A 51,687-nucleotide genomic window follows, 5' to 3' on the forward strand; every position below is an offset into this window, starting at 1 on the left:
GCTGCTTCTAAGCCAACCTCCTGGTTGTTTTGGGATTTCCACATCCTTTCCCACTTAGCCACGAATTAGGGGCCTTAGCTGTAGGTCCGGGTTGTTTCCCTCTCCACGACGGACGTTAGCACCCGCCGTGTGACTCCCGGATAGTACTCTCAGGTATTCGGAGTTTGGTTGGGTTTGGTAAGACGGTAAGTCCCCCTAGCCCATCCAGTGCTCTACCCCCTGAGGTATTCATCCGAGGCGATACCTAAATATCTTTCGCGGAGAACCAGCTATTTCCCAGTTTGATTGGCCTTTCACCCCTAACCACAAGTCATCGGAGCCTTTTTCAACAGGCACCCGTTCGGTCCTCCAGTGAGTGTTACCTCACCTTCAACCTGCTCATGGCTAGATCACTAGGTTTCGGGTCTAATACAACGAACTTGACGCCCTATTCAGACTCGCTTTCGCTGCGCCTTCGCCTATCGGCTTAAGCTTGCTCGTTAAATTAAGTCGCTGGCCCATAATACAAAAGGTACGATGTCACCCAGAACGTATCTTGGGCTCCATCTGTTTGTAGGTGTCCGGTTTCAGGTCTATTTCACTCCCCTCGTCGGGGTGCTTTTCACCTTTCCCTCACGGTACTGGTTCACTATCGGTCGCTGAGGAGTACTTAGGCTTGGAGGGTGGTCCCCCCGTGTTCAGACAGGATTTCACGTGTCCCGCCTTACTCGTGGATACATCATCGCATTACTCGTACGGGGCTATCACCCTCTGAGGCCCAGCTTTCCTGACTGGTTCCGATTGTCTTTGATGTATCACTGGCCTGGTCCGCGTTCGCTCGCCACTACTAACGGAGTCTCGATTGATGTCCTTTCCTCCAGGTACTTAGATGTTTCAGTTCCCTGGGTTTGCTTAAAACCTCCTATTTTATTCGGAAGTCTCATACCTTCACTTGATAACTGGAAATCCAAAACCTCACGGCTTGGTCTCAAACATCTCTGTTCAAACCCCAAGATCGGAGATCTTGGAGTTCCAGCTATCGAAGGTGGGTTTCCCCATTCGGAAATCCGTGGATCAAAGCTTCTTCGCAGCTCCCCACGGCTTATCGCAGCGTAGCACGTCCTTCATCGCCTCTCAGCGCCAAGGCATCCACCGAACACCCTTAAGGCACTTGATTGCTCTCATTATCAATGTCCACACACTCGGCAGAATGTTGTCTGCACAACTGCCCGAAGACCGAAGTCTTGGGCGCGCATCCTCGATGAATGCGATTGCGCAGCCGGACATTGACTAGAAAGACCAGCTTGCTTCGTAAGATCGGCCCGATAGCGAGGCGGTCAAGCTTCGCTACAAAGATCGTTTTACAACTCGCTCATCTCACTCATCTTGCGATGAATTTCGATGCGCGAGCGCCGAAAACGATCTGGAGATTAGGAATGGTACCCGCGAATTGCTTCGCAGATCCAAACTCGGATCGATCTCCTCTTTACGATGTCAGAAAACACGCACGTCACCGTCCATCCGGACCAATGAGTGCGAAGTGATGTTTCGCGGACGATTTGAACAGAGCTTCCTGCACAAGGTGCATTGTCGAGCTTCAATTCCATCTGGTGGAGCCAGACGGGATCGAACCGACGACCTCATGCTTGCAAAGCACGCGCTCTCCCAGCTGAGCTATGGCCCCGTACCAGAAGACGAATGCTCCGCACTCGATCAAAATGGTGGGCCTGGGAAGACTTGAACTTCCGACCTCACGCTTATCAAGCGCGCGCTCTAACCAACTGAGCTACAAGCCCCTAACACGAGAGACATGCCGGCGCGCACCCGACTTGCATCGGTGCGACGCACAGCGCTCAGCCCCTGGCGCGTGTTCGTCCGCGAAGAAAGAGAAACGAAGACGGCGAAATCCCGCCAATGGAGCTCAACAATCCTGAAATTGCTGGCCCCTGAATGTTTCTAAAACGATCCGATAGTGAGCGTGAGCTCGCTGAAGGATCATCCTTAGAAAGGAGGTGATCCAGCCGCAGGTTCCCCTACGGCTACCTTGTTACGACTTCACCCCAGTCGCTGACCCTACCGTGGCCGGCTGCCTCCCTTGCGGGTTAGCGCACCGTCTTCAGGTAAAACCAACTCCCATGGTGTGACGGGCGGTGTGTACAAGGCCCGGGAACGTATTCACCGTGGCGTGCTGATCCACGATTACTAGCGATTCCAACTTCATGGGCTCGAGTTGCAGAGCCCAATCCGAACTGAGACGGCTTTTTGAGATTTGCGAAGGGTCGCCCCTTAGCATCCCATTGTCACCGCCATTGTAGCACGTGTGTAGCCCAGCCCGTAAGGGCCATGAGGACTTGACGTCATCCCCACCTTCCTCGCGGCTTATCACCGGCAGTCTCCTTAGAGTGCTCAACTAAATGGTAGCAACTAAGGACGGGGGTTGCGCTCGTTGCGGGACTTAACCCAACATCTCACGACACGAGCTGACGACAGCCATGCAGCACCTGTCTCCGGTCCAGCCGAACTGAAGAACTCCGTCTCTGGAGTCCGCGACCGGGATGTCAAGGGCTGGTAAGGTTCTGCGCGTTGCGTCGAATTAAACCACATGCTCCACCGCTTGTGCGGGCCCCCGTCAATTCCTTTGAGTTTTAATCTTGCGACCGTACTCCCCAGGCGGAATGCTTAAAGCGTTAGCTGCGCCACTAGTGAGTAAACCCACTAACGGCTGGCATTCATCGTTTACGGCGTGGACTACCAGGGTATCTAATCCTGTTTGCTCCCCACGCTTTCGTGCCTCAGCGTCAGTATCGGGCCAGTGAGCCGCCTTCGCCACTGGTGTTCTTGCGAATATCTACGAATTTCACCTCTACACTCGCAGTTCCACTCACCTCTCCCGAACTCAAGATCTTCAGTATCAAAGGCAGTTCTGGAGTTGAGCTCCAGGATTTCACCCCTGACTTAAAGACCCGCCTACGCACCCTTTACGCCCAGTGATTCCGAGCAACGCTAGCCCCCTTCGTATTACCGCGGCTGCTGGCACGAAGTTAGCCGGGGCTTATTCTTGCGGTACCGTCATTATCTTCCCGCACAAAAGAGCTTTACAACCCTAGGGCCTTCATCACTCACGCGGCATGGCTGGATCAGGCTTGCGCCCATTGTCCAATATTCCCCACTGCTGCCTCCCGTAGGAGTTTGGGCCGTGTCTCAGTCCCAATGTGGCTGATCATCCTCTCAGACCAGCTACTGATCGTCGCCTTGGTGAGCCGTTACCTCACCAACTAGCTAATCAGACGCGGGCCGATCTTTCGGCGATAAATCTTTCCCCGTAAGGGCTTATCCGGTATTAGCACAAGTTTCCCTGTGTTGTTCCGAACCAAAAGGTACGTTCCCACGCGTTACTCACCCGTCTGCCGCTGACATATTGCTATGCCCGCTCGACTTGCATGTGTTAAGCCTGCCGCCAGCGTTCGCTCTGAGCCAGGATCAAACTCTCAAGTTGGACTTGAAACCTTTGAACCGGCTGATCACAACGTTTGACGAGGTCCCACCATTCTTCACCGACCGAAGCCGATGAGCTGCCGACGATTCACATCGCTGGCAACGATGGTGTAACCTTTAAAACGTGTACCGCCGAAGTCTTTCGTCCACTCTCAGAAGTCAAAAGCCGAAGCTTTCAAGTTTTCCGAGAGACGCAAGGACTCCGCCGTCCACGTTTCTCTTTCTTCATCTTCACTTGTCAAACAGCCCGGGATCCGATGACCCCACACCCTTGGAGGGTGGTTCTACCCTTCACCGACCGACAGTGAACCTCAACCGATTTATGTCGGCTGTTGTGTCACTCATCAACGAGGTGAGGAGCATCAGTGGCGCGTTCGCTCGCCTTGGTCAGTGACCCGGCGGCGCCGCGCTCAGTGGTTGGTTTATAGTCCCCACCCCTCGGGATTGTCAACGGCCATTGTCAACAAATCGTCGCACGCCGAAATCGCTTGTGCAGTGCGAAGAAATTCCCGTTTTTTCCGTGGCTTAGGTCGGAGGTAAAAATTCGCCACCCGGCGCGCGTGGTAAAAAACTTGAAAAAAAGTTTGTCGCCGGAGGGCTCGCCAGCCCCTTCCGAACGGGTTCCACGCCGCTCCAGGCGGGGCGGCGGCATGGACCTGCTTCAGGAAACTTTTCCACCCTAAATGCCGCACTTGAGCCACAATCCTGCGACGTTCTGGCTATAAGACATGCACTGAACCGCTCGTAACCTGTGGGGGCACGGGTGGTTTTTCTGAGGGACCAGGCGATTTTCTCCAAGAACCCGTCGCCTCGTCCCTGCACGGCCGAGCAATATCGAGAGATCTGCACACCATTGACGTTCGGGATCGCGGCCAGCGAATGGCCCTCGTCTCTTCGACCTCGATGCGTGTGGCTCGCCACGCTGCCGAATTCCCTCTCGGAGGGAGCGAGGTGGAGATGAGGACGAGCAGAGGACGATCGCAGTTGCTGGAATTTGGGGGGATACAGGGTTGAGCCAACGGGCGTCACGCGGAAGCGGCATTGGGCGCGAGACCGGGATGATCGATCTCGGTCACGAACCGCCGCTTTCAGTCGACGGCACCGAGGCTGCGGTGATCGATCGCCGCCGTGTCTCCGTTCAATGGTTCAGCGGCACCATCCTGACTGGCTTATGTGGCGCGGCCCTGATCGGCGGCGCCGTTTTTGCGTCGCTCGACGGCGAGATGACCTTCGCCAAGGTGCCGGAGCGCGTCGAAGGCGCGCTGCGCGGCGCCTTTACCGGCAATGATCGCGTCGTCAGCCTGCACAAGGGTGACCGCCTGCCGCCGCCGAGCGAATCTTCCGCCTCTCGCAGCCTGGTCCGCGTGTCGACCGTGACCCGCGTCGGCAATCGCGACGTGATGCGGGTACGGCCCTTCATCCGGATTTCCGGCAATCTCTCGATGACCACGAGCGATCTGTCGTCCAAAATACCGGCATTCAACGCACAGCGTCTATTGACCGATGTCGGCTCCGACACGCCGGCGGCGACCGAGGATCCGAATGCGGCGGATGCCGCCGAGCCCGACGCCGAGGTCTCGTTCGTCACCAAGGATCTCGGCTCCGTGCTGCCGAAAGCCAAGCTCGCCGCCGTCGTCGCGCTCGACGACGTGCTGATGCGGGTTCGTGACGCCGCCAACTGGCGCGGCTCCGGCAATTCAGTGCGCTACGCTTCACTGGCCAATGCCACGGCCGACGCAAGCGGCGCCGCCCCCGACATGAGGATGGCCTACGCCACCGAGGGCAACACCTCCGATCCCTATGCGGGCTTCGAGACCCGCGTGGTGCCGGAGAACGTCACGCTGCTGCCGAAGACCAAGGAGCAGGTCACCGGCGGCAATCCGGTCGGTGAGCGGGTTCACCTCGTCAAGAAAGGCGACACCATCACCTCGATCCTGCGCGATCAGGGCGCGACATCGGACGAGGCGAAGGCGATTGCCGCAATGCTCGGCCCGCGCGGCCGCGACGGCGGCCTGAAGGAAGGCCAGAAGGTGCGAATCCTGATGGCGCCGGCAGCTCCTGGACCAAATGTCAGGCTGCAGCCCTATCGCGTCGTCGTCGCCAATGATTCCGCCGTCGAAGCCGTCGCCGCCCTGTCCGATCTCGGCAAATACGTCGCCGTCGACGTGCAGAGCATGAACACCGTCAACGAAACCGCGGATAATTCCAGCGACGATGACGAGGATGATGGCAGCGGCGTGCGGCTCTATCAGAGCATTTACGAGACCGCGCTGCGCAACAAGGTGCCGCCGACCGTGATCGACGACATGGTCAAGATCTACTCCTACGACGTCGATTTCCAGCGCAAGGTGCAGCCGGGCGACTCGTTCGACGTGTTCTATGCCGGCGAGGACGAGGGCGTTACCAGCACCGAAAAAACCGAAGTGCTCTACGCCGCGCTGACCGTGGGCGGCGAAACCAAGAAATACTACCGCTTCCAGAGCTCCGATGACGGCCTCGTCGACTACTATGACGAGACCGGCAAGAGCGCGAAGAAGTTCCTGGTGCGCAAGCCGGTCAACAACGCGATCATGCGTTCGGGCTTCGGCGGCCGCCGCCACCCGATCCTCGGCTATGTGAAGATGCACACCGGCGTCGATTGGGCCACCGCCTACGGCACGCCGATCTTCGCTTCCGGCAACGGCGTGCTCGAGAAGGTCGGATACGAAGGCGGTTACGGCAAATACATCCGCATGAAGCATGCCAATGGCTATGAGACGGCCTACGGCCACATGTCGGCCTTCGCCAAGGGCATGGAGATCGGCAAGAAGGTGCGGCAGGGCCAGGTGATCGGCTTCGTCGGCTCGACCGGCCAGTCGACCGGCCCGCACGTCCACTACGAAATCCTGGTCAACGGCCGATTCGTCGATCCGATGCGCGTGAAACTGCCGCGCGGCCGCTCGCTCGAAGGCCCGATGCTGGCGAGCTTCGAACAGGCACGCGACAAGATCGAAGCCCAGATGTCGAGCCGCGGCAGCTCGCGCATCGTCTCGGACGCCACGAGCTCGACGTCGCAGACGCGCTCTATCACCACCAATCGCTGACGGCGGAACCGCCCTCGGGCAGTTCCGCACGGAACGATCCGCCCTCGATTCGGCTTGTCCCTGGCTAAGCAACCCCATGCAGAGGAGGCACGCATGGCCAGCCTCACCCGTGATGACGTGTTGAAAGCCGTCGGCAACGCCGACGACGTCACAATCGCCAGGATCATCGCGTCAGGCGCAACGATCACCGAGCTTGCCGAAGCACAGGCCTGGCTCGCCAATGACGAGCCGCTGATCAATGAGGGCAGGCCGCTGGCCACCGGCCGCGCCCGCGAGCTGGTCGACATCCTCTCCGAGCTCGAGCCCGTCGAGGACGACGAGCCCTCGCCGCCGATCGCCCCGCAGGGATGATTCGCGCAACAAACCCTCCCCGCGGCGCGCGGGAAGGGTTTTCTGTTGTTGCGATCAGTTCAGCTTGCGCTTCGAGACCGGGGCGTCGAACTGCACGATCTCGGCGGTCTTGGACACCTGACCGTTGAAGGTCAGCACGTTGCCCTTCACCGAAATCACCACGCGATCGCCGTCCTTGACCTCGCCGGCGAGGATCATCTCGGCCAGCGGATCCTGCACGCTGCGCTGGATCACCCGCTTCAGCGGACGGGCGCCGTAAGCCGGATCCCATCCCTTCTCGGCGAGCCAATCCCGCGCTTTCGCATCGAGCGTGAGCTCGATCTTGCGATCCTCGAGCAACTTGGTCAGCCGCGCGAACTGGATCTCGACGATACGGCCCATCTCGTTCCGCTGCAGCCGGTGGAACAGGATGATCTCATCGATGCGGTTCAGGAATTCCGGCCTGAAATGCGCCCGCACCACACCCATCACCTGATCGCGGACATCAGCGGTGTCCTCGCCTTCCGGTTGATTCACCAGGAATTCCGAACCGAGGTTCGAGGTCATGATGATCAACGTGTTGCGGAAATCGACGGTGCGGCCCTGACCATCGGTCAGGCGGCCGTCATCGAGCACCTGCAACAGCACGTTGAAGACGTCGGGATGCGCCTTCTCGATCTCGTCGAACAGCACGACCTGGTAGGGCCGGCGCCGAACGGCTTCGGTCAGTGCACCACCCTCGTCATAGCCGACATAGCCGGGAGGCGCGCCGATCAGCCGCGAGACCGAGTGCTTCTCCATGAACTCGGACATGTCGAGGCGGACCATCGCGGTCTCGTCGTTGAACAAATCAGCGGCGAGCGCCTTGGTCAGCTCGGTCTTGCCGACGCCGGTGGGGCCCAAGAACATGAACGAGCCGGTCGGCCGGTTCGGATCCTGCAGGCCGGCCCGGGCACGGCGCACGGCGGTTGCCACCGCACGCACGGCTTCGGCCTGGCCGACGACGCGCTTGGCGAGCGCATCCTCCATTTTCAGGAGCTTGTCCTTTTCGCCCTCGAGCATCTTGTCGACCGGCACGCCGGTCCAGCGCGAGACGACCTGCGCGATGTGGTTGGCGGTGACCGCCTCCTCCATCATCTCGCCGCCGTTCGGGCTGCTGCTTTCGGCAGCCTCGATGTCGGCGAGCTTCTTCTCCAGGTCGGGGATCCGGCCATAGGCCAGCTCGCCCGCCTTCTGGAATTCGCCGCGACGCTGCGCATTGGCCAGCTCGACGCGCAACGCATCGAGTTCGCTCTTCAGCTTCTGGGCATTGGAGAGCTTGTTCTTCTCCGCACTCCAGCGCGCCGTCAGGGCCGTCGACCGCTCCTCGAGCCCGGCGAGCTCCTTCTCCAGGGTCTGGAGCCTGCTCTTCGAGCCGGCGTCGCTTTCCTTCTTCAGCGCCTCCTGCTCGATCTTGAGCCGGATAATGTCGCGATCCAGCGAATCGAGCTCCTCCGGCTTTGAATCGACCTGCATCTTCAGCCGCGCCGCCGCCTCGTCCATCAGGTCGATGGCCTTGTCCGGCAGGAAGCGGTCGGTGATGTAGCGGTTCGACAGCGTGGTCGCGGCCACCAACGCGGAGTCGGTGATGCGCACGCCGTGGTGCTGCTCGTATTTGTCCTTCAGGCCGCGCAGGATCGAGATGGTGTCCTCGACCGTCGGCTCGCTGACATAGATCGGCTGGAACCGGCGGGCCAGCGCCGCATCCTTCTCGACATGCTTGCGGTACTCGTCGAGCGTGGTCGCACCGATACAGTGCAGCTCACCGCGGGCGAGTGCGGGCTTCAGCAGGTTGGACGCGTCCATCGCGCCGTCGGTCTTGCCGGCGCCGATCAGCGTGTGCATCTCGTCGATGAACAGGATGATGCCGCCCTCGGCTGTCGAGACCTCCTGCAGGACGGATTTCAGCCGCTCCTCGAACTCGCCTCGATATTTAGCGCCGGCGATCAAGGCGCCCATGTCGAGCGACAGCAGCTTCTTGTCCTTCAGGCTCTCCGGCACGTCGCCGTTGAGGATGCGCAGCGCCAAGCCCTCGACGATCGCGGTCTTGCCGACGCCGGGTTCACCGATCAGGACGGGATTGTTCTTGGTTCGCCGCGACAGCACCTGGATGGTACGACGGATCTCCTCGTCGCGGCCGATCACCGGGTCGAGCTTGCCGTCGCGCGCAGCCTGGGTCAGATCGCGGGCATATTTCTTCAGCGCGTCATAGGCGTTCTCCGCAGTCGCGCTATCGGCGGTGCGGCCCTTGCGCAGCGCTTCGATTGCCGCGTTCAGGTTCTGCGCCGTGACGCCGCCCTTGCTCAGGATGGAGGCTGCCTCGCTGCCCTTCTCGAGCGTGAGCCCGAGCAGCAGCCGCTCCACGGTGACGAAGCTGTCGCCCGCCTTGTCGGCGGCTTTCTCCGCCGCGTCGAAGGCGCGCGCCAGTTCCGGCGACAGGTAGACCTGGCCGGCACCATTGCCCGAGACCTTCGGCAGCTTGTTCAGCGCCTCTTCGGTCGATTTCAGGATCGCTCTGGAATTGCCACCGGCACGGTCGATCAGACCGCCGGCGAGCCCCTCATTGTCGTCCAGCAGCACCTTCAACAGATGCAGCGGTGAGAACTGCTGGTGACCGTCACGCATTGCGAGCGATTGGGCAGACTGGATGAATCCGCGCGCGCGCTCAGTGTACTTCTCGATATTCATTCGTTTTCCCTCGGCCTGCCATCGTCACCCATTCAGGCATGACAACGGCATCTTCATTGGGTTTCCGCAGGCCGCGTTGACGTTCCTCAACCAGCCTCTGGTCGTCGCCATCATTTTTCAGGCTTGCCGCAGATGTGGGCACTTGGTTCCGAAACGGAAGAGCCACAGTCCGCGATTTTGCCCGATCGAGCTCAGCGCCGCACGATGGCGACAAGGTAGCGGCAGGGCTGAGCAGTTTCGTTACGGAAGACGATGTCCGATGGGGGACCAAGCTCGACGCGGTCACCCGCAGCGAGCTCATGACGCTCCGTCCCTTCCATCAAGGTGAGGCGGCCGCTGATCACCCAGACCACCTGACGGACCAGATGATAGGCACTGGCGGGGAAGCCGGCTTCCTGCCTGGCAGGCAGTTCGACCTCGACCAGTTCCAGCGGATTGGCCGGGTGCAGAAACACCTGCCGTCGCAGATAGGCCGCCTTCGGATCTCGCCATACAGGCTGATCCTGGGCCCGCTGCAGGCGGGAAGTGGCCGAGGCAACCTCGAACAGCGCGGCCATGGTCAGGCCATAGGCGGTGGCGATCCGCGACAGCGTGGCCGCCGTCGGGCTCGCCTCCGCCCGTTCGATTTTGCTCAGCATGGCCTTGGACACGCCTGCCCGCCCGGCGAGTTCCGCCAGCGACCAGCCGCGCCCCTCCCGTTCGGCGCGAACCCGCCGCCCGAGAGCCTCATCGGCCTTGTCTTCTATAATTGACATATCGTCTTATATAATAGACGATGGCGTCCGTTCAAGAGGCTCGCTAGGGGAACCACGATGATTATCCGTCCCGCCACCGAGCAGGACATTCCTGCGATCACCGCGATCTTCAATGAGGCGGTCGTCAACTCGAACGCGATCTGGACGGAGAAGCAGGATTCCGAGGCCGAGCGGCTGGCCTGGATGAAGGCCCGGCTGGCGCTGGGTTACCCGGTGCTGGTCGCGGTCGAAGGATCTGTGGTGCTTGGGTACGGCACGTTCGGCGACTTCCGGGCCTTTCCGGGCTATCGCTACAGTGTCGAGCACAGCGTGTATATCCATGTCGATCATCGCGGCCGAGGGCTCGGCCGCGTCATTGTCGACGAACTCGTGGCGGCTGCGCGGGCGTTGGGTAAGCACGTCATGATCGCCGGTATCGACGGCGGCAATCCCGCCTCGCTCCGGCTGCACGCGCAGGCCGGCTTTGTCGAGGTCGCCCGGATGCCGGAGGTCGGACGCAAGTTCGGCCGCTGGCTCGAACTCGTGTTCATGCAGCGTGTCCTCGACACCGAAGGTGCGGCGCGGCCCGACTAGCAGCCTCACCGCTGGCGGCGGTTCTCCTCGCCCGTCAAACAGGCTAGAGCGGCCGGATGGACATCACGCACGCTTCCTCCGCCCGGATCACCGGCATCTACCGCTACCCCGTCAAGGGTCTGACGCCCGAGCCCCTGCCCCGCGCAGAGCTCAAGGTCGGCGAGACGCTCCGCTCGGATCGCCGCTACGCGATCGAGAACGGCCCGAGCGGCTTCGATGCATCAGCTCCGACATGGCTGGCGAAGCCGCATTTCCTGATGCTGCAGCGGGACGAGTGGTTGGCGCCGCTGCGCGCCCACTACGACGACGACAGCCATGTGCTGACGCTGCGCCGGGACGGCGCAATGGTGGCCCAGGGCGATCTCGAAACGGCGGAGGGGCGCGCGGCGATCGAGCGCTACTTAGCCGATCACCACGCCGGCCAGATCAAGGGACCGCCCAAGGTGCTGGTGAGCCCCGGCCACAGTTTCTCCGACGTGCCGCGCAAGGTGGTCTCGATCATCAACCTGGCGAGCCTGCGGGCGATCGAGGAGATGGTGCAGGCGCCGGTCCATCCGCTGCGTTTTCGCGCCAACCTCTATGTCGAGGGCTGGCCGGCCTGGCATGAAGCCGACCTGCTCGACCAGACCATCGCGATCGGCAGCGCGCGCGCCAGGGTGGTGAAGCGCATCACCCGCTGTGCCGCGGTCAACGTCGATCCCGATACCGGCGCGCGCGACCTCTCGGTCCCGAACACGCTGATGCAGCGCTTCGGCAACAATGAATGCGGCATCTACGCCGAGATCATCAGTGAGGGCGGCGCGGCCGTCGGCGACATGATTGCCGCCGAGCAGCCTGTCGTTTCGTAGAGAGGGCAAGGCGCGCACGCCGAGCCCACCGTTTCGACCGATCAGTTCGTCGGCATCACATAGGCGTAGATGCGGCCGCGCGAGACTGGCGTCTCGCGGACGCGATGGCTGCTGTTACCCGAGATCATGATCGGATTGCCCTTGGCATCGACGCCGGTGATGATGCCGACATGGCCGCCGCCGCGGCGGCCCATCACGGCGATGGCACCGACCTGCGGACCGGAAATGCGCGTGCCGTATTTCGCGAACGAGCTCGCCATGTCGGAGCCGGTGCCGCGATGACCGGTCTGCTGCAGCACCATGTTCATGAAGCGCGCGCACCACAGGCTGGAGCGGCCGGTCGGGTTGCCGCCGAGATAGCGGCGCGCCGTGGCGACGATGCCGGACGAGCCGAAGCCGTCTGCCGCGCTCACGCCACCGGTGTTGGGCACGGTTTCGATGCCGCCCGGCAACGCGGCCGCATTGGCCTCGTTGAAATCACCCGACTGCATCTGTTCGCGGCGCTCGGCACGAGAGAGTCGTGCGACGTGCCGATAGTGACGATGAGCGGAGTGGCGCGCGTGATGGCCGGCATGAGCCGAATGCGCGTGACGCGAGTGGTGCGGACGGGCAGATGCCGGAGCGGCGGAGATGACGGCGAGAGTGAGTGAACACAGAGCCAGCGCCAAAACTCGAAGCGACCGGCGATACGCAAGCAACTGAACCATACTTCACGAGATCCTCTGTAACGCCCCCCAACTCCCCGTCGCGTTCCCGTGTCATTCCCCGGGGAAACGCGGCGGTGGTTTTGAAAATCACGATGTGGCGCGAGGAAGATTTCATGCGGCGCTGCGGAAACGATTTCTGGGTCATTCCGGGCAAATTCCATGACGAAAATAGTCAGGACTGCCGCATTGCAGCCGCGGAAATTAATTGCAAATCTGAAGCCGGCCAACGAGAGGAGAATTCAATGCCCCACGCCGTCACGAAAGATAATGTCCGCCTCCATTTCGAGGAGGCCGGCAGCGGCACCCCGATCATCTTCCTGCACGAGTTCGCGGCTGATCACACTAACTGGGAACCGCAGATGCGCTACTTCTCGCGCGGCCACCGCTGCATCGCCTACTCCGCGCGCGGCTACACGCCGTCGGACGTGCCTGCGAGTGCCGACGTCTACACCTACAAGCATTTCTATACCGACGCGCTCGCCGTGCTCGACCACCTCGGCATCGCAAGAGCGCATTTCATCGGCCTCTCGATGGGCTCCTATTCGTCATTGCAGGTCGCCCTCAACGCGCCGGAGCGCGCGCTCTCGATGACGCTCGCCGCCGTCGGCTCCGGCTCTTCGCTCGAGAATCTCGATGCCTTCCGCGCGCAGTGCCGCGCCAATGCCGAGCAATACGAGACCATCGGCTCGGTCGAGGTCGCCAAGGCGACGCGCGAGGCGCCGAGCCGGATTCCGTTCCTGGTGAAGGACCCACGCGGCCACGCCGATTTTTACGCCGCGCTCGCCCGCCACGATGCCAGGGGCTCGGCCAACACGATGCGCAGCTTCCAGGGCGGCAGGCCATCGATCTACTCCATGACCGACGCCATCAAGCGCGCAGCGACGCCGGCGCTGATCCTGTGCGGCGACGAGGACGACAATTGCATCGCGCCCAGCATGTTCCTGAAACAGCATCTGCCGGCGGCCGGCCTCTCCTTCTTCCCGAAGTCGGGCCACGTGCTCAACCTCGAGGAGCCGGCGCGGTTCAACGAGATGGTGGAGCGCTTCATCGCGCTGGTCGAGGCCGGCCGCTGGCCGGTGCGTGATCCGAGGTCGATGGTGGCGGCGCCGGTGTAGGCCGTCATTCCCCGGTGCGCAATTGCGCACCTGAGGGCGATGCGCAGCATCGAACCCGGACTCCATTCATCCACGGAGCCCGCGGCTCAATGGATTCCGGGTTCTCGCGGAGCCTGTCATCGGGCCTCGCTTTGCGCGGACCCGTTGGCGAGCCCCGGAATGACGACCGTGGCTGGGTTACGCAGCCCTACTTGCCCTGCCCGCCACGGCTGAGCAGGAACACGCCCTGCTCGCCGAACATGTTCCACACCCACCAGGGCAAATTGAGCGGCACCGGGCGGCCGTAGAGATCGAGCGCCACCGCGCGCTCCATCTTGACGTTGATCTGCTCGCAGAGCTCAACAAAATCCTTGATGGTACAGAAATGGATGTTGGCGGTGTCGTACCAGCTCGCCGGCAGATTCTCGGTCCGCGGCATGTGGCCGCCGATCAGGAGCTGCAGCCGCATCTTCCAGAACCCGAAATTCGGGAACGAGACGATGGCGCGCTGGCCGATCCGCAGCAGGTTCTCCAGCACCACCTTGGGCTGCCGCGTCGCCTGCAAGGTCTGCGACAGGATCACGTAGTCGAACGCATCATCGGGATAATTGACGAGGTCGGTGTCGGCGTCGCCCTGCACCACCGCGAGCCCCTTGGCGACGCAGCCGTTGACGCCCTCGCGCGACAGCTCAATGCCGCGGCCGTCGATGCCGCGGCTCTCCAAGAGCTGCAGCAATTCGCCATCGCCGCAGCCGACGTCGAGGACGCGCGAGCCCGGCCGCACCATCTCGGCGACCAGAAGATGATCCCTGCGATAGCCGCCGGTCCGCTCCGGCGCGACGCCCGGCAAGGGCAATGTCTGCTGCATGCTCATGACTGGCCGCCGTCCTTCAGTCCGCGTGCCTTGCCTGCGGCCAGCAGGAAGGCACGGGAGATTTCGAGGAATTCGGGCACGTCGAGCAGGAAGGCGTCGTGACCTCGATCGGTCTCGATCTCCGCGAACGACACCCGCGCACTCGACGCATTCAGCGCGTGCACCAGCGCGCGCGATTCCGAAGTCGGAAACAGCCAGTCGCTGGTGAACGACACCACGCAGAACCGTGTCTTGATGCCGGTGAACGCCTTCGCCAGCACACCGTTGTGGTCGGCGGCGATGTCGAAATAGTCCATCGCGCGGGTCAGGTAGAGATAGGAGTTGGCGTCGAAGCGCTCGACAAAGGACGAGCCTTGATAGCGCAGGTAGCTCTCGACCTGGAAATCCGCATCGAACGAGAACGTCGGCAACTCGCGGTCCTGCATGCGCCGCCCGAACTTGCGATGCAGCGCGGCGTCCGAGAGATAGGTGATGTGCGCGGCCATGCGGGCGACCGCCAAGCCGCGATGCGGATGGGTGTCCTCGTCGACATAACGGCCGCCGCGCCAGTCCGGATCGGCCATGACAGCCTGGCGGCCGAGCTCGTGGAATGCGATGTTCTGCGCCGAGTGACGCGTCGAGCAGGCGATCGCGAGCGTCGCGAACACGCGCTCGGGATAGGCCGCGGTCCATTGCAGCACCTGCATGCCGCCCATCGAGCCGCCGACCACGCAGAACAGCGTCGCGATACCGAGGCGATCGATCAGCATCGCCTGCGCGCGCACCATGTCGGGGATCGTGATGATCGGGAAATCCAGCCCCCACATCTTGCCGGTCGCAGGGTTCAGCGACGCAGGGCCCGTCGAGCCCATGCAGCCGCCGATCACGTTGGAGCAGATGATGAAGTATTTGTCGGGATCGATCGGCCGGCCGGCGCCGACCATGGTCTCCCACCAGCCGGGCTTGCCGGTGACGGGATGGATGTTGTTGACGTGCTGATCGCCGGTCAGCGCGTGGCAGACCAGGATCGCGTTGGAGCGGTCGGCATTGAGCTCGCCATAAGTCTGGTAGGCGATCTGGAACGGTGCGAGATCGACGCCGCAATCGAGCTTCAGCGGCTGATCCATGCCGAACTTCGCCACCAATGACGACGGATGATCGGCCTCATGGGCGCGATCATCGCTCTGGGTTTGCGGGCTCGGTATCGGACGCACATTGCTCATTTAGGCGACCCTGCCTCCGCGCGGGAGGGCTCGAACAGAAATCAGGCCAATAAAAAACCCGGCCTGAACATAGGTTCGACCGGGAGCTGATCTGTCCCCGGCCTGTTTAGCGAGTTGTTTAACGTGGCTGCAAGCCGGCCGGCTCAAATGACCACGGAGTGCAGCGAACCTAGTCCTCACGCCCCCCGTCGTCAAGGCGGCCGGCGAACGTCCCCCCGCCGGGCGCCGATGGTTAACCGAATGCGCAAGGCACGGCTGCGACGTTTCTCTTTGCTTTCGCTGCCCGTCTTTCCTAATCAGGGACCCTGTCCGGCACGGCATCGGGTCGCCCGGACGACAAGGTTTTAGAGCATGTCCAAGCCACCCCCGTCGCCGCCCTCGTTGCAGGAGCTGCGCAAGGAGATCGACGCGATCGACGAGCAGGTTCACCACCTGCTGATGGCGCGCGGCGACATCATCGACCGCCTGATCCAGGTCAAGAAGACCCAGGAGGTCGGCTCCGCGTTCCGCCCGGCACGCGAGGCCAGCATGATGCGCGAACTGGTGCAGCGTCATCGCGGCATCCTGCCGCTCGACACCATCGAGGGCATCTGGCGCGTCATCATCTCGACCTTCACCTACGTGCAGGCGCCGTTCGCCGTGCACGCCGATGTGTCCGTCGGCGAGCAGGCGATGCGCGACTCGGCGCGGTTTCACTTCGGCTTCGTGGTGCCCTACGTCTCGCATTTCAGCGCGCAGGCCGCGGTGGAGGCGGTGGCGAAATCGAAGGGCGACCTCGCACTGGTCTCCGCGATCGCGAGCCGCACGCCGTGGTGGAATGCGCTCGAGGCCGATGGCGCGCCGAAGATCATCGCGCGGCTGCCGTTTCTCGAACGCGCCGACCATCCCGCCGCGTTGCCGGTGTTCCTGGTCTCCCGCGTCGCTGACGATGCGATGGTGACCGAGGTCCAGATGTGGAGCGTCCGCGTTTCCGGCTGGAACGCCGATGTAGCTCGCGCGCTGGCGCCGCTCGCCGAGATCGTCGCGGTCCCCGACACCGCCTTCGACGGCGCGGCGCTGCTGGTCTCGGTCGCCGGTCAGGACCCGGAGAGCAAGGGCTTCGAGGCCATCAAGCTCGCTCTGATCAAGGCCGGCGCCTCGGTGCGCTCCTCGGCCCTCGTCGGCAGCCACGCAACGCGCTATACGGTGCCCACCAACGGATCGGCCAGAAGCTAGCCACCCGTAATCCGGAGTTGATGATGTCCCGCCCCGTGCCGAATCCCGGCATCCTCGATATTGCGCCCTACACGCCCGGCAAGAGCCCGGTGCCGGAACCGGGCCGCAAGGTGTTCAAGCTGTCCGCCAACGAGACGCCGTTCGGCCCGTCTCCGAAGGCGATCGCGGCCTACAAGGGGGCGGCTGACCATCTCGAGGACTATCCGGAGGGCACCTCGCGCGTGCTGCGCGAGGCGATCGGCCGCGCCTACGGGCTCGATCCCGACCGCATCATCTGCGGCGCCGGCTCCGACGAGATCCTCAATCTGCTGGCGCACACCTATCTCGCGCCCGGCGACGAGGCGATCTCGACCACCCACGGCTTCCTGGTCTACCCGATCGCCACGATGGCGAACGGCGCGAAGAACGTGATTGCCGCCGAGACCAACTTTACGGCCGATGTCGATGCCATCCTGAAGGTGGTGACGCCACGCACAAAACTGGTCTGGCTCGCCAACCCGAACAATCCGACCGGCACCTATATCCCGTTCGACGAGGTCAAGCGCCTGCGCGCCACCCTGCCCTCGCATGTGCTGCTGGTGCTCGACGCCGCCTATGCCGACTATGTCTCGCGCAACGACTACGAGCTCGGCATCGAGCTGGTCGCGACGACAGACAACACGGTGGTGACGCACACCTTCTCGAAGATCCACGGCCTTGCCGCGCTGCGGGTCGGCTGGATGTTCGGCCCGGCGCATATCGTCGACGCCTGCAACCGGATCCGCGGTCCGTTCAACGTCACGACCCCGGCGATGCTGGCGGCGGTGGCGGCGATCGAGGACACCGCGCATGTGCAGATGTCGCGGACCCACACCGAACAGTGGCGCAACTGGCTGACCGAGGAGATCGGCAAGCTCGGGCTCAAGGTGACGCCGAGCGTCGCCAATTTCGTGCTGATCCACTTCCCGACCGACCAGGGCAAGACCGCGGCGGAAGCCGACGCCTATCTCACGCGGCGCGGCCTCGTGCTGCGCGCGCTCAACAATTACAAGCTGCCGCATGCGCTACGCATGACCATTGGCACCGAGGAAGCCAACCGCCTCGTGGTCGAGGGGCTGCGCGACTTCCTGGCCGGAAAGTGACATCGTGACCACGGCTCCACTCTTCAACCGCATCGCGCTGATCGGGTTCGGCCTGATCGGCGGCTCGATCGCGCGCGGCGCGCGCGCGCAAGGCCTGGTCGGCGAGATCGTGACCACCGCGCGCTCGGAGAAGACCCGTGCGCGCGTCGCCGAGCTCGGCATCGTCGATCGCGTCGTCGAGACCAACATTGAAGCCGTGAAGGATGCCGATCTCGTCATCCTCTGCATCCCGGTCGGCGCCTGCGGTCCGGTCGCGGCCGAGATCGCCGCGCATCTGAAGCCCGGCGCCATCATCTCCGACGTCGGTTCGGTGAAGGGCGCCGTCGTCAAGGACATGGCGCCACATCTGCCAAAGACGGCGCACTTCGTGCCGGCGCATCCGGTGGCCGGCACCGAGCATTCGGGTCCCGATTCCGGCTTCGCCGAACTCTTCATCAACCGCTGGTGCATCCTGACGCCGCCCGAAGGCACGGATCCTGCCGCGACCGACCGGCTGCGCACGTTCTGGGCCGCGCTCGGCGCCAAGGTCGAGATCATGACGCCGGACCATCATGACCTCGTGCTCGCGATCACCAGCCATCTGCCGCATCTGATCGCCTACACCATCGTCGGCACCGCCGACGAACTGGCGCAGGTGACGGAATCCGAGGTCATCAAATTCTCCGCCGGCGGCTTCCGCGACTTCACTCGCATCGCAGCGTCGGATCCGACGATGTGGCGCGACGTGTTCCTCGCCAACAAGGACGCCGTGCTCGAGATGCTCGGCACCTTCACCGAGGATCTGTCGAAGCTCACCCGCGCGATCCGGCGCGGCGACGGCGAAGCGCTGTTCGACCATTTCACCCGCACCCGGGCGATCCGCCGCGGCATCGTCGAGACCGGCCAGGACTCCGCCGCGCCCGACTTCGGCCGCCCGCATGCGAATTTGAAGAAGTAGGCGGGGCTCGGTCGCTATACTCTTCGTCGTCCCGGCGCAGGCCGGGACCCATACGCCGCAGCCGATGTGGTTGACGGGACTCGTCGTCCCAGCGATGCATAACAATCGGCACCAGTGGTTACGGGTCCCGGCCTTCGCCGGGACGACGATGCTGATGGTTCTCGATTCAAGATGCCGCGCAACGCGGTGTCATCACCCGCGAAAGCGGGTGATCCAGTATTCCAGAGGCAGTCGTTATTGAGCCGAGAGGCCGCGGCGTACTGGATCGCCCGGTCGAGCCGGGCGATGACAGTTGAGGATGAGGACGCAGCTTCGCGTTCTCGCGACATAGATTGCTGGCCGCGCACCCGTACCGGCGTTCACCGTTTCATCCGTTGATCCCGGATCGGCCCCGCCGACGCCACTGCGACCTTCCGCGCCAGCCGCTGACGGCCGGCCCATCCGGCGATTGCCAGCATGACATCGCCGCCGAACCACCACGAGCCGAACACGAATTCCCAGGCCCGGGGCGGAATCTCGTCGAACACGATGCCATAGACCGACACCAGCGCGGCGAGTGCGGCGAGAAAGATGCCGCCCGCGCTCAGCAGCTCGACGGTGTCGATGCGTCCCGTCACGCGCACCGTCGGCTTCGGAATATCGATGCCGAGATAGAAGCCGACGGCACCGATCACGATCGTCGTCGCGATGAAGGCAAGTGTGCCGAAGAATGCGATGTGGCCCTTCGCGAGCTGGGCGGCGACGAAGGTGCCGCCCATGGCACCGGCCATCGCCAACCCGGTTCGCTGCAGCACATGCGCGGCGCGGCTGACCATCATCAGTTCGCGAGCGATCACGGCCCTCCCCTTCGGTCTGCTCACGATCCTCATCTGCGGTCTCCTTTACCGGCTCTGCTCCCTCTCTCCGTTTCTACGGGGAGAACGGGTAGTAGCGGATCTGCGACATGATGATGTGGTCGTCGGTCCTCGGCGCGCCGCCGACACCGGCGAAAGCGAAGCGCTGGTTGTAGGAGTACTGGACGCCGGCCTTGATCGCACCGTAGTCGCCCTTGAAGATCGTGTCGTAGAAGCCGGCGGTATACTGCCTGACCTCCGAGGTGTTGCCGTTACAGGTCGCCGCCGGCGAATTCTCGATGTTGCAGCCGAGATTGTTGTAGAGCGGATTGCCGTAGCCGAACGGCACCGTGCCGACATTGGAGAACGTCGCCTTGGTCTTCTCGAGACCGGCATAGGCGTAGAGGTCGAGCGACGGCGTCGTGTGCCAGACCGTGCCGAGCAGGAAGGCCGTGATCGGCAGCGGCTGGATCGTGCCGTCCTGGCGCAGCGTTGCATCCGGGAACGGCGTCGCGGTGAACCGGCCGAGCGCACCGTGGGACGCGGAGCCCTGCAGCTCCAGCAGCTTCGGCACGATCTCCGCCGAGAAATGCCCGCCGAAGCTCACCGTGTTGACGTCGTGGTTGGCGAAGTTGAAGCGATCGTAGAAGTCGCGATACATCGCCCAGCCCTCGACATGAACCTTGTAGGGCCCGAGCCGCGGATCCCACGCGCCCTTCACGGTGAAATCAGGCACGTGGTTGAGGCTGACATTGTTGGCGTTGTTGAAGAAGCTGCCGCCAGGACCGGTGAGGTTGACCAGCACGTTCGGATTGAGCACGCCCTGCGGCCCGACCGCAGGCGTGCCGACCAGCGGCGTGTTGCCGCCGAAGAACGAGGTCTGCGGATTTTCCGCCGAGACCGCGAGCTTGACCTCGGGCCCGATATCCTGCCAGACGCGAATGCCGGGCTGCCGCGCCGCGAGGAAGCCGGGCACCGATTCAAAATCGATCACGCCGGGTGCATCGACCCCACGCGGATCGATGCCGGCCTTGCTCGGCGCGTTCAACGACCAGCTCTGGCCGGCGAGGACGTGCAGACCGAGATCAGTGCGATCGATCTCGACGCTGGCCTGCCGCAGCCGCGGATTGAAGGAGTTGGTCGCGACCGAATTCGCAGTCTGCGCCGCGCCTTCGAGGTCGAGTTCGCCGTAGCCGGCGACACGAGTGTTGGCGAACACCTCGGCTTCCGCAAGCACCGAGAAGCGGGTCTGCCGCGCCGAGAAGCGCGACTCGCCGGTGTTGAAATTCTTGCTCTGCGGGAACGGAATGAAAGCGTAGACCGAGCCGGTGTCGGAGGCGAGATTGCGGGTGCGATAGATGCCGGTGAGGTCGACCCAGCCGCCGAAGGTGAAGGTGACGCCCTTGTAGCAGAGCTTGCCCGAGGCGCAGGGATCGAACGGCACCGGCGCCTTCGCAGCCATCTGCGTATGCTGCATTGCGCTCTGTTTTGCGGCCAGCGCCTCCTCCTTGCGCGCCTGCACCTCCATCTTCTGTTCCAGCTGCTTGAGACGTTCCTTCAACGCACGCAGCTCGGACGCATCGTCCTCCGCCAGTACTGGACCTGCCGACAGCAGCATGCTGCCGAGCAGAATTCCCCCGAGAATTCGCATCGCTTCCTCCACACGAGGTTGGTTCCTCAGGCGAGAGAGAGCGGTACTCGTGGAATGATATTCGCGGCGACCCGCACTATTGCGGTCACGTTTTTCTCATCGCGACCGCGGGAATAGATTGCCACGACGCACAGTATCGCGCGCGAGGGAGTGGAGCATGCGCGCGGTGCGTAGGGCGGATTAGCGTCAGCGTAATCCGCCATCTTGCGCGGCGGGTTACGGCTTCGCCTAACCCGCCCTACAAGGTTGGCGTCGAGCCTTTCGCGTGAGTTTTTCTCGCGCCATGCGCGAGTTTTGCAGGATTGTCCGACCCCGATTTTGGAGATAGGTCCGTATTCAGCGAAGGCCATGAACAGGAGCAGGCAACATGGTGGACGACGCGAGGGTTCGGGCTGGCCAGTGCCATTGCGGTGCGGTGCGTTTCGAGGCGACGCTGAGCGACGGCTTCAATTCGATCCGCCGCTGCACCTGCTCCTATTGCCGGATGCGCGGCGCCGTCGTTGTCATGGCGGAAATGGGCGGGATCAAGTTCCTGCAGGGCGAGGATGTGCTGACGAGCTACCGCTTCCACACCGGTTCAGCGCAGCACTTCTTCTGCTCCCGCTGCGGCATCTACACCCATCATCAACGGCGGTCCGACCAGAACCTCTATGCCGTCAACGTGGCCTGCCTGGACGGCGTCAGCCCGTTCGACTTCCCCGAGGTGCCGGTCATGGACGGCGTCAATCACACCAACGATACCGGCAAGCCGACGCGCCGCGCCGGCACGCTCCGCTTCATCCCGGCTGACTGAGCGCGCAGCTCAGAACAGCGGCGGAATCTGCGCGACTTTCAGCGGGCCCAAAAACACCGCGCCGTCGGCGAAGCGCAGCGGGAAGCTGCGCGCCTTCTTGCCTTCGAGCGTGGCCTCGGTGCCGAGCGAATTGATGCCGGCGGAAATGCCGGCATTGGCGTTCTGCTTGATCACCTTGCCGAGGCCGGGGATCGCCCGATCCAGCGCGCCGAAGAGATTGCTGAGGTCCTGGCTCTTCACGCCCGGCGCGACCCGATCGAGTGTCGACTGCGGCACGCCTTCCTCCAGCATCTTGTCGATGCCGAGCGCAGGGATGACGCGTTCGAGGCCGGCGACCGTCATCTGCAACTCGCCGTCGATGCGGCCTTGCGCGTTGAGGCGCAGCGTGCCGGCCGCGACCGACACCACGTCGCCCTGCTCGATCCGCGACTGCTGGATCTCGACGCTGCCGCCGGCCGCCTGGATCTCGCGGAAACGATCCGGCCACGGCTTCGGCGAGAAATCCTTCAGGCCGTTCAGCCGCGCGTGGATGTCGGCGTTGAACGGCTGGGTGAGGAGCGGATGCACCTCCTGCAAGGTGCCACCTGATATTTGCAGCACGGTCTCGATCGCGGGGCTGTCCGGGGCCGAGCCGTCGACCTGCCTTCCATGCAGCTCGATGTGATTGACGCGCATCAGCGGCGTCGGCGCGGGACCGCCGGTGCGGTCGATCGCGAGATTGTCGAACACCAGCGAGGCGCGCTGCGGCACCGCCGGCAGGCCGACCACGCTGCTGCGACCCAGGCTCCAGTTCACGGACAACGTGGGCTGCGCGTTGCGCTCGGCGATCGTGGCCGGGCCCTTGAACTCCGCGATCACAAGCTTGGGATCATAGACCTGCGCGACCACCAGGATCTCGGCGAGCCGCGCCACGAACGCCATCTGCGGCGAGGCTGTCTGCGACACCAGCATCACGCTCGGATCCGTGCAGCGGACCTCGAATCGGAACGGGTAACCTGCCACCGAACGGTTGCCGCAATCATAGACCCGGCCGGCCTTCGCCTCCTGGGCACGCCAGGCATCGGCCTGCACACCGACCTGGGAAGCTGCGAAGAACCAGAAACCGCTCCACGCGACCGCGGCAATCAGCACCGCGACGGGGACGGCATAGAGGCCGAAGCGCGAGCGGCGGCGGGGGGCGGAGGTCAAATCGGACATGCGGCGTCCTTTGGAGCGCGAATTTGTCAAAATCTAAGCGGCGGCAAGCGTCGGGCAAGTCGTAAGCCCCCCAAGAGCAAGCCTCGCGCAAGTCTTGCGCAACTCTTGGAAACATCACGGAATTTGCTTCGCTTCGACTCGTTGTTCTGCTAGCCCATCTGCGCGATGTCAGCAAATCCTCCCCATTCCGAGACCGACGGCGACCTCTGGGTGTTCGGCTACGGCTCGCTGATGTGGAAGCCGGGCTTCGAGTACCTCGAGCAGGTGCCGGCACGGTTGATCGGCGAGCATCGCGCGCTCTGCGTCTATTCGTTCGACCACCGCGGCACGCCGGAGAAGCCGGGCCTGGTGCTCGGGCTCGACCGCGGCGGCGCCTGCCGCGGCATCGCGTTCCGCGTTGCCGCCCACCTGCGCCACGACACCATCGCCTATTTGCGGGCGCGCGAGCAGACCACCAATGTCTATCGCGAGGTGATGCGCTCGGTGTGGCTGGAGAACGCGGCGCGCGATCGCGTCTCTGCGCTGGCCTATGTGGTCGATCGCGGCCATGTGCAATATGCCGGACGGCTGTCACTCTCGGAGCAGCAGCGCCTGGTGCAGCAGGGCCATGGCCGCTCCGGCAACAACCGCGACTATGTGCTATCGACCGTTGCCTCGATCGAGAAGCAGGGCTTTCGCGACACCCAGCTGCATCAGCTTGCGATGATGCTGCACGATTCAGGCTCGCTGCACCGGGATGCGCGTGCGGCTGGCGGGATCGATCCGGCCTGAGCCCGGCCGCGCCGATTGCCGGCGCCGAGGAACCCGGTTCGCGAATCTTTGCCACGGCGCGAACAACATTGTGGTCTCAATTTCCGGTCGCTGGAATGGAATGACCGGAATGCGCCCTTCATTGTTCAAGCTCGCCGCAATCGGCCTGCTGTTGCTGCTGAACGCTCCATCTTATGCCGGTCTGAGAGAGGATGGCGCGGTTTGCGACGCCAAGAATTCGCAGCCTGACCTGGTGATCCCCGCCTGCACCCGCCTGATCGCGCTCAATCCCAGGGGACGCGACCTTTCGATCACCTATTACAACCGGGCGCTCGCCTGGCATAACAAAGGCGATCTGGAAAAGGCCAAGGCTGACTACGATCAATCGATCGCGATCAATCCGGCGTTCGCGCCCTCCTACGGCCAGCGTGCCAAGGTCTATCTGCAAAACCAGGACTACGACCGCGCGCTGAGCGACTTCGATCGAGCCATCCAGCTCAAGCCTGCCGGTCCGTTCAGCGCCGGCTGGTTCAACAATCGCGCCGAGCTGTTCGTTGCCACCGGAGACTATGATCGCGCGCTGGCCGATTACGGCAAATCCATCGAGCTCGATCCCAATTCCTGGTACGCCTATGTCAATCGCGCGCTGGTCTATGATTTCAGCGGCAAGGATCGGCTCGCGGCGCTGCATTGCCAGGATGCGCTCAAGCTCGCGCCGCGCGCCGGCGGCCCCTATTATTGCCGGGCCGTGATCGAGATCAGCGCCGGCGACATCGACAGTGCCGCGCGGGACGTCGGTCGCGCGATCGCGATCCAGGATGGGCAGCCCGAGTTCTACTCGCTGCGCGGCCTAACGCTGGCCAGCAAGGGCGAGCTCGATCAAGCCGTGCGCGACTACGACCACGCCACGCAACTCAATGCCCAGGGCGCGTTGAACTACGCCCGCCGCGGCCTCGCCGACGAGAAGAAGGGCGATATCGAGGGTGCGCGCGCCGACTTCCGCCATGCGCTCGACGTCGTCGGCCTCGATCAGCTCGACCGCACGCAGGGGCAGCGCGTCGCCAGGGAAGGCCTGCAACGGCTCGATAGAATTGCCGGCACGGACAAGAGCGTCGTCGCGGATCACGGCGCGGCCAAGCCGGCCCCCGCCCTCGCCGCGGCCGTTCCGATCGCGCCGGTCGGCGCGGGCCCAAAGGCGGCAACGACCGAACGGCGCGTCGCGCTTGTGGTGGGCAATTCGAAATACCGCTCCGTGCCGGCGCTGCCGAACCCCGTCCAGGACGCAGCGGCGATCGCCGAGACGCTGCGCGCCACAGGCTTTCAGGATGTGCGGCTGGTCAACGACGCCACGCGGGATAGCCTGGTCGAGGCCCTGAAGTCATTCGCCAACGCCGCCGACGGCGCCGACTGGGCGGTGATCTATTATGCCGGGCACGGCATGGAGATGGCGGGCGAGAACTATCTGGTCCCCGTCGACGCCAAGCTCGCGACCGACCGCGACGTGCCGTACGAGGCCGTCGCACTGACCCAGGTGATGGGCGCCACCGAAGGCGCGCGCAAGCTGCATCTCGTCATTCTCGATGCCTGCCGCGACAACCCGTTCGCCAACCAGATCAAGCGGACCGTTGCCTCACGTTCCATCGGCAGGGGATTGGCGCAGATCGAACCCGACAGCGGCACGCTGGTGGTCTACGCCGCCAAGCACGGCCAGGTCGCGCTCGACGGCGACGGCGGCCACAGCCCGTTCGTGACGGCCCTGATCAAGCGCATGCAGACGCCGCGGATCGAGATCCGCAAGCTGTTCGACCTCGTGCGCGATGACGTCATGGCCGCGACGGATCGCCGGCAACAGCCGTTCAGCTACGGCTCGGTGCCGGGAAGCGAGGATTTCTACTTCGTCGGCGCGAGCGCGAACGCGGCAAAGTAGTCCGCGGCCGTGGCCTTTGTTGCGGCCGGACACATCGCGGCTTCCGTATGGCAGCGCCCTGTGACATTTAGGCTTTTGCATCGCGGCGCGGACGGATAGAAGCTGATCCGCAAACATCGCTTGCTGATGCAATGAACCTCTCCGCGCCCTTTATCCGCCGACCGGTCGGCACCACGCTGCTGTCGCTTGGACTGGTGGTGGCGGGCATCATTGCGTTCTTCAAGCTGCCGGTGTCGCCGCTGCCCGACGTCGACATCCCGACCATCATGGTGCAGGCGACCCTGCCCGGCGCCAGCCCCGCCGACGTCGCCTCCACCGTGGCGAGCCCCCTGGAACGTCACCTCGGCCAGATCGCCAGCGTCACTGAAATGACCTCGGTGTCATCGCTCGGCTCCGCGCGCATCACGCTGCAATTCGACATCGATCGCGACATCAACGGCGCCGCGCGCGACGTGCAGGCTGCGATCAATGCGGCGCGGGCCGATCTGCCGACCAACCTGCGCGCCAATCCGACCTACCGCAAGTTCAACCCGGCCTCGGCGCCGATCCTGATCTACACCCTGACCTCCGACACGCTGACGCCGGCCGAGCTGTATGACGCCGCCTCGACCGTGCTGGCGCAGAAGCTGTCGCAGGTCGAGGGCGTCGGCGAAGTCTCGGTCGGCGGCGGCTCGCTGCCCGCGGTGCGCGTCGAGCTGATCCCGCCGGCGCTCTACAAATACGGCATCGGGCTCGAGGACGTCCGCGCCGCGCTCTCGAGCGCCAATGCGCACAGCCCGAAGGGCGGCATCGACGTCGGCCACCAGCGCTACCAGATCTACGCCAACGACCAGGCCCGGAAGGCGGCCGACTACAAGCCGCTGGTCGTTGCCTATCGCAACGGCGCGGCGGTGCGGCTGACCGATGTCGGCGACGTCATCGACTCCGTGGAGAACGTGCGTACGCTCGGCCTTTCCAACGGCAAGCCGGCCGTCGTGATGATCGTGTACCGGCAGCCGGGCGCCAACATCATCAAGATGGTCGACAATGTGAAGGGGCTGATGCCGCAGCTCCGGGCCTCGGTCTCGCCGGCGATGGACATCACGCTGGCGATGGACCGCTCGAAGACGATCCGGGCTTCACTGCACGACGTCGAAATCACGCTCCTGATCGCAGTCGCGCTCGTGATCCTGGTGGTGTTCGCGTTCCTGCGCAATGCGCGGGCGACGCTGGTGCCTGTGGTGGCGGTCGGCGTATCGCTGATCGCGACCTTCGCCGTGATGTACCTGCTCGGCTACACGCTCGACATCTTCTCGCTGATGGCGCTGACGGTGGCGACCGGCTTCGTGGTCGACGACGCCATCGTGGTGCTGGAAAACATCACCCGCCACATGGATGCCGGGTTGTCGCGTATGGAGGCCACGCTGCTCGGCACCCGCGAGGTCGGCTTCACCGTGCTGTCGATGAGCGTATCGCTGGTCGCGGTGTTCGTGCCGATCCTGTTGATGGGCGGGCTGGTCGGCCGCCTGTTCCGCGAATTCGCGATGACGATCACGATCGCGATCGTGATCTCGCTGGTGGTCTCGCTGACCACGACGCCGATGATGTGCTCCGTGCTGCTGCGCAAGGAGGAAGGCCAGCCGCACGGCCGGATCTACCGGATCAACGAACGCGTCTTCGAGCTGATGCTGAGCGGCTACCGCGCGACGCTCGGCCTCGCGCTGCGCCATCCGCTGCTGGTGATGCTGATCCTGGGCTGCACGCTCTATCTGAACGTCCATCTCTACACCGTCGTGCCCAAGGGCTTCGTGCCGCAACAAGATACCGGGCTCCTGGTCGGCTCGATCCAGGCCGACCAGAGCACCTCGTTCCAGCTGATGCAGCAGAAGCTGACGCAGTTCATCGACATCGTGAAGGCGGATCCGGCGGTCGATACCGCGGTCGGCTTCACCGGCGGCGGCGGCGTCGGACCCGGCGGCACCAACACCGGCACCGTGTTCGCCTCGCTGAAACCGATGGACGAACGCAAGCTGCGCGCCGACAAGGTGATCGAGCGGCTGCGCGACAAGCTCGGGACGGTGGCGGGCGCCACGCTGTTCCTGCAATCGATCGGCGATCTCGGCGCCGGCGGACGTTCGGGCAATGCCGCGTATCAATACACGCTGAAGGGCTCGACCTTCGAGGAGCTCAACGAGTGGACGCCGAAGCTCGTCGCGGCGCTGCAGAAGGAGCCGACCCTCGCCGACGTCAACACCGACCAGCAGAACAAGGCGCTGCAGGCCAATCTGGTGATCGATCGCGACGCCGCCTCCCGGCTCGGCATCACCGTCAGCCAGCTCGACAACACGCTCTATGACGCCTTCGGGCAGCGCCAGGTCTCGACCATCTTCGTCGCACGCAACCAGTATCACGTGATCATGGAGGTCGCGCCGCGCTTCTCGCAGGACCCGCAGACCCTGAAGGAGGTCTACATCTCGACCTCGGGCGGCTCGGCGAGCGGTACCCAGAGCACCAATGCGGTGGCCGGAACGGTGGCCTCGTCGTCGCAGAAGAGCTCGATCAGCTCGGTCGCCGCCAATGTGGTGCGCAACCAGGCGACCAACTCGATCGGCGCCACCGGCAAGGGCGTGGCCTCGACCGGAACCGCGGTCTCGACCAGCGCCGAGACGATGATCCCGCTGTCCAGCGTCGCCCGCTTCGAGCACGGCGAGACGCCGCTTTCCGTCAACCATCAGGACCTCTTGGTCGCCAGCACCATCTCGTTCAATCTGCCGCCGGGCGTCTCGCTGAGCACGGCGACCACCACGATCGAGAATGCGATGCACGCGCTCGGCATGCCGGCAGGCATTTCCGGCGGCTTCGCGGGCTCCGCAAAGGTCTTCCAGCAGGCGCTGGCCAACGAGCTGTTCCTGATCCTGGCTGCGCTGGCGACGATCTACATCTCGCTCGGCATGCTCTACGAGAGCTACATCCACCCGCTGACGATCCTGTCCACTTTGCCCTCGGCCGGCGTCGGCGCGGTGGCCGCGCTGATGCTGTCGCACACCGATTTCGACATCATCGGCATGATCGGGGTGATCCTGCTGGTCGGCATCGTCAAGAAGAACGCGATCATGATGATCGACTTCGCGCTCGATGCCGAACGCCAGCGCGGGCTGTCGTCGCGCGATGCGATCTACGAAGCCTGCCTGATGCGCTTCCGCCCGATCATGATGACGACGCTCGCCGCGTTGTTCGGCGCGGTGCCGCTGATGATCGGCCTCGGCGAAGGCAGCGAGCTGCGCCAGCCGCTCGGCATCGCGATCTTCGGCGGACTGATCCTGAGCCAGATCCTGACGCTCTACACCACGCCGGTGGTCTATCTCTATCTCGACCGCGCCAGACTCTGGACCCAGCGGCGGCGCGCCGCACGCCGCGCAGCATCAGGCGCGTCGTGACCAGGCGGCGCACTCACGAATTCGCAACGTGTGAGGGGGATGACCAGGCTCGACAAACGGGTCAGCTCTCACGGCGCATCGCTCGGGCATGGGCCGCAGGAAGTCTCCGCATGATAGGGGCATGCCCTAAGGTATAGTGAGACCAGGTCAGCACATCATCGCGCTTTGGATTCTTGTTTGAATCACATTCGGCATTCCCGCGAGCGAAACCGCTTCACACCTCTCAGCAAGAACTGGCGGTGTGTCGCATTGACGCACCGAAGGTGACGGCAGCTCCGTCACTTCGCGCAGTAACAGATCTGCGCGGGTTCCCCGGCTGAAATCGCTTGTTTGATCGTGGTACGACCTCGCCCGGTGATTGCATGCATTCGGCGATACGTTGCTTACCGGATCGAGCTCAAGTAACAAGTGTTACGGTTCGAAGCGCGATCGTCGCGATCGCGGACCTTCAGAAGACGTGGTTTGACAACATGGCGCGAATGCCAATGACGGGCCCATCAACGTCCCGCAAGTTTCGTTTTCCTCGGCAAGGATGTGTCCCTTCGTGGCGCGCTACGCTGCTGGCGAGCGCCACCTGGCTCATCATCGATACCAGCGCCGGCTACGCGCAGACCTACATCATCAACTATCAGGTGATCTCCAGCCCCAGCCAGTTTCCTGCACCGATCTACCTGCAGGGAGGACAGCTGAGCGCGGCGGCCTCGCTCCCGAGTATTTCAGGCGCCATCAACGTCGACGACGGCCAGACCGGCACGCTCTCGGCCCAGACTGGCGGCGCCGTGACCGTCGATCTTGGCCGGCTGGGCCAGAACGCGGTGCTGCACCTCGGCTCCACGAGCGAGCAAGGCACGATTGTCGTCAATTCCGTCTTCGGCACCGCAGTCAGCCACCCGCCCGTGCTGTACATTGACGGCGGCTATATCAGGGCCGGATCCTGGCAGTTCGCCAGCGTGCTCGGCACGTTGGCGAGCACCACGGTGGCCGCGAACGCCACGCTCGACTTCGATACCAATGCAGCCTCGATCCGCAACCTGCAGGGTGGCGGCACCGTCGGCAGCCTCGATACCCGCATCACCGTGAACGGCGGCAATTATTCCGGCAGCATCGTGGGCGCGAGCCAGCTCGAATTCCGGGGAAACACCACCTGGTCCGGGACAGGGAGCAACATCCAAGCCTATCAGGTTGATAGCGGTGCGACACTGACGACCTCGGGCGGCGCAACGATGCTGGCAACCGCCTCCCTCACCGTCGACGGAACGTACAATCTCAACAGCAGCGAAACCGTCGGCTCACTTTCCGGCGCGGGCAACGTGGTGATCGCCTCGGGGCAGACGCTGGCCGCCGGCAGCGACAACACCAGCACCACATTTTCCGGCGTGATATCCGGTCCCGGCGGCCTGACAAAGAATGGCACCGGCGCCCTGACCCTGAGCGGCACCAATACCTACGGCGGCGATACCATTGTGAACGCCGGCGCGCTGGTGATGGGCACGTCCAACGCCGTGCCCGGTACGCGCACGCTCATCGTGTGGGGTGGCACCTACGATCTCAACAATTTCGACCAGAGTGTCGGGGGCATCAACGGCAATCCCGGCAGCACCGTTGCGCTGGGCTCCGCGACGCTAACGGTCGGGGGCGCCAACCAGAACACCGGTTATTTCGGCAACATCACCGGCAGCGGCGGCCTGGTGAAGACGGGGACCAGCTACCAGGATCTCTACGGGACCAACAGCTATTCCGGCTCGACCGTGGTCGAAGGGGGCGTTCTGCGCGTCACCAGCAACGGCACCCTGCTCAACACTCCCGCGATCGACGTCTACAACAGCAGCGCCTTCACAGTCGGCACAGTCAATGCGCTGTCGAGCGCTGTGGGGATCACGCTGCATGATGCCGGGTCAGGCCTGATTCTGAACGCCAACCAGACCATCGGCTCCCTGGCCGGCGGCGGCGGATCCTACGCGCAGTTGAACTCGGGCGGCCTGCTGACCACAGGGACCAGCAATGGCAACAGCCTGTTCGCCGGCCATCTCGACGGCGATGGCGCGCTGACCAAGGTCGGCACCGGCGCACTGACGCTGTCCGGCTTCAACACCTATACCGGCGCCACCACAGTGAGCGCGGGCTCGCTCTATGTGAACGGTTCGATCGCCACCTCTTCCGGAGTAACCGTTGCGGCGGGGGCACTGCTTGGCGGCTCCGGCACGGTATCCTCCACCGTGGTGAACGGAACACTTTCGGCGGGCAATTCGCCGGGGACGCTGTCGGTGGCCGGCAATCTCGCTCTCAATCCGGGAGCTACCTCGGTCTTCGAGCTGAACACACCGGGGGTAGTCGGCGGCAGCAATCCGGGGAGCGGCAATGACCTCGTCACCGTCAGCAACAATCTCACGCTCGGCGGCACCCTCGATGCGCGGGTCGCCGCGGCCGGCTTCTATCGTTTGTTCAGCTACGGCGGCGCCCTGTCCGGCGATTTCGCGGCCAAGATCCTGACCTCGACCACCCCCGGCTTCACCATCGCCAATGCGCAGGTGGAGACCACGATTCCCGGTCAGGTCAACCTCTCGGTGCTCGGGAGCGGACAGAACCTGCAGTTCTGGGATGGCGCCGACGCTATCGGCAATGGCACAGTCGACGGCGGTGTGGGAACCTGGAGCGCGGCCGGCACCAACTGGACAGGCCAACCCGGACGGGCGGCGATCAACGGCCCGTGGAGCGGATCGGTCGGCGTCTTCGCCGGTGCCGCCGGCGGCGTGGTGACGGTCGTCGGCACACAGCGCTTCGATACGCTGCAGTTCTCGACCAACGGCTACACGCTGAGCGGCGGGACGCTTGCGATCGCCCCGGCCAGCGGCAATGCCGGCGTCTTCAATGTCGACAGCAACATCTCCGCCGCGATCGCATCGACGATCGCCGATGGCAGCGGCACCGTGCTGAGCAAGGCCGGCGGCGGCACCCTGGTGCTCACCGGCAACAACAGCTACAGCGGCGGCACGATTCTCAGCGGCGGCACCCTGTCGGTCTCGTCGGATTCCAATCTGGGTCTTGCCGGAGGCGGGCTCACATTCACCGGCGGAACGTTGCAGGTCGCCGGCACGTCGTTTACGGCGACCTCCCGCGAGATCACGCTCGCAGCAGGTGGTGGCGGGTTCGATATCGCGGACGCGGCGAACACGTTTACAGTGAACCAGGCGATCAGCGGAACCGGCGCCCTGACCAAGTCCGGGGCGGGCATGCTGGTGCTGGCGGGCGCCAACAGCTATCAGGGCGGCACGACGATCCGCGGTGGCGTGCTGCAGGTCTCCGCCGACAATAATCTTGGCGCCGGCGGAAGCGGTATCAACTTCGACGGCGGCACGCTGAGCACGCAGAGCAGCTTCAAGGCGGCTCGCAATCTGGCTTTCGCCGGCGCCGGCACCATCAATACTGCCGACGGTACGGAGGTCGGCTTTGACGGCGCGATCGGCGGCAGCGGGCCCTTCACCAAGAGCGGCGGTGGCCGGCTGACCTTCGGCGGCGACGGCAGTTCGTTCAGCGGCGCGACGATGGTTTCCGCCGGCACGCTTGCGGTCAACGGCGTGCTCGGCGGCACGCTCGCAGTGGACTCCGGAGCGCGCCTGCAAGGCAGCGGCACGGTCGGACCAGTGACGCTCGCCGCCAGCGCCACCATCGCGCCGGGAAACTCGATCGGCACGCTCAACGTCGCCGGCAATCTCGCGTTCGCGCCCGGCGCGATCTATGAGGCGCAAGTCGACGCCGGCGGACAAGGCGACCGCATCGTGGCGAGCGGACTGGCGAGCTTGTCGGGCGCCAAGGTCAACGTCCTTGCCGGAAGCGGCAACTACGGGCCGCGAACCAGCTACACCATCCTCACCGCGGCCGGCGGGCTCTCCGGCACCTTCGCGGACGTCAGCTCCAACTTCGCCTTCCTGACGCCAAGCCTCACCTACGACCCGCACAGCGTGACCCTGACGCTGACCCGCAACAGCACGGATTTCGCCGCCGTCGGCACGACACCGAACCAGCGCACCACGGGCGCAGCGATCGACCGCCTCGTCGGCACCGGCGGTCCGCTGTGGAGCGCCGTGCTCCAGATGGACGAGGGCACCGCGCGCCGTGCATTCGACCAGCTTTCCGGCGAGATCCATGCCTCGAACCGCGCCGTGCTGCTGCAGGACAGCCACATCGTACGCGACGCGATGATGGACCGCCTGCGCGACGCCTTCGCCACCGCCGGCGCACCGTCGCTGCCGATAATGGCCTACGCGGCAGCCGACAGCAGGCAGCCGGCAATCACGCCCAACGATGACGTCGTGGTGTGGGGCCAGGCGCTCGGCGCGTGGGGCTATCTGGCCGGTGACGGCAATGCCTCGCGCATCAGCCGCACTACCAGCGGTGTGCTGGCCGGCGCCGACGCCCGTATCAGCGGCAGCGATTGGCGGCTCGGCTTCGTCGGCGGCTACAGCCAGACGCGGCTCGACGTGACGCGGCTCGGAGCCTCGGGCACGAGCGACAACGCGCATGTCGGTCTCTATGCCGGCACGGAATGGAATGCGCTTGCGCTGCGCGCTGGCGTCGCAAGCAGCTGGCAGGACCTTGCTGCGAGCCGCACCATCGTGCTTCCCAATTTTGCCGACCGGCTGAGCTCCTCATACGGCACCTGGACCACGCAGGTGTTCGGCGAGCTCGGCTATCGCCTGCGTGCCGGCCGCTTTGATCTGGAGCCTTTCGCGGGCGCCGCCTATGTCAATGTGGCGAGCAATGCCTTCCGCGAGAACGGGGGCGCTGCGGCGCTCACGGGCTATAATCCTGCGACGGAGGCGACTATCACCACGCTCGGCGCGCATGCCGCGACCGGCTTCGACCTCGCCGGCGTCTTCACGACCGCCCGCGCGACGGCCGGATGGCGGCATGCGTTCGGCGCCGTCACGCCCCTCACGATGGTGAGCTTCGAAAGTGGCGCTGCTTTCCCCATCGCCGGCACGCCGCTTGCCCGCGATACCGCCGTGATCGAGGCCGGACTGGATGCCCGCGTGTCGGCAGAGGCGACGATCAACCTGTCCTACAGCAGCCAGCTCTCCGGGGCTTTGATCGACCAGTCGTTCCGCACGGGGCTCATTTTGAAGTTCTAAAGCATGATCCGGAAAACTGCGAAGCGGCCTTCCATCCGGTTGCCGACGCAGCTGCGCGCCGGGACGCTGTGGTTCAGCTACATGATGCCGTTCGGCGGCATCAGGAGATCAAGAGCGTCTGGATCTCGACCGCGACGGACGTGCCGGCGAATCCGTTCGTGATGCGGTAGCTTGCCGCCCTATCCCTTCGCCCCCGGCACGCCGCCGAACAATTTCGCCTGCTCGGCGCGGCCGGCGTCGACGATGCGGGTGGTGGCGGTTTCGATCTGGTCGCGCAGGCGGGTCATGAACTCGTCGCGCGGCAGGCCCGGCGGCAGCGGATCGAGGAATTCGACCACCAGCGTGCCGGGATAGCGCATGAAGGTGCGGCGCGGCCAGAACAGCCCGGAATTGAGCGCGATCGGCAGACACGGCACGCCGCTCTCGGCATAGATCTGGGCGACGCCGGCCTTGTAGTTCGGCGCGGCACCGGGCGCGGTGCGGGTGCCTTCGGGGAAAATCACGAGCTGCCGGCCGAGCTTGACCTCGGCCGCCGCCGCCTTCAGCGTCTTGATCAGCGAACGCGGTCCGCCGCCACGCTCCACCGAGATCATGCCGACCTTCTTCAGGTACCAGCCGAACACCGGGATCATCATCAGCTCGCGCTTGAGAATGAACAGCGGGTGCTCGAAGAAGCGCACCAGCGCAAACGTCTCCCAGAACGATTGATGCTTCGAGGCAACGACCAATGGTCCCGCCGGGATCTTCTCGACGCCGCGGAACTCGATCCTGATGTTGCAGATCACGCGCATCAGGAACAGGCTGATGTTGGCCCACGCGGCTTCGATTGCCATCAGCGCGCCGCGCGGCAGCAGCAATGCCGGCAGCGCGATGACGCAGAGCAGCACCAGCACGAGATAGAACAGCACGTTGAAGATCAGCGAGCGCAGGAAGATCATCTCAGTCCCAGTACTAGTTCGCCTGTGCCGTTGCCGGGCGGCGTGGCGCCGCTGCCGGCTCGGCAAGATCCGAGGTCAGGTCGAGGCCGATATCGGCCAACCGCACCCGCATCTCCGCCGCGACATATTTGGCGTATTCCGATAGCAAGAGACGGAACGCGGCGCCACTCGTCCACCAGGGCTCGTCGCGCCATTTGTCGCCGACCACCGCGAACGGGATCAGCGTGACATCAGGCATCGCGTGTGACAGTTCCACGATCGCCCGCGGCATGTGGTAGTTCGAGGTCACCACGATCAGCGATTTGAAGCCGCGCTCGCGCGCCCAGCGCCGCGTCTCCGCCGCATTGCTGCGGGTGTTCACCGCCGAGCGGTCGAGATCGACGCAGCAGCTCATCAGCCCCCGGCTGTCCGGCACCGAGCGCGAGATGTCGCCGGCATCGTTGGTCGGATGCACGCCCGAGATCAGGAGACGCTTGCCGTAGCCCGCGGCCAGCAGTTCCATCGCATCCGACACCCGCGACGAGCCGCCGGTCAGCACCACGATGCCATCGGCATTGTGCGGCGGGTCGGTCTCGACGCCGCGCAATTGCGACAGGAAGCCGATGAAGCCGACCGCCGCAGCAACGAAGGCGATCGCCAGCGGCGCGACGATGACGGCGCGCAGCCAGCCGCGCGGGCGCGCGGCATGGCCATTCGGCGACGTATCGTCGGGCTGCAAACTCATGTGATGCGGTCGTCCTTCCCCCCGGGGATTTTAGAGCATGATCCGGCAAAGTGGAAACCGGTTTTGCCGGGCCGCGTGGATGCACGCGGAAGGACACTCGGGCGACCAAACGCAATCACGACACCGACCATGATTTTCGATTTCGCGGGCCCGTCAGTCGATGTCGTCGAGCGTCGCGAACAAGGTGCGCCGCGACGCCCATGCGGTGATCGCCGCGATCAGCACCGCCTGCATCGCCAGCACCAGATAGCCGGACGGACGCAGCGAGAACGTGCCGAGCAGGGCCGCGAACTGGTCGCCTACCGGCGTGCCGGAGAACCAGTTGGCGATCGACTCGGAGAAGCCGAACGCCAGCATCGCCGCACCGCCGCCGATCAGCCCGCCTTCGAGGCCGAGCCGCAGGAAATGCCGCAGGAAGCGGTTGGCGATGAAGCTGTCGCCGGCGCCGACGAAATGCAGCACCTCGACGATCGGGCGGTTGGCGGCCATCGCGCCGCGGGTCGCGAACGACACCGAGATGATGGTGGCGATGATCACGAGGATCAGGATGCCGATGCCGGCAAACACCGTGGCGCCGGTCATCGAGCGCATGCGCTCGATCCAGGCGCGGTGATCGTCGACGCTTGCGGTCGGCGCCGCCTGCGTCACCCGCGCGCGCAAGCCGCCGAGATCGAGCGTGGTGCCGGGCTGCACCCGCGCCACGATGACGCGCGGCACCGGCAGCTCGTCGATCGAGAGCCCGCTGCCGAGCCACGGCTCCAGCAGCTTGGCGGATTCCTCCTTGCTGAACGGACGAACCTCGAGAATGCCGGGCTGCGCCCGCATCGCCTCCACGGCCGCCTGCGCATCGCGATCGAGGTCGCGGCCGGGCGAAGGGCGCACCTGGATGGTGACCTCGCTCGACACCTCGGACTGCCATTCGGCCGCCGACGCGCTGACCAGCAGAACGGTGCCTGTCGTCAGCGAGGCGAGGAAGGTCATGATCGCGACGACCGCGACCAGCGCGCGGCCGGAGATCGAGGCGCGCGGCACGATCGGCGACATGTTGCGCGCGGTGGCCGGGACCTGCGGGCGTTCGCGCCCGAGATCGACCAACGACACTTTCTCGTCGCCGCTCTTACTCATAGATGTGCAGCCGTCCCTGATGCAGCACCAGCCGCCGCGCCTCGTACTGATCCATCAGCGTGATGTCGTGGGTCGCGATGATAACAGCGGTGCCCGATTTGTTGAGCTCGATGAACAGCCGCAGCAGGCGGCGCCCGAGCGTCGGATCGACACTGCCGGTCGGCTCGTCCGCCAGCAGCAATTGCGGCCGCGAGATCACCGCGCGCGCGATCGCCGCGCGCTGCTTCTCGCCGCCCGACAGGATCGGCGGCAGCGCATCCATCCGCTCGCCGAGGCCGACCCATTTCAGGAGGTCGATCACCTCGCGGCGATAGCTCGATTCCTCGCGGCCCATCACGCGGAACGGCAGCGCGACGTTCTCATAGGTCGTCATATGGTCGAGCAGGCGAAAATCCTGCAGCACGATGCCGATCCGCTTGCGCAGGTCGGCGACCTGGTCCTTGTTGAGCAGGGAGACGTCCTTGCCGAACAGATTGACCAGCCCGCGGGTCGGCCGCAGCGACAGGAACAACAGCCGCAGCAGCGAGGTCTTGCCCGCGCCCGACGGGCCGGTGAGGAACTGGAACGAATGCGCCGGGATCATGAACGAGAGGTCGCGCAGAACCTCCGGGCCGAGCCCGTAGCGCAGACCGACATTTTCGAACCGAACCAATGCGCTAGCTCCGTTCGAGAGGGCCAGTGGCCCAATACCCCACAAAGACGTCCCGGACCCCGGCCGACCGGCCATGAACCGCACAGAAAGGTTGTGCTGCGGTTATGGTTTCCGATTCGTTAACGGTCGCTAAGTAGCATCCGGGCAAAGTCACGGTGGAGATTCGGCTCCATGCATATCGTTTGCCCGCATTGTACAACATCCTACGCCATCAATCCGGCCACCCTGGGGGAGGCCGGACGCTCCGTCCGCTGTTCCCGTTGCAGGGAGGTCTGGCTGGCCCGGCCGGAGGACGCGATCGGGGCTGTGGCGCCCACTCTGGCCTATCAGTCCGCCGGCTCCGACCTCGCCGCCGAATGGGACGCGATGGGCCGCGAGGAGGCTGACGAGACCCCGGTGGTCGAAAGCCCCTCGATTTCGGCCGATTTGCCCGAGAGCGACGCCGCAGCGGAATGGCCGGCGGTGGCCGCCGCGGATGCCGCAGCCCATGCCGACGGCCAGGAGCCGACCGGAACCCGGCGCCGCTCCCGCCTGCCCCGGTTTCCCCGGCTGTTCCGCCTGCCCTCCTTGCCCCGAATTCCCTTCATGCCGGTGATCGGCGCGCTGCCGACCACCTGCGCTGCCATGGCGGCGCTGATCGTCGCACTGTTCGTCTGGCGCAACGACGTGGTGCGCCTGCTGCCGCAGACGGCGCTGTTCTACAAGATGGTCGGGCTCGACGTGAATCTGCGCGGGCTCGCCTTCAAGGACCTCAAGATCACCAACGAGACCGTGGACGGCAAGCCAGTGCTGGTGATCGAGGGCATGATCGTCGGTCAGACCCGGAAGCCGGTCGAACTGCCGCGGCTGCGTTTCTCGGTCCGCGACGCGCAAGGCGCTGAAATCTATGCCTGGAACGCGGTGCTGGAGCAGCCGGTGCTGAATCCCGGCGAGCGCGCCTTCTTCAAGTCGCGCCTCGCCTCGCCGCCGCCCGAAGGCCGCAATATCGACGTACGATTCTTCAACAAGCATGATCTCACCGGCGGCCGCGCCTGAGGCTGCCGGCCAACACTTCAGGAACCGACCAATCACCATGACGCGTGTTCTGATCGCCGACGACGAAGACTCGATGCGCTCGCTGGTGGCGCGCGCCATCGCCATGGACGGCCACGAGACCGTGACCGCGCAGGACGGCGCCGAGGCGCTGGAGGTGCTGACGCGCGATGAGGGCGCGTTCGACCTCTTGCTCACCGACATCCAGATGCCAGTGATGGACGGCATCGCGCTGGCGCTGACCGCGGCACGCGACTTCCCCGGGCTGAAGATCCTGCTGATGACCGGCTTCGCGCATCAGCGCGAGCGCGCCTCGGGCCTCAATGCGATCGTGCATGACGTGGTGACCAAGCCGTTCTCGGTGGCCGATATCCGCACGGCGGTGGCGGACGCGCTGGCGGCGCGGAAGGCGAGCTAGCGCATGATCCGGAACAGCGCGAAGCGGTTTTCCTGCGACAAACGCGAAGCGTTTGCGCTGAGATCGTGCTAAAATAAGAATCCAAGGCGCGACTGACTGCGAGCTCAGCTCGGAAAACATGCCTGAGCCGTCAGCACGATCGGCGACACATTGAGAAACTGCATAAACTGAAATGCATAACTCGCGCTGACCTGATTGCCGCATGCTGACGCGGCATAGGTGAAAGTCTGCGTCGGGAGCGTGAGGCCGAACGCCTGCTGCGCGGCGTAATTCGTGATGGCGTTGCCGTTTGGGCAGAGCGTGCTGTTGACGGTCGCGCAACGCGCCGCCATCTCCGTCCCGTGCTGAAGCCCGAGCTGGGTCCAGAACAGCAGCCCGAATTCGATGATCCCGAATATGAACAGGAAGAACACGGGAGCGGTCAGCGCAAATTCGAGCGCGGTGGTCCCTCGATTGTCTTGTCGTAATGCTGCGAGCGTCACTGCAGCCTCGCAGTCGACTGGGCGTTGTAGGTGTATGAAGTCGCCACGATCTGGTAATTGATGAGCGTGTAGTAGGTCCCCTGTGCCGAGACCATGGCATATGTCCCGGCCTGCGCGCCGCTGGGGCAAACGGCGCCGCAGCTAACGGTGCTCACTCCCGCACTCGTTGGACACCCGCAGAACTGAATCGGGTTGGGTGAAGCCGTGATGGCCGTGGAATTGGTGGCGGCCGTTACGGCATTGGAAACGCCGGTCGTATCAAAGCCGCGGACGATCGCGTATTGCGCGCCCGCCTGGGCGGCATTTTCGACCTGCATCTTGCGGAACAGCGCGAGCCCGATGTCGGTGACGGAGACCACCATCAGGGACAGCAACGGGATCATGATGCCGAATTCGATGGCCGCGACGCCGCGCCTGTCGCGACCGGCAGCGCGCAGGCGCCGCGTCAGGAAACCAAGCAATCGACGGTGGCTTTTGGGTGAGGATCTCTGGATGTGCATCGGGCCAACCTCATTCGATGAGTTGCGCTGTTTGCGTGCCGATCGTCGCCGTGCCGAGCGCCGAACAATTGACCTGCAAATTCGATGAGCCGGTGACGGTGATGGTGTCTGCGATGATCTTGGTGCAGGATGTATTCATGCCGTTACCCCCGCTGAAGCTGAGGTTCGCCTTCGGCAGGTAGATGGCACCGTTGAAGTTCTGGGTGCCGCCACCGGTCAGGTTGAATGCGGTGCCGGTTGTCATGTTGCGGTCGCCATACATGACGATGCCCTTCGTGGGCCCGGAGGACGGTGCCGTCAGGTCGATGATCGCGTTGCTGCCGATAGAAGCGGTACCCCAATTGTTTCCCGACCCCGTAAACACCAGGGTCACGCCGCTGCCCGTGATGGTGGCGTTGCCCGCGACGCTCAAATTGGCGCCGTCCAGATAATAGATGCCTGGATCGAGGCTCAGGGTTGCACCGGCATTGACGGTGATGCTGCCCTTGTAGCAGCCGGGGCTGAGCGAGTTGGTCTTTCCGTTGGCGTTGACCGTGATCTTGGCGTTGGTGCAGCTCGGCTCCGATGGCGGAGAGACGGTCGCATACGGGTCGGCCACCGGCTGGATGTGCGTCTTGATGCCGTTGGTCGCCGTGATGTTGCTGGTGCCGGACACGTCGCCGACGACCCCGACCTGATTCGCCGAGACCGCCGCGTTGCCGGAAACGTTGAGTGACGGGCTTGCGCTCGAGTTGCTGTAGAGGTTGCACTTGATCAAGCTGAGCTGGTTGCTGCCGCTTACATTGATCGCGGGGCTCGCGGTCGCATCGAGGGCAAGGACGCAGCCCGTCCCGGAATTCGGCAAGGCAACCGCGCGTGCGGTGACGAGCACAGGACCCGAGCCGAACAAGGCCGACAGCAGCCGCTGTTGTGGTTGAGTGACGACGACTTCGATCGCCTGCAGATTGGATGTGTAATTGCCACTCTTCGGCGGCTGGTTCACGGTAACGGTGACGCTGTTCAACGCGTTGGTGTAGCCGTAATTTGCCGTCACCGCATTGGCTTCGGCCAGCAGGTCGGCGCCTGCACTTGCCGCGGTCGCGGCGCTGACCGCGCCGGAATCGGCCGCGCTCTGCATGTTCTTGTGCTTGTAGTACCACCAGCCCACTTCGGTGCCGAGCCCCGCGGTGCCGACCAGGACCGGCATCAGCAGCGCTGAAATGATGACATAGCTGCCCGACTGGTCTCGAACGAATTGTCGAAACGGGCTGCTGGTCTTCTGTTGCTCCCGGCGAGCTCTACGCAATGGCCGGTACGACGGTGCAATGAATAAACGGCTACAGTGCCTCATGTGATCTCCTGAGACGCTTGCCAATTTTCAGAAACAGGTTGACGCAGGCGAATTAAATGCACGCCAACGGGAACCAGACAGTTTTAGAGAAATTGTGCGGGGAGACCGGGCGGACATTCCGACCCGCTCGTCCGCGCCGCGACGCGAGCCCGCGTGGCGGCCGGGCTCAATAATCCTTCAGCAGGCGCTCGATGTAGTCGAGCTCGATCTGCGGCCGCGACGGATCGGCGAGGCGGCGGCGCAGCTCTTCGAGGATGCGGCGGACGCGCTGGACGTCGATCTCGCCGGGAATTTTCACCGTGTAATCGTCGCCGAACTCGCGGCCGTGCAGCGGCCGGCCGAGCGGATCGGTCTGGTTGCCACCGCTCTGCTGGCGGCCGGCGCGGTTGCCGGGGCCATCGCCCGGCTGGTCGCCGTCGCCCTGCTGCATCGCGTCGGCAAGGCTCTGCGCGCCCTTGCGCAGCGCGTCCAGTGCGCGGCCTTGCGAATCCACCGCGCCGTCGGCATTGCCCTCGCCGAGCCGGCCCGATGCATCGCCCATCGCGGAATCGGCCTGGTCGAGCCCGTCGCCGTCATCGCCCTGATCGCCGCCCTGGTCGTCCTGCTGGGCCTGATCGCCCTTCTGGCCCTGGCCCTTCTGCCCCTGCTGGCCCTTCTGGCCGCGCTGATCCGGACCCATGCCGCGCTTGGCGAGCTCTTCCTGCAGCTTCTTCAGGCGGTCGCGCAGCGCCTGCTGATCCTGTTGCAGATCGCCCATCGATTGGTCGCCCTGCTTGCCGCGCATCCGATCGCGGCGGGAGTCCTGGCCCTGCTTGAAGGTCTTGTCCCGCAATTGCTGCTGCTTGCGGATCATGTCGCCGAGCTCGTTGAGCGACTGCTGCATGTCGTCGTCGCCCTGATTGGGCTGCGCCATCTGCAGGTTTTCCAGCATCTGCTGCATCTGTTCCAACAACTGCCGCGCCGCATCCTTGTCGCCGGAGCGCGACAGCCGCTCCATGCGATCGAGCATGTTCTTGAGATCCTGCTGGCTCAGCACCTTGGCGTTGGGATCGAGCGGCCGGGCGAGCTGCTGCGGATTGTTGCGGAACTGCTCGACCATCTGGCGCAGGAAATTGTCCAGCGCCGCGCGCAGATTGTCGGTGAGCTTCTTGATCTCCTCGTCGGTCGCGCCGCGCTCCAGCGCCTGCTTGAGCGCGTCCTGCGCCGCGCGCAGCGCCTTGTCGACATCACTGATGTTGCCGTCCTCGATGGTGACGGCGAGCGACCACAGGCTGGCGACGACCTCGCGGAGCTGATCGTCGGTGCGGGCCGCCTCGAGCTCGCGGGCCACGGTGTGCAGGCCGAGATAATAACCGGTCTCCGGCATGAACATTTCAGGCGCGATCATCAGCGCGTCGAGCGCGGCGTAGACCTGCCCGTTCTGGTTGGCATCGAGCGCAAGGATCCGACGCTGCTCGATCAGCGCGCGCGCCAATGGCTTGGTGAACAGGCGTTCGGGCAGCCGCATGTTGAAGGGCTCGCTCTTGCCCTCATTGCCGGCTTCGTCCTTGGCGGTCAGCGTCAGCGTCACGTCGGCGCCGGCATAGGGATCCTCGCTGAGGTCCTTGACGGTCTGGCCGACCCCGTTGCGGGTGCGTGCATTCGGCAGCACCAGCGCGAATTGCGGCGGCTCGAACAGCGGACGCGGCTGCGTCGTCTTGCCGTCGGCATCCTTTGCTGCATCCTTTGTTGCATCCCCCGGCCGCGGCGCGAACTGCGCGCGCGCTTCGGTCACGCCGTAATCGTCCTCGAGCCGGTAGGACATCTGCAAGGCGCCACGCGCCTGCCGCTCCGGATCCTTGGCGAGCGCAATCGACGGCGGGCGGTCCGGCGTCGCGGTGAACTTCCACTGCGGCTGGCCGGCCGGCGCGCGGACATGCGCGGTGCCGTCGCCGGTGATCTTGAAATGCCGTTCATTGGTGCCCTTGGGCGCCTGCCCCTCCGGCGCGACCTCGTTGACGCCGCCACCGACCACGACGTCGATGGTGCCGCCGCTCGAGCGCACCAGCAGCGTGCTGCCCGAGGGAACCGCGAGCGGGGTGGTGTCGGCCGCGTTGGCGTCCTTGTTGGCGTTGGACAGGATGATCGGCGGCTTGCCGGTGTAGTTCGGCGGCGTCACCCAGGCATCGACCCGGACATTGGCCGGCGCCATGATGCCGTTCCAGTCGAACGCAGAGGCGACCCGCAGGCCGCGCTCGTCGCCGGCCGCGACATAGCTCGCGACCAGCATCACGATCACCAGCGCGCGCAGCGCCCAGGGATCGTGCAGCGAGACGCGCGGCCGCGGCAGGCCGGCGCGGATACGCTTGATCGAGGCCAGCGTGCGCTCGCGCTGCGCCTGCCACAGTGCCAGTGCGAACGGGTCCTTGTTGGTGAGCGTGTCGGAGAGCGTGGTCGCCGGACGATGGCGGATGCCGGCGCCGCGGTCGAGCCGGCTCAGGCCCTCCTCGCGGCTCGGCCAGCGGAAGCGCACCAGCGGCGACAACGTTGCGAGCCCGGCAAGGCCGAACAGGCCGGCACCGGCCACGCGTGCGGCAAACGGCAACACCAGCCACAGCCCGGCCCAGGATGCGACCAGGAACAATCCTGCAACCGTCAGGAACCGCGCCAGATGGGGCCAGGCCCGTTCCCACGCAATCGCGAATCTTGCCCGCTGCAGAGCCTCGGTCAGCTTCAAACGCGCGATCGCATCGCTGTCGGGGACGGCGCGTGAGGCGTTGTCAGACGGGTCGATGTTGGCTCCGCTCAATAAAATCTCCGGGGTAGCCGGCAGGTCAGCCTAGCACGGCGGCGGCTTTGAGGCACCCGTTCCCCGACGTAACCCACACCGGGAAATACGCATAACACGAAGGCGTGACTGCGGCGGTTCGACCCCGTAACTTCCCGGCCCGAACCAACGCCTTAAGCATGAGGAAACGATATGGACCAGAAGACGCACGACAAGGGGCTCGAAATCCGCAAGGCGGTGCTCGGCGAGGCCTATGTCAACAATGCGCTGAAGAACTCGGACAGCTTCAACAAGCCGTTCCAGGAACTCGTCACCGAATATTGCTGGGGCGCGGTCTGGGGCCGCGAGGAATTGCCGCGCAAGACCCGCAGCATGCTCAACCTCGCGATGATCTCGATCCTGAATCGGCCGCACGAGCTGAAGGCGCACATCAAGGGCGCGCTGACCAACGGCGTCTCCCGCGACGAGATCCGCGAGATCTTCATGCAGGTCTCGATCTATGCCGGCATCCCGGCCGGCGTCGACAGCTTCCGCATCGCGCGCGAGGTGTTCGCCGAACTCGACAACAAGGCGTGAGGCGCTGCTGCCTCACCGCCGTCGTCCTGGCGAAAGCCTGGACCCATAACCACAGGCGTTCGTGGCGAGAACACGCTGGGCCTCCAGCGGAGCACACCAATTGACCGCGGTGGTTATGGGTCCCTGCTTTCGCAGGGACGACATTGGATGTGGGGCTCGGTGCTTCGCGCGAAACGAAAAAAAGGAAACGACTCATGGAAATCGGATTCATCGGCCTCGGGAAGATGGGCTTCCCGATGGCGCGCCGGCTGATCGAGGCCGGCCACAAGCTCACCGTGTTCGACACAAACAAGGACGCGCTCGCAAGGCTGGTGGCGCGCGGTGCCGAGGCAGCAACGTCGCCCAGGGACGTCGCCGACCGCGTCGAGACCGTGATGGCGAGCCTGCCCTCGCTGCAGGCCTCGCTCGATGTCGCAACCGGCGCAGGCGGCGTGATCGAGGGCAAGCGCGTCAAGCGCTTCATCGATCTCTCCACCGTCGGCTCGCAGATGGCGGTCAAGATCCACGATCTCCTGGCGAAGAAGAACATCGTGCAGATCGACAGCCCGGTCTCCGGCGGCGTCTCCGGTGCCGAGAAGGGCACGCTGGCGGTGATGGTGTCGGGCCCGCGCGCCGATTTCGAGCTGGTGAAGGGCGCGCTCGACGTGATCGGCAAGGTGTTCTTCATCGGCACCAAGCCGGGCTCCGGCCAGACCATGAAGCTCGCCAACAACTTCCTGTCGGCGACCGCGATGGTCGCGACCTCGGAAGCCGTGGTGATGGGCGTGAAGTCCGGGCTCGATCCGGCCGTGATGATCGACGTCATCAATGCCGGCTCCGGGCTGAACACCGCGAGCCGCGACAAGTTTCCGCGCGCGGTGCTGCCGCGCAGCTTCGACTTCGGCTTCGCCACCGGGCTGATGGTCAAGGACGTGCGGCTCGCGGTCGAGGAGATGCGCTCGCTCGGGCTTTCGATGGAAGTCGCCGAAGCGGTCGGCCGGCTCTGGGAAGTCATCATCCGGGAGGAAGGCGCGGAGTCGGATTTCACGGCGGCGATCAAGCCGATCGAGAAAGCCGCGGGTGTGATCGTGGGTGGCGGCAAAGGCGGCAGTCACGCCGCGAAGTAAGGCGGTCGACAAATAGCCGCCGTCGTCCCGGGCAAGCGAAGCGCGACCCGGGACCCATAACCACAGGCGTTTGTGATTCAGCTGAGCTGGGGCCCCAGCTCAGTACAACAAGCAGTAACGGTGGTTATGGGTCCTGGCCTTCGCCAGGACGACGCTATTGATGCGGCACGCTAGTGCCTCACAACCACGGCGCGGGCTTGTCCATCGCGATCAGCGCGTCGACGTCGATGCGCGGGCGGACCACGGCATACTGGTCGTCCTTGACCAGCACCTCCGGCACCAGAGGCCGGGTGTTGTAGGTGCCGGACTGCACGGCGCCATAGGCGCCGGCGGTCATGATCGCCAGCAGATCGCCGGCCTTCGGCTGCGGCAGCGCGCGGTCGAGCGCGAGATAGTCGCCGGTCTCGCAGACCGGGCCGACCACGTCGGCGACCATGGTCGGGGTATCAGGCGCAGGCTGGCGCACGGCTAAGATGTCGTGATGCGCCTCATACAGCGTCGGCCGGATCAGATCGTTCATCGCGGCGTCGATGATGACGAAGTTCTTGGCATCGCCCGGCTTCACATGGATCACACGGGCAACGAGGATGCCGGCATTGCCGACGATCATGCGGCCCGGCTCGAACATCAGCGTGCAGCCGAGATTGTGCGTGACGCGCTTGACCATCGCGGCATAGGCATCCGGCGCCGGCGGCGCGGCGCGGTCCATGTAGTAGGGAATGCCGAGCCCGCCGCCGAAATCGATATGCGAGATATCGTGGCCATCGGCGCGCAGGGTCTGCACGAACTCGGCGAGCAGCCGGAAGGCGACTTCCAGCGGACCGAGATCGGTGATCTGGCTGCCGATATGCACGTCGGTGCCGGTGACCTTGATGCCGGGCAGCTTCGCCGCGCGGGCATAGACCTCGCGGGCGCGCGCGATCGGAATGCCGAACTTGTTCTCCGACTTGCCGGTCGAGATCTTGGCATGGGTGCCGGCGTCGACGTCGGGATTGACCCGCACCGAGATCCGCGCGGTCTTTTTCATTTCGACCGCAAGGCGCGACAGCATCTCGAGTTCCGGCTCGGACTCGATATTGATGCAGAGGATGTCGGCGGCGAGCGCGGCGCGCAGCTCGCCTTCGGTCTTGCCGACGCCCGAGAACACGATCTTCGACGGCGGAATGCCGGCTGCCAGCGCCCGCTTCAACTCGCCGCCGGACACCACGTCGGCGCCGGCGCCGAGCTTGGCCAGCGTGCGCAGCACCGACTGGTTGGAGTTCGCCTTCATCGCATAGCAGACCAGCGCCTTCTCTCCGGCGAAGGCTTCGGTGAAGACGCGGTAGTGCCGCTCCAGCGTCGCGGTCGAATAGCAATAGAACGGCGTGCCGACGGCTTCCGCGAGCTCAATGAGATTGACCGCCTCGGCATGCAGCACGCCGTTGCGATAGTCGAAATGGTTCATGACAAGCTTTTAGATACTAGTTGCCGAGCAGCGGATCGAGGACGAAAGACCGTTTGTTGCCTTTCGACGCGGCCGGCGCGGCATCCGAGCCATAGGTCGGATTGAACACGCTGGGCTGCGCCGCGCGCTCGGCCTCGGTATCGCCCGGTGCCACGCCCGGCGCGGCGTTCGCGGTCGGCGGCAGGTCGAGCGGTCCCTTGCGGCCGCAGCCGCCGAGCGCGAGTGTTGCAGCGCTCAGCACAATGATGGCCCATCCCGAGGGGGTCAGGCGGTTCTTGCTAATCACAACGAATTCCCCAATTCGGGCGGCACCATACAAACATTGGCGTGCTCTGGCGAGAGGCCGAGGGCCGAGAAATCACGGTCAAATTTTCCGGATCAGCCCAATTTTCGCTCTTTTTCCAGCCGCTTGGCCCAGGCTTTGGCCTGCGCCATCACATTCTTCGGCGCCGTGCCGCCAAACGAGGTCCGGCTCTTCACCGAAGATTCGACGCTGAGCACCTTCAGCGCCTCAGCCGTAATCTTCGGCTCGACCTCCTGCATGGCCGCCAACGGTAATTCGTGCAGCGCCACGCCCTGCTTCGAGGCCAGGCCGACGATGCGCCCGGTCACATGGTGGGCATCGCGGAACGGCATTTTCAGGGTGCGCACCAGCCAGTCGGCAAGGTCGGTCGCGGTCGCGTAGCCCTCGCCGGCCGCGGCCTTCATCTTGGCCTCGTCCGGCACCAGGTCCTCGACCATGCCGGTCATGGCGCGGATCGCGAGCGACAGCGCCGCGAACGCCTCCATCGCGCCCTCCTTGTCCTCCTGCATGTCCTTTTGATAGGCGAGCGGCAGGCCCTTCATCACGATCAGGAGCGCGGTGAGCGCACCGATCACGCGGCCGGTCTTGGCACGCACCAGCTCGGCGGCGTCCGGGTTGCGCTTCTGCGGCATGATCGACGAGCCGGTGGTGAACTTGTCGCTGAGCTTGACGAGACCGACCAGCGGCGAAGTCCAGATCACGATCTCCTCGGCGAAGCGCGACATGTGCACCGCGCAGATCGCGGCTGCCGACAGCGTCTCCAGCACGAAATCGCGGTCGGACACCGCATCGAGCGAATTGGCCATCGGCCGGTCGAAGCCGAGCGCCTTGGCGGTCGCCGCGCGGTCGATCGGAAACGAGGTGCCGGCGAGCGCGGCGGCGCCGAGCGGCGATTCATTCAGCCGCTTGCGCGCGTCGGTAAAGCGGCCACGGTCGCGACCGGCCATCTCGACATAGGCCAGCAGATGATGGCCGAAGGTCACCGGCTGCGCGGTCTGCAGATGCGTGAAGCCCGGCATGACCGTTCCGGCATGCTCCAGCGCACGGGTGACCAGCGCCTGCTGGAACGCGGCCAGCGCAGCATCGGTCTCGTCGATTGTATCGCGGACATAGAGCCGGAAATCGGTTGCGACCTGGTCGTTGCGCGACCGGGCGGTATGCAGCCGGCCCGCGGCGGGTCCGATCAGTTCGGACAGCCGCGACTCGACATTCATATGGATGTCCTCGAGCGCGCGCTTGAAGTCGAAATCGCCCTTGCCGATTTCTGACAAAATCGTGTCTAGACCTTTGCCGATATTTTTCGCATCAGCTGACGTGATGATGCCTTGCGCGGCGAGCATCGCGGCGTGGGCCTTGGACGCGGCAATGTCCTGGGCATAAAGGTGACGGTCGACGTCGATGGAGACGTTGATTTCCTCCATGATCGCGTCGGGACGTTCCGAGAACCGGCCGCCCCACATCTTGTTGCTCATGACATCTCGCTCACGAATTTGTATTTCAGGCCGTGCTGCCCCTGTGCCGGAGCGGCGAAACAGCATGGCGGTTCCGGTCGTAATTCCCGGCACTGCTTAGCCACATCTGACCCAGGATGACAAACGATATGCCCGAGACGACCCCATCCGAACCGACCGCCAAGTCGAGTGCCAGGCCGACTGCCAAGTGGCGCATTCCGCTGGTGATCGGCGCCGTGCTGGCCGGGGCCGCGATCGGCTATGTCGGGGTCTCCGGCCTCAAGCATCCCGCGGGCGGCGATCTCGCCTGCAACAGCGCGGTGGATCTGGCCAAGAAGATCGCCCCGCTTGCCCATGGCGAAGTCGCGGCGCTGACTATGGCGACCGCGCCCTTGAAGCTGCCCGACCTGACGTTCGAGGACGCCAACGGCCAGCCGAAGAAGCTCTCGGACTGGCGCGGCAAGACTGTGCTCGTGAATTTGTGGGCGACCTGGTGCGTGCCCTGCCGCAAGGAGATGCCGGCGCTCGACAGCCTGCAGACCAAGCTCGGCGGCAAGGATTTCGAGGTGGTGGCGATCAACATCGACACCCGCGACCCGGACAAGCCGAAGAACTTCCTGAAGGAAGCCAATCTGACCAGTCTCGGCTATTTCAGCGACCAGAAAGCCAAAGTCTTTCAGGACCTTAAGAACATAGGCAAGGCGCTGGGCATGCCGACCTCTGTGCTGGTCGACGGCAAGGGCTGCGAAATCGCCAATATCGCCGGTCCCGCCGAATGGGCGAGCGACGATGCGATCAAGCTGGTGAAGGCGGCGCTGGCCCCGGCCGCGGCCGGGTTCTGATCAGGCGACGGCGTTGAGATTGCCGCCGATGCCGGCACCGAGATTGGCGGTCGACGGCGTGCCGAGCAGGGTCTGAACCGCAGACCTCTCCGCATCGAGATTCTGCTTGGCCACCCGGGTCGCGATCTCGCCCTGCAGGTTGCCCTGCTGCATCGACAAGATGCTCGACACCATGCTCATCATGTCCATGCGCGGTACTCCCGGAACTGGCTCTGGGGTAGCGCGCGAAAGTTAATACTCGGGTAATGCATGACCGCGTCAGGCTGACGCATCGTCGTCTTCATGGCGCAGCAAGTCGCCGGGCTGGCACTTCAGATAGGTGCAGATCCGTTCCAACGTATCGAACCTGACGCCCTTCACCTTGCCCTGCTTGAGCAGGGACAAATTGGCCTCGGTGATCCCGACATATTCGGCGAGCTCCTTCGATTTCACGTTGCGCTCGGCGAGCATCACGTTGAGCCGGACCCGGATCGGCATCGCAACTGCCTCAAACGAATTGCGCGTGCTCGTCGGCGATCGCATTGGCTTCGGCCATCACCCAGGCCGTGACCGCGACCAGGCCGGCAAACAGCAGCGCCAGCAGCGTATCGGAGCCAAACGCGATGACGACGGACTTGCCCAGCGCGTAGGTCTGCCAGCTCAGCAGGATCGAGAGCAGTGCGCCGATCAGCGGCTTCAGCAAGGTCGAGACCAGCATCGCGATCGCGAGGTCGCGCAACCCCGTGACGTTTTCGGCCGTGAAGAACCGCCCGTCCGCGAACGACGTGAAGCAGCGGCGCACGCGCGACAGTCCCCAGATCAGACAGGCCAGCGGCAACGCCGAGACAATGAGACCCATCAGGCGAACCAGCCAGCCGATCGGATGGAAGGCGATGCCGGTCAGCCCCGCATCGCGCAGGATCGCCTCATCCGGGCTCGTCAGCCAATAGGCCAGCAGGCCCACGGCGAGCACGAACGAGATGCCGGTGCACGCATAGGCGAGCATGCGGCTGACCACACTGATGCGTTCAAGACGCGCCGGTCGCGCGGACTGCGGAAGCTCTGACGAGAGGGACGCGGGCATATTCAACCTCGGGACTATTGACCAAGTATTATTGTTTTACGATAATAATTATCTGCGAGTCAACATGCATTGAAAGGCAGCCTCATGCTGAACCGCCCGACCCGCACCATCTGTGCCCTCCTCGTGCTGACGACCGCTGCGCACGCTCAGCCTTCGACATCGCATGGACAGATCTCGGTCGCGCAGGTCAGGGCGATGTTGGACCAGGCCGCGACCAATCCCACCGCGCGGCAAACGCTGACAGCCTATCTGGCCGGCACCGGCGAAGCCGCCGGCTGGCTGCTCGATGCGCGCGCG

At 64.5% G+C, this 51,687-nt stretch carries 40 protein-coding genes, 2 tRNA genes, 2 rRNA genes, 1 pseudogene and 1 riboswitch (1 of these 46 running past the window's edge); of the genes and pseudogenes, 19 read left to right on the forward strand and 26 right to left on the reverse strand.

The features are described 5' to 3' along the window. The 4 genes from H8A92_RS05060 to H8A92_RS05075 all read right to left on the reverse strand — a co-directional run. A 23S ribosomal RNA gene (locus H8A92_RS05060) occupies positions 1-1,156 on the reverse strand; it reaches 1,690 nt to the left of the window's first position. A 431-nt stretch (positions 1,157-1,587) separates the two neighbouring features. Next, a tRNA-Ala gene (locus H8A92_RS05065) sits at positions 1,588-1,663 on the reverse strand. Positions 1,664-1,698: 35 nt separating this feature from the next. Next, positions 1,699-1,775: transfer RNA gene (locus H8A92_RS05070), tRNA-Ile, on the reverse strand. A gap of 209 nt (positions 1,776-1,984) precedes the next feature. Continuing rightward, positions 1,985-3,475, reverse strand: a 16S ribosomal RNA gene (locus tag H8A92_RS05075). Together the 16S and 23S rRNA genes with 2 tRNA genes alongside form the textbook arrangement of a ribosomal RNA operon. A 1,009-nt stretch (positions 3,476-4,484) precedes the next feature. Here H8A92_RS05075 and H8A92_RS05080 point away from each other — a divergent pair. Further along, positions 4,485-6,557, forward strand: a complete 2,073-nt coding sequence (locus H8A92_RS05080; protein ID WP_229194752.1) for a M23 family metallopeptidase — start codon at positions 4,485-4,487, stop codon at positions 6,555-6,557. Between the two features lie 93 nt (positions 6,558-6,650). Beyond that, positions 6,651-6,908: a hypothetical protein gene (locus tag H8A92_RS05085; RefSeq protein ID WP_229194753.1), complete on the forward strand. Its 258-nt coding sequence runs from the start codon at positions 6,651-6,653 to the stop codon at positions 6,906-6,908. 54 nt (positions 6,909-6,962) lie between these two features. On the opposite strand, the gene clpB is transcribed toward H8A92_RS05085, so the two are convergent. Both clpB and H8A92_RS05095 read right to left on the reverse strand, forming a co-directional pair. Further along, entirely contained in the window at positions 6,963-9,614 is a 2,652-nt protein-coding gene (gene clpB / locus H8A92_RS05090; RefSeq protein WP_229194754.1) for an ATP-dependent chaperone ClpB, read from the reverse strand. A gap of 191 nt (positions 9,615-9,805) precedes the next feature. After that, positions 9,806-10,369 (reverse strand): helix-turn-helix domain-containing protein, encoded by a 564-nt coding sequence (locus tag H8A92_RS05095; protein ID WP_229194755.1) that lies wholly within the window; start codon positions 10,367-10,369, stop codon positions 9,806-9,808. 57 nt (positions 10,370-10,426) lie between these two features. Here H8A92_RS05095 and H8A92_RS05100 point away from each other — a divergent pair, with 57 nt between their 5' ends. Together H8A92_RS05100 and H8A92_RS05105 are read left to right on the forward strand one after the other, a co-directional pair. Then, positions 10,427-10,942, forward strand: coding sequence for a GNAT family N-acetyltransferase (locus H8A92_RS05100; protein WP_229194756.1), 516 nt, complete (start codon positions 10,427-10,429; stop codon positions 10,940-10,942). A gap of 56 nt (positions 10,943-10,998) precedes the next feature. After that, on the forward strand, positions 10,999-11,790 hold the full coding sequence (locus tag H8A92_RS05105) for an MOSC domain-containing protein (protein ID WP_229194757.1): 792 nt from the start codon (positions 10,999-11,001) through the stop codon (positions 11,788-11,790). 41 nt (positions 11,791-11,831) lie between these two features. Here the strand turns inward: H8A92_RS05105 and H8A92_RS05110 are convergent, their stop codons facing one another. Beyond that, on the reverse strand, positions 11,832-12,497 hold the full coding sequence (locus tag H8A92_RS05110; protein ID WP_229194758.1) for a TIGR02594 family protein: 666 nt from the start codon (positions 12,495-12,497) through the stop codon (positions 11,832-11,834). A 242-nt stretch (positions 12,498-12,739) separates the two neighbouring features. On the opposite strand from H8A92_RS05110, the gene H8A92_RS05115 reads away from it, so the two are divergent. Next, positions 12,740-13,612 carry an alpha/beta fold hydrolase gene (locus H8A92_RS05115; RefSeq protein ID WP_229194759.1) on the forward strand — a complete coding sequence of 291 codons (873 nt, stop codon included), beginning with the start codon at positions 12,740-12,742 and terminating at the stop codon, positions 13,610-13,612. Between the two features lie 187 nt (positions 13,613-13,799). Here the strand turns inward: H8A92_RS05115 and metW are convergent, their stop codons facing one another. Beyond that, the gene (metW, locus tag H8A92_RS05120) at positions 13,800-14,465 is read right to left on the reverse strand and encodes a methionine biosynthesis protein MetW (protein ID WP_212016673.1); all 666 of its coding nucleotides are present in this window, start codon (positions 14,463-14,465) and stop codon (positions 13,800-13,802) included. Further along, the gene (gene metX / locus H8A92_RS05125) at positions 14,462-15,667 is read right to left on the reverse strand and encodes a homoserine O-acetyltransferase MetX (protein WP_229194760.1); all 1,206 of its coding nucleotides are present in this window, start codon (positions 15,665-15,667) and stop codon (positions 14,462-14,464) included. The genes metW and metX overlap by 4 nt, the downstream gene beginning before the upstream one ends. Positions 15,668-15,752: 85 nt before the next feature. Continuing rightward, positions 15,753-15,832, reverse strand: a riboswitch (SAM riboswitch). Positions 15,833-16,018: 186 nt separating this feature from the next. Here metX and H8A92_RS05130 point away from each other — a divergent pair. Genes H8A92_RS05130 through H8A92_RS05140 form a run of 3 tightly spaced genes read left to right on the forward strand, consistent with a single transcriptional unit; the run spans position 16,019 to position 18,940 of the window. Next, complete coding sequence (locus tag H8A92_RS05130; RefSeq protein WP_229194761.1) at positions 16,019-16,882, forward strand: chorismate mutase; 864 nt, start codon at positions 16,019-16,021, stop codon at positions 16,880-16,882. A 23-nt stretch (positions 16,883-16,905) separates the two neighbouring features. Next, a complete protein-coding gene (gene hisC, locus H8A92_RS05135; protein ID WP_229194762.1) occupies positions 16,906-18,003 on the forward strand; it encodes a histidinol-phosphate transaminase in 1,098 nt (365 codons plus the stop codon). A 4-nt stretch (positions 18,004-18,007) separates the two neighbouring features. Beyond that, the gene (locus tag H8A92_RS05140; protein WP_229194763.1) at positions 18,008-18,940 is read left to right on the forward strand and encodes a prephenate/arogenate dehydrogenase family protein; all 933 of its coding nucleotides are present in this window, start codon (positions 18,008-18,010) and stop codon (positions 18,938-18,940) included. Positions 18,941-19,299: 359 nt separating this feature from the next. On the opposite strand, the gene H8A92_RS05145 is transcribed toward H8A92_RS05140, so the two are convergent. Beyond that, positions 19,300-19,776, reverse strand: a complete 477-nt coding sequence (locus H8A92_RS05145; RefSeq protein ID WP_229194764.1) for a hypothetical protein — start codon at positions 19,774-19,776, stop codon at positions 19,300-19,302. Positions 19,777-19,849: 73 nt separating this feature from the next. Continuing rightward, positions 19,850-21,424, reverse strand: a complete 1,575-nt coding sequence (locus tag H8A92_RS05150; protein ID WP_229194765.1) for a hypothetical protein — start codon at positions 21,422-21,424, stop codon at positions 19,850-19,852. Positions 21,425-21,791: 367 nt separating this feature from the next. On the opposite strand from H8A92_RS05150, the gene H8A92_RS05155 reads away from it, so the two are divergent. Further along, positions 21,792-22,217 (forward strand): GFA family protein, encoded by a 426-nt coding sequence (locus H8A92_RS05155; RefSeq protein ID WP_229194766.1) that lies wholly within the window; start codon positions 21,792-21,794, stop codon positions 22,215-22,217. Between the two features lie 9 nt (positions 22,218-22,226). Here H8A92_RS05155 and H8A92_RS05160 read toward each other — a convergent pair whose 3' ends face one another. Continuing rightward, positions 22,227-23,414, reverse strand: a complete 1,188-nt coding sequence (locus tag H8A92_RS05160; RefSeq protein WP_229194767.1) for a DUF2125 domain-containing protein — start codon at positions 23,412-23,414, stop codon at positions 22,227-22,229. A gap of 165 nt (positions 23,415-23,579) precedes the next feature. Between H8A92_RS05160 and H8A92_RS05165 the strand changes: the two genes are divergently transcribed. The 4 genes from H8A92_RS05165 to H8A92_RS05180 all read left to right on the forward strand — a co-directional run bounded on the left by H8A92_RS05165 (position 23,580) and on the right by H8A92_RS05180 (position 34,636). Next, a complete protein-coding gene (locus H8A92_RS05165) occupies positions 23,580-24,185 on the forward strand; it encodes a gamma-glutamylcyclotransferase (RefSeq protein WP_229194768.1) in 606 nt (201 codons plus the stop codon). A 109-nt stretch (positions 24,186-24,294) separates the two neighbouring features. Then, positions 24,295-26,091: a caspase family protein gene (locus tag H8A92_RS05170; protein ID WP_229194769.1), complete on the forward strand. Its 1,797-nt coding sequence runs from the start codon at positions 24,295-24,297 to the stop codon at positions 26,089-26,091. A 131-nt stretch (positions 26,092-26,222) separates the two neighbouring features. Continuing rightward, positions 26,223-29,507 (forward strand): efflux RND transporter permease subunit, encoded by a 3,285-nt coding sequence (locus tag H8A92_RS05175; protein WP_229194770.1) that lies wholly within the window; start codon positions 26,223-26,225, stop codon positions 29,505-29,507. Positions 29,508-29,992: 485 nt separating this feature from the next. After that, a complete protein-coding gene (locus H8A92_RS05180; protein WP_229194771.1) occupies positions 29,993-34,636 on the forward strand; it encodes an autotransporter domain-containing protein in 4,644 nt (1,547 codons plus the stop codon). Between the two features lie 179 nt (positions 34,637-34,815). Here H8A92_RS05180 and H8A92_RS05185 read toward each other — a convergent pair whose 3' ends face one another. The 4 genes from H8A92_RS05185 to ftsE form a co-directional block, all read right to left on the reverse strand. Beyond that, positions 34,816-35,574 (reverse strand): lysophospholipid acyltransferase family protein, encoded by a 759-nt coding sequence (locus H8A92_RS05185; protein ID WP_229194772.1) that lies wholly within the window; start codon positions 35,572-35,574, stop codon positions 34,816-34,818. A gap of 13 nt (positions 35,575-35,587) precedes the next feature. Next, positions 35,588-36,298, reverse strand: a complete 711-nt coding sequence (locus tag H8A92_RS05190) for a YdcF family protein (protein ID WP_163153316.1) — start codon at positions 36,296-36,298, stop codon at positions 35,588-35,590. A gap of 153 nt (positions 36,299-36,451) precedes the next feature. Beyond that, positions 36,452-37,423, reverse strand: a complete 972-nt coding sequence (locus H8A92_RS05195) for a cell division protein FtsX (RefSeq protein ID WP_229194773.1) — start codon at positions 37,421-37,423, stop codon at positions 36,452-36,454. Further along, the gene (gene ftsE / locus H8A92_RS05200) at positions 37,416-38,075 is read right to left on the reverse strand and encodes a cell division ATP-binding protein FtsE (RefSeq protein WP_229194774.1); all 660 of its coding nucleotides are present in this window, start codon (positions 38,073-38,075) and stop codon (positions 37,416-37,418) included. Before ftsE ends, H8A92_RS05195 begins: the two co-directional genes overlap by 8 nt. 171 nt (positions 38,076-38,246) lie before the next feature. Between ftsE and H8A92_RS05205 the strand changes: the two genes are divergently transcribed. Next, positions 38,247-39,110, forward strand: coding sequence for an MJ0042-type zinc finger domain-containing protein (locus tag H8A92_RS05205; RefSeq protein WP_229194775.1), 864 nt, complete (start codon positions 38,247-38,249; stop codon positions 39,108-39,110). A gap of 37 nt (positions 39,111-39,147) precedes the next feature. Continuing rightward, on the forward strand, positions 39,148-39,525 hold the full coding sequence (locus H8A92_RS05210; RefSeq protein WP_229182547.1) for a response regulator: 378 nt from the start codon (positions 39,148-39,150) through the stop codon (positions 39,523-39,525). A 104-nt stretch (positions 39,526-39,629) separates the two neighbouring features. Here H8A92_RS05210 and H8A92_RS05215 read toward each other — a convergent pair whose 3' ends face one another. From H8A92_RS05215 to H8A92_RS05230, 4 genes are all read right to left on the reverse strand, one after another. After that, on the reverse strand, positions 39,630-40,007 hold the full coding sequence (locus H8A92_RS05215; protein ID WP_229194776.1) for a TadE/TadG family type IV pilus assembly protein: 378 nt from the start codon (positions 40,005-40,007) through the stop codon (positions 39,630-39,632). Next, positions 40,004-40,468 carry a TadE/TadG family type IV pilus assembly protein gene (locus H8A92_RS05220; protein ID WP_229194777.1) on the reverse strand — a complete coding sequence of 155 codons (465 nt, stop codon included), beginning with the start codon at positions 40,466-40,468 and terminating at the stop codon, positions 40,004-40,006. Before H8A92_RS05220 ends, H8A92_RS05215 begins: the two co-directional genes overlap by 4 nt. Before the next feature lie 49 nt (positions 40,469-40,517). Then, the gene (locus H8A92_RS05225; protein ID WP_274613236.1) at positions 40,518-41,837 is read right to left on the reverse strand and encodes a TadE/TadG family type IV pilus assembly protein; all 1,320 of its coding nucleotides are present in this window, start codon (positions 41,835-41,837) and stop codon (positions 40,518-40,520) included. A 166-nt stretch (positions 41,838-42,003) separates the two neighbouring features. Further along, positions 42,004-44,625, reverse strand: coding sequence for a TIGR02302 family protein (locus H8A92_RS05230; protein WP_229194779.1), 2,622 nt, complete (start codon positions 44,623-44,625; stop codon positions 42,004-42,006). Between the two features lie 171 nt (positions 44,626-44,796). On the opposite strand from H8A92_RS05230, the gene H8A92_RS05235 reads away from it, so the two are divergent. Beyond that, entirely contained in the window at positions 44,797-45,180 is a 384-nt protein-coding gene (locus H8A92_RS05235; RefSeq protein ID WP_018268955.1) for a carboxymuconolactone decarboxylase family protein, read from the forward strand. Between the two features lie 194 nt (positions 45,181-45,374). Beyond that, positions 45,375-46,286 (forward strand): NAD(P)-dependent oxidoreductase, encoded by a 912-nt coding sequence (locus H8A92_RS05240; RefSeq protein ID WP_229194780.1) that lies wholly within the window; start codon positions 45,375-45,377, stop codon positions 46,284-46,286. A 178-nt stretch (positions 46,287-46,464) separates the two neighbouring features. Here H8A92_RS05240 and lysA read toward each other — a convergent pair whose 3' ends face one another. The 3 genes from lysA to argH all read right to left on the reverse strand — a co-directional run bounded on the left by lysA (position 46,465) and on the right by argH (position 49,506). Next, positions 46,465-47,730 (reverse strand): diaminopimelate decarboxylase, encoded by a 1,266-nt coding sequence (gene lysA, locus H8A92_RS05245; RefSeq protein ID WP_229194781.1) that lies wholly within the window; start codon positions 47,728-47,730, stop codon positions 46,465-46,467. A 16-nt stretch (positions 47,731-47,746) separates the two neighbouring features. Further along, positions 47,747-48,016, reverse strand: a complete 270-nt coding sequence (lptM, locus tag H8A92_RS05250; RefSeq protein WP_229182551.1) for an LPS translocon maturation chaperone LptM — start codon at positions 48,014-48,016, stop codon at positions 47,747-47,749. Between the two features lie 92 nt (positions 48,017-48,108). Beyond that, on the reverse strand, positions 48,109-49,506 hold the full coding sequence (gene argH / locus H8A92_RS05255; protein ID WP_229194782.1) for an argininosuccinate lyase: 1,398 nt from the start codon (positions 49,504-49,506) through the stop codon (positions 48,109-48,111). Between the two features lie 128 nt (positions 49,507-49,634). On the opposite strand from argH, the gene tlpA reads away from it, so the two are divergent. Continuing rightward, complete coding sequence (tlpA, locus tag H8A92_RS05260) at positions 49,635-50,327, forward strand: thiol:disulfide interchange protein TlpA (protein ID WP_229194783.1); 693 nt, start codon at positions 49,635-49,637, stop codon at positions 50,325-50,327. Here tlpA and H8A92_RS05265 read toward each other — a convergent pair whose 3' ends face one another. The 3 genes from H8A92_RS05265 to H8A92_RS05275 all read right to left on the reverse strand — a co-directional run bounded on the left by H8A92_RS05265 (position 50,328) and on the right by H8A92_RS05275 (position 51,390). Continuing rightward, positions 50,328-50,516, reverse strand: coding sequence for a putative motility protein (locus H8A92_RS05265; protein WP_229194784.1), 189 nt, complete (start codon positions 50,514-50,516; stop codon positions 50,328-50,330). Between the two features lie 69 nt (positions 50,517-50,585). Then, on the reverse strand, positions 50,586-50,804 hold the full coding sequence (locus H8A92_RS05270; protein ID WP_021079458.1) for a helix-turn-helix domain-containing protein: 219 nt from the start codon (positions 50,802-50,804) through the stop codon (positions 50,586-50,588). Positions 50,805-50,814: 10 nt separating this feature from the next. Then, the gene (locus tag H8A92_RS05275) at positions 50,815-51,390 is read right to left on the reverse strand and encodes a DUF2975 domain-containing protein (protein ID WP_229194785.1); all 576 of its coding nucleotides are present in this window, start codon (positions 51,388-51,390) and stop codon (positions 50,815-50,817) included. 84 nt (positions 51,391-51,474) lie between these two features. Between H8A92_RS05275 and H8A92_RS05280 the strand changes: the two are divergent. Continuing rightward, positions 51,475-51,687 (forward strand): annotated as a pseudogene (locus tag H8A92_RS05280) (hypothetical protein); the annotation flags it as partial.

Origin of the sequence: Bradyrhizobium acaciae (assembly GCF_020889785.1) — a bacterium.
Lineage (GTDB): Bacteria > Pseudomonadota > Alphaproteobacteria > Rhizobiales > Xanthobacteraceae > Bradyrhizobium > Bradyrhizobium acaciae.

Coding starts and splice junctions, on each gene's coding strand:
- H8A92_RS05085 (WP_229194753.1), top strand. CDS start 6,651: ATGGCCAGCCTCACCCGTGATGACGTGTTGAAAGCCGTCGGCAACGCC.
- clpB (WP_229194754.1), bottom strand. CDS start 9,614: ATGAATATCGAGAAGTACACTGAGCGCGCGCGCGGATTCATCCAGTCT.
- H8A92_RS05095 (WP_229194755.1), bottom strand. CDS start 10,369: ATGTCAATTATAGAAGACAAGGCCGATGAGGCTCTCGGGCGGCGGGTT.
- H8A92_RS05100 (WP_229194756.1), top strand. CDS start 10,427: ATGATTATCCGTCCCGCCACCGAGCAGGACATTCCTGCGATCACCGCG.
- H8A92_RS05105 (WP_229194757.1), top strand. CDS start 10,999: ATGGACATCACGCACGCTTCCTCCGCCCGGATCACCGGCATCTACCGC.
- H8A92_RS05110 (WP_229194758.1), bottom strand. CDS start 12,497: ATGGTTCAGTTGCTTGCGTATCGCCGGTCGCTTCGAGTTTTGGCGCTG.
- H8A92_RS05115 (WP_229194759.1), top strand. CDS start 12,740: ATGCCCCACGCCGTCACGAAAGATAATGTCCGCCTCCATTTCGAGGAG.
- metW (WP_212016673.1), bottom strand. CDS start 14,465: ATGAGCATGCAGCAGACATTGCCCTTGCCGGGCGTCGCGCCGGAGCGG.
- metX (WP_229194760.1), bottom strand. CDS start 15,667: ATGAGCAATGTGCGTCCGATACCGAGCCCGCAAACCCAGAGCGATGAT.
- H8A92_RS05130 (WP_229194761.1), top strand. CDS start 16,019: ATGTCCAAGCCACCCCCGTCGCCGCCCTCGTTGCAGGAGCTGCGCAAG.
- hisC (WP_229194762.1), top strand. CDS start 16,906: ATGTCCCGCCCCGTGCCGAATCCCGGCATCCTCGATATTGCGCCCTAC.
- H8A92_RS05150 (WP_229194765.1), bottom strand. CDS start 21,424: ATGCGAATTCTCGGGGGAATTCTGCTCGGCAGCATGCTGCTGTCGGCA.
- H8A92_RS05155 (WP_229194766.1), top strand. CDS start 21,792: ATGGTGGACGACGCGAGGGTTCGGGCTGGCCAGTGCCATTGCGGTGCG.
- H8A92_RS05160 (WP_229194767.1), bottom strand. CDS start 23,414: ATGTCCGATTTGACCTCCGCCCCCCGCCGCCGCTCGCGCTTCGGCCTC.
- H8A92_RS05165 (WP_229194768.1), top strand. CDS start 23,580: ATGTCAGCAAATCCTCCCCATTCCGAGACCGACGGCGACCTCTGGGTG.
- H8A92_RS05170 (WP_229194769.1), top strand. CDS start 24,295: ATGCGCCCTTCATTGTTCAAGCTCGCCGCAATCGGCCTGCTGTTGCTG.
- H8A92_RS05175 (WP_229194770.1), top strand. CDS start 26,223: ATGAACCTCTCCGCGCCCTTTATCCGCCGACCGGTCGGCACCACGCTG.
- H8A92_RS05180 (WP_229194771.1), top strand. CDS start 29,993: ATGACGGGCCCATCAACGTCCCGCAAGTTTCGTTTTCCTCGGCAAGGA.
- H8A92_RS05185 (WP_229194772.1), bottom strand. CDS start 35,574: ATGATCTTCCTGCGCTCGCTGATCTTCAACGTGCTGTTCTATCTCGTG.
- H8A92_RS05190 (WP_163153316.1), bottom strand. CDS start 36,298: ATGAGTTTGCAGCCCGACGATACGTCGCCGAATGGCCATGCCGCGCGC.
- H8A92_RS05195 (WP_229194773.1), bottom strand. CDS start 37,423: ATGAGTAAGAGCGGCGACGAGAAAGTGTCGTTGGTCGATCTCGGGCGC.
- H8A92_RS05205 (WP_229194775.1), top strand. CDS start 38,247: ATGCATATCGTTTGCCCGCATTGTACAACATCCTACGCCATCAATCCG.
- H8A92_RS05210 (WP_229182547.1), top strand. CDS start 39,148: ATGACGCGTGTTCTGATCGCCGACGACGAAGACTCGATGCGCTCGCTG.
- H8A92_RS05225 (WP_274613236.1), bottom strand. CDS start 41,837: ATGAGGCACTGTAGCCGTTTATTCATTGCACCGTCGTACCGGCCATTG.
- H8A92_RS05235 (WP_018268955.1), top strand. CDS start 44,797: ATGGACCAGAAGACGCACGACAAGGGGCTCGAAATCCGCAAGGCGGTG.
- H8A92_RS05240 (WP_229194780.1), top strand. CDS start 45,375: ATGGAAATCGGATTCATCGGCCTCGGGAAGATGGGCTTCCCGATGGCG.
- lysA (WP_229194781.1), bottom strand. CDS start 47,730: ATGAACCATTTCGACTATCGCAACGGCGTGCTGCATGCCGAGGCGGTC.
- argH (WP_229194782.1), bottom strand. CDS start 49,506: ATGAGCAACAAGATGTGGGGCGGCCGGTTCTCGGAACGTCCCGACGCG.
- tlpA (WP_229194783.1), top strand. CDS start 49,635: ATGCCCGAGACGACCCCATCCGAACCGACCGCCAAGTCGAGTGCCAGG.
- H8A92_RS05265 (WP_229194784.1), bottom strand. CDS start 50,516: ATGGACATGATGAGCATGGTGTCGAGCATCTTGTCGATGCAGCAGGGC.
- H8A92_RS05270 (WP_021079458.1), bottom strand. CDS start 50,804: ATGCCGATCCGGGTCCGGCTCAACGTGATGCTCGCCGAGCGCAACGTG.
- H8A92_RS05275 (WP_229194785.1), bottom strand. CDS start 51,390: ATGCCCGCGTCCCTCTCGTCAGAGCTTCCGCAGTCCGCGCGACCGGCG.